The organism is Corynebacterium sp. NML130628 (assembly GCF_001875665.1).
In the GTDB taxonomy this organism is placed as follows: domain Bacteria; phylum Actinomycetota; class Actinomycetes; order Mycobacteriales; family Mycobacteriaceae; genus Corynebacterium.
In genome coordinates this window covers 1-55,862 of sequence record NZ_MLAL01000021.1, presented here as the reverse complement: position 1 = coordinate 55,862, position 55,862 = coordinate 1, and the positions used below count along the sequence as shown (strand labels likewise).

59 protein-coding genes and 1 pseudogene (1 of these 60 running past the window's edge) are annotated in these 55,862 nt (G+C 63.1%); 43 read left to right on the top strand and 17 right to left on the bottom strand.

Going from position 1 to position 55,862, the window contains the following annotated elements; translation table 11 throughout:
* The 4 genes from BJP07_RS06285 to BJP07_RS06270 all read left to right on the top strand — a co-directional run.
* Positions 1-319, top strand: partial view of a hypothetical protein gene (locus BJP07_RS06285; RefSeq protein ID WP_071566648.1) — the 3' portion only. 50 nt of this gene lie to the left of the window's left edge; the window shows 319 of its 369 coding nt (coding positions 51-369); its start codon lies off the left edge, out of view; its stop codon occupies positions 317-319.
* Between the two features lie 72 nt (positions 320-391).
* Positions 392-1,672, top strand: a complete 1,281-nt coding sequence (locus BJP07_RS06280; protein WP_071566647.1) for a DUF445 domain-containing protein — start codon at positions 392-394, stop codon at positions 1,670-1,672.
* A gap of 13 nt (positions 1,673-1,685) precedes the next feature.
* Entirely contained in the window at positions 1,686-2,075 is a 390-nt protein-coding gene (locus tag BJP07_RS06275) for a CGLAU_01105 family protein (RefSeq protein WP_071566646.1), read from the top strand.
* Positions 2,075-2,389, top strand: a complete 315-nt coding sequence (locus BJP07_RS06270; protein WP_369822326.1) for a DUF2516 family protein — start codon at positions 2,075-2,077, stop codon at positions 2,387-2,389. Before BJP07_RS06275 ends, BJP07_RS06270 begins: the two co-directional genes overlap by 1 nt.
* Here BJP07_RS06270 and BJP07_RS06265 read toward each other — a convergent pair.
* From BJP07_RS06265 to BJP07_RS06255, 3 genes are read right to left on the bottom strand one after another with little or no spacing between them, the layout of a single operon-like run.
* Positions 2,377-3,105 (bottom strand): DUF2993 domain-containing protein, encoded by a 729-nt coding sequence (locus BJP07_RS06265; RefSeq protein WP_071566645.1) that lies wholly within the window; start codon positions 3,103-3,105, stop codon positions 2,377-2,379. The genes BJP07_RS06270 and BJP07_RS06265 overlap by 13 nt on opposite strands.
* Before the next feature lie 5 nt (positions 3,106-3,110).
* Positions 3,111-3,929, bottom strand: a complete 819-nt coding sequence (locus BJP07_RS06260) for an SAM-dependent methyltransferase (RefSeq protein ID WP_071566669.1) — start codon at positions 3,927-3,929, stop codon at positions 3,111-3,113.
* Entirely contained in the window at positions 3,922-4,398 is a 477-nt protein-coding gene (locus BJP07_RS06255) for a DUF2505 domain-containing protein (protein ID WP_071566668.1), read from the bottom strand. Before BJP07_RS06255 ends, BJP07_RS06260 begins: the two co-directional genes overlap by 8 nt.
* On the opposite strand from BJP07_RS06255, the gene BJP07_RS06250 reads away from it, so the two are divergent.
* Positions 4,360-5,418 carry a UDP-N-acetylmuramate dehydrogenase gene (locus BJP07_RS06250; RefSeq protein ID WP_071566667.1) on the top strand — a complete coding sequence of 353 codons (1,059 nt, stop codon included), beginning with the start codon at positions 4,360-4,362 and terminating at the stop codon, positions 5,416-5,418. The two genes, BJP07_RS06255 and BJP07_RS06250, sit on opposite strands and share 39 nt — an antisense overlap.
* A gap of 4 nt (positions 5,419-5,422) precedes the next feature.
* On the opposite strand, the gene BJP07_RS06245 is transcribed toward BJP07_RS06250, so the two are convergent.
* Together BJP07_RS06245 and BJP07_RS06240 are read right to left on the bottom strand one after the other, a co-directional pair.
* The gene (locus BJP07_RS06245) at positions 5,423-7,138 is read right to left on the bottom strand and encodes a long-chain-fatty-acid--CoA ligase (protein ID WP_369822327.1); all 1,716 of its coding nucleotides are present in this window, start codon (positions 7,136-7,138) and stop codon (positions 5,423-5,425) included.
* A gap of 30 nt (positions 7,139-7,168) precedes the next feature.
* Positions 7,169-8,866, bottom strand: a complete 1,698-nt coding sequence (locus BJP07_RS06240) for a long-chain-fatty-acid--CoA ligase (RefSeq protein WP_071566643.1) — start codon at positions 8,864-8,866, stop codon at positions 7,169-7,171.
* A gap of 128 nt (positions 8,867-8,994) precedes the next feature.
* Here BJP07_RS06240 and BJP07_RS06235 point away from each other — a divergent pair, with 128 nt between their 5' ends.
* From BJP07_RS06235 to BJP07_RS06225, 3 genes are all read left to right on the top strand, one after another.
* Entirely contained in the window at positions 8,995-9,963 is a 969-nt protein-coding gene (locus BJP07_RS06235) for a MinD/ParA family protein (RefSeq protein WP_071566642.1), read from the top strand.
* Between the two features lie 13 nt (positions 9,964-9,976).
* On the top strand, positions 9,977-11,242 hold the full coding sequence (gene mshA, locus BJP07_RS06230) for a D-inositol-3-phosphate glycosyltransferase (protein WP_071566641.1): 1,266 nt from the start codon (positions 9,977-9,979) through the stop codon (positions 11,240-11,242).
* A gap of 513 nt (positions 11,243-11,755) precedes the next feature.
* A complete protein-coding gene (locus BJP07_RS06225; protein ID WP_143109689.1) occupies positions 11,756-12,253 on the top strand; it encodes a hypothetical protein in 498 nt (165 codons plus the stop codon).
* Positions 12,254-12,311: 58 nt separating this feature from the next.
* Here the strand turns inward: BJP07_RS06225 and BJP07_RS06220 are convergent, their stop codons facing one another.
* Positions 12,312-13,439 carry a hypothetical protein gene (locus tag BJP07_RS06220; RefSeq protein ID WP_071566639.1) on the bottom strand — a complete coding sequence of 376 codons (1,128 nt, stop codon included), beginning with the start codon at positions 13,437-13,439 and terminating at the stop codon, positions 12,312-12,314.
* Between the two features lie 50 nt (positions 13,440-13,489).
* Between BJP07_RS06220 and BJP07_RS06215 the strand changes: the two genes are divergently transcribed.
* From BJP07_RS06215 to BJP07_RS06205, 3 genes are read left to right on the top strand one after another with little or no spacing between them, the layout of a single operon-like run.
* Positions 13,490-14,236 carry a phosphoglyceromutase gene (locus BJP07_RS06215; RefSeq protein ID WP_071566638.1) on the top strand — a complete coding sequence of 249 codons (747 nt, stop codon included), beginning with the start codon at positions 13,490-13,492 and terminating at the stop codon, positions 14,234-14,236.
* Positions 14,237-14,245: 9 nt separating this feature from the next.
* The gene (locus tag BJP07_RS06210) at positions 14,246-15,385 is read left to right on the top strand and encodes a cell wall metabolism sensor histidine kinase WalK (RefSeq protein ID WP_083584123.1); all 1,140 of its coding nucleotides are present in this window, start codon (positions 14,246-14,248) and stop codon (positions 15,383-15,385) included.
* 24 nt (positions 15,386-15,409) lie between these two features.
* Positions 15,410-16,108: a response regulator transcription factor gene (locus BJP07_RS06205; protein ID WP_071566636.1), complete on the top strand. Its 699-nt coding sequence runs from the start codon at positions 15,410-15,412 to the stop codon at positions 16,106-16,108.
* On the opposite strand, the gene BJP07_RS06200 is transcribed toward BJP07_RS06205, so the two are convergent.
* Positions 16,090-16,965, bottom strand: a complete 876-nt coding sequence (locus tag BJP07_RS06200; protein WP_071566666.1) for a hypothetical protein — start codon at positions 16,963-16,965, stop codon at positions 16,090-16,092. The genes BJP07_RS06205 and BJP07_RS06200 overlap by 19 nt on opposite strands.
* A 33-nt stretch (positions 16,966-16,998) precedes the next feature.
* On the opposite strand from BJP07_RS06200, the gene BJP07_RS06195 reads away from it, so the two are divergent.
* The 5 genes from BJP07_RS06195 to BJP07_RS06175 all read left to right on the top strand — a co-directional run bounded on the left by BJP07_RS06195 (position 16,999) and on the right by BJP07_RS06175 (position 20,126).
* Positions 16,999-17,955 carry a Ppx/GppA phosphatase family protein gene (locus BJP07_RS06195; RefSeq protein WP_071566635.1) on the top strand — a complete coding sequence of 319 codons (957 nt, stop codon included), beginning with the start codon at positions 16,999-17,001 and terminating at the stop codon, positions 17,953-17,955.
* Positions 17,955-18,656 (top strand): hypothetical protein, encoded by a 702-nt coding sequence (locus tag BJP07_RS06190; protein ID WP_071566634.1) that lies wholly within the window; start codon positions 17,955-17,957, stop codon positions 18,654-18,656. The genes BJP07_RS06195 and BJP07_RS06190 overlap by 1 nt, the downstream gene beginning before the upstream one ends.
* Before the next feature lie 45 nt (positions 18,657-18,701).
* A complete protein-coding gene (proC, locus tag BJP07_RS06185; RefSeq protein ID WP_071566665.1) occupies positions 18,702-19,505 on the top strand; it encodes a pyrroline-5-carboxylate reductase in 804 nt (267 codons plus the stop codon).
* A 200-nt stretch (positions 19,506-19,705) separates the two neighbouring features.
* Positions 19,706-19,897: a helix-turn-helix domain-containing protein gene (locus BJP07_RS06180; protein ID WP_070363204.1), complete on the top strand. Its 192-nt coding sequence runs from the start codon at positions 19,706-19,708 to the stop codon at positions 19,895-19,897.
* Positions 19,898-20,024: 127 nt separating this feature from the next.
* Positions 20,025-20,126, top strand: a complete 102-nt coding sequence (locus tag BJP07_RS06175) for a 30S ribosomal protein bS22 (protein ID WP_003855542.1) — start codon at positions 20,025-20,027, stop codon at positions 20,124-20,126.
* Positions 20,127-20,683: 557 nt separating this feature from the next.
* Here BJP07_RS06175 and BJP07_RS06170 read toward each other — a convergent pair.
* A complete protein-coding gene (locus tag BJP07_RS06170; RefSeq protein ID WP_083584122.1) occupies positions 20,684-21,727 on the bottom strand; it encodes an HAD-IB family hydrolase in 1,044 nt (347 codons plus the stop codon).
* A gap of 45 nt (positions 21,728-21,772) precedes the next feature.
* On the opposite strand from BJP07_RS06170, the gene BJP07_RS06165 reads away from it, so the two are divergent.
* The 9 genes from BJP07_RS06165 (at position 21,773) to BJP07_RS06125 (ending at position 32,851) form a co-directional block, all read left to right on the top strand.
* On the top strand, positions 21,773-22,009 hold the full coding sequence (locus BJP07_RS06165) for a glutaredoxin family protein (protein WP_071566633.1): 237 nt from the start codon (positions 21,773-21,775) through the stop codon (positions 22,007-22,009).
* Positions 22,010-22,053: 44 nt separating this feature from the next.
* On the top strand, positions 22,054-23,379 hold the full coding sequence (locus BJP07_RS06160; protein ID WP_071566632.1) for a glutamyl-tRNA reductase: 1,326 nt from the start codon (positions 22,054-22,056) through the stop codon (positions 23,377-23,379).
* A 5-nt stretch (positions 23,380-23,384) separates the two neighbouring features.
* Positions 23,385-24,266, top strand: a complete 882-nt coding sequence (hemC, locus tag BJP07_RS06155) for a hydroxymethylbilane synthase (protein WP_071566631.1) — start codon at positions 23,385-23,387, stop codon at positions 24,264-24,266.
* A gap of 171 nt (positions 24,267-24,437) precedes the next feature.
* On the top strand, positions 24,438-26,159 hold the full coding sequence (locus BJP07_RS06150) for a uroporphyrinogen-III synthase (protein ID WP_071566630.1): 1,722 nt from the start codon (positions 24,438-24,440) through the stop codon (positions 26,157-26,159).
* Positions 26,160-26,167: 8 nt separating this feature from the next.
* Positions 26,168-27,178, top strand: coding sequence for a porphobilinogen synthase (gene hemB, locus BJP07_RS06145; RefSeq protein WP_071566629.1), 1,011 nt, complete (start codon positions 26,168-26,170; stop codon positions 27,176-27,178).
* Positions 27,171-27,764, top strand: a complete 594-nt coding sequence (locus BJP07_RS06140) for a hypothetical protein (RefSeq protein ID WP_143109688.1) — start codon at positions 27,171-27,173, stop codon at positions 27,762-27,764. The genes hemB and BJP07_RS06140 overlap by 8 nt, the downstream gene beginning before the upstream one ends.
* A gap of 22 nt (positions 27,765-27,786) precedes the next feature.
* Complete coding sequence (locus BJP07_RS06135) at positions 27,787-30,345, top strand: cation-translocating P-type ATPase (RefSeq protein ID WP_071566628.1); 2,559 nt, start codon at positions 27,787-27,789, stop codon at positions 30,343-30,345.
* A gap of 27 nt (positions 30,346-30,372) precedes the next feature.
* On the top strand, positions 30,373-31,419 hold the full coding sequence (hemE, locus tag BJP07_RS06130) for a uroporphyrinogen decarboxylase (protein ID WP_071566627.1): 1,047 nt from the start codon (positions 30,373-30,375) through the stop codon (positions 31,417-31,419).
* A gap of 16 nt (positions 31,420-31,435) precedes the next feature.
* Positions 31,436-32,851, top strand: coding sequence for a protoporphyrinogen oxidase (locus tag BJP07_RS06125; protein ID WP_071566626.1), 1,416 nt, complete (start codon positions 31,436-31,438; stop codon positions 32,849-32,851).
* A 190-nt stretch (positions 32,852-33,041) separates the two neighbouring features.
* Here BJP07_RS06125 and BJP07_RS06120 read toward each other — a convergent pair whose 3' ends face one another.
* On the bottom strand, positions 33,042-34,367 hold the full coding sequence (locus tag BJP07_RS06120) for an MFS transporter (protein WP_071566625.1): 1,326 nt from the start codon (positions 34,365-34,367) through the stop codon (positions 33,042-33,044).
* Positions 34,368-34,437: 70 nt separating this feature from the next.
* Between BJP07_RS06120 and BJP07_RS06115 the strand changes: the two genes are divergently transcribed.
* A complete protein-coding gene (locus tag BJP07_RS06115) occupies positions 34,438-34,638 on the top strand; it encodes a hypothetical protein (RefSeq protein ID WP_071566624.1) in 201 nt (66 codons plus the stop codon).
* Between the two features lie 19 nt (positions 34,639-34,657).
* Positions 34,658-35,362, top strand: coding sequence for a DedA family protein (locus BJP07_RS06110; RefSeq protein WP_071566623.1), 705 nt, complete (start codon positions 34,658-34,660; stop codon positions 35,360-35,362).
* A 217-nt stretch (positions 35,363-35,579) separates the two neighbouring features.
* Here the strand turns inward: BJP07_RS06110 and BJP07_RS06105 are convergent, their stop codons facing one another.
* Positions 35,580-35,993, bottom strand: coding sequence for an NAD(P)-binding domain-containing protein (locus tag BJP07_RS06105; protein ID WP_083584120.1), 414 nt, complete (start codon positions 35,991-35,993; stop codon positions 35,580-35,582).
* Positions 35,994-36,013: 20 nt separating this feature from the next.
* Here BJP07_RS06105 and hemL point away from each other — a divergent pair, with 20 nt between their 5' ends.
* Genes hemL through galE form a run of 7 tightly spaced genes read left to right on the top strand, consistent with a single transcriptional unit; the run spans position 36,014 to position 42,975 of the window.
* Complete coding sequence (gene hemL / locus BJP07_RS06100) at positions 36,014-37,339, top strand: glutamate-1-semialdehyde 2,1-aminomutase (RefSeq protein WP_071566621.1); 1,326 nt, start codon at positions 36,014-36,016, stop codon at positions 37,337-37,339.
* Entirely contained in the window at positions 37,340-37,942 is a 603-nt protein-coding gene (locus BJP07_RS06095) for a histidine phosphatase family protein (protein ID WP_071566620.1), read from the top strand. It begins immediately after the preceding gene.
* A gap of 14 nt (positions 37,943-37,956) precedes the next feature.
* Positions 37,957-38,535 (top strand): TlpA disulfide reductase family protein, encoded by a 579-nt coding sequence (locus BJP07_RS11040; protein WP_071566619.1) that lies wholly within the window; start codon positions 37,957-37,959, stop codon positions 38,533-38,535.
* Between the two features lie 51 nt (positions 38,536-38,586).
* A complete protein-coding gene (locus BJP07_RS11215) occupies positions 38,587-39,315 on the top strand; it encodes a cytochrome c biogenesis CcdA family protein (RefSeq protein WP_177222532.1) in 729 nt (242 codons plus the stop codon).
* On the top strand, positions 39,316-40,944 hold the full coding sequence (locus BJP07_RS06080; protein ID WP_071566617.1) for a cytochrome c biogenesis protein ResB: 1,629 nt from the start codon (positions 39,316-39,318) through the stop codon (positions 40,942-40,944).
* A gap of 28 nt (positions 40,945-40,972) precedes the next feature.
* Complete coding sequence (gene ccsB, locus BJP07_RS06075; protein ID WP_071566616.1) at positions 40,973-41,983, top strand: c-type cytochrome biogenesis protein CcsB; 1,011 nt, start codon at positions 40,973-40,975, stop codon at positions 41,981-41,983.
* Positions 41,983-42,975, top strand: coding sequence for a UDP-glucose 4-epimerase GalE (gene galE, locus BJP07_RS06070; RefSeq protein ID WP_071566615.1), 993 nt, complete (start codon positions 41,983-41,985; stop codon positions 42,973-42,975). Before ccsB ends, galE begins: the two co-directional genes overlap by 1 nt.
* Here the strand turns inward: galE and BJP07_RS06065 are convergent.
* Positions 42,972-43,226 carry a hypothetical protein gene (locus BJP07_RS06065; protein WP_071566662.1) on the bottom strand — a complete coding sequence of 85 codons (255 nt, stop codon included), beginning with the start codon at positions 43,224-43,226 and terminating at the stop codon, positions 42,972-42,974. The genes galE and BJP07_RS06065 overlap by 4 nt on opposite strands.
* A gap of 44 nt (positions 43,227-43,270) precedes the next feature.
* Between BJP07_RS06065 and BJP07_RS06060 the strand changes: the two genes are divergently transcribed.
* Positions 43,271-43,585, top strand: a complete 315-nt coding sequence (locus tag BJP07_RS06060; RefSeq protein ID WP_369822324.1) for a DUF4229 domain-containing protein — start codon at positions 43,271-43,273, stop codon at positions 43,583-43,585.
* 574 nt (positions 43,586-44,159) lie between these two features.
* Entirely contained in the window at positions 44,160-45,563 is a 1,404-nt protein-coding gene (locus BJP07_RS06055; RefSeq protein ID WP_071566614.1) for a succinic semialdehyde dehydrogenase, read from the top strand.
* Between the two features lie 6 nt (positions 45,564-45,569).
* Here the strand turns inward: BJP07_RS06055 and BJP07_RS06050 are convergent, their stop codons facing one another.
* From BJP07_RS06050 to BJP07_RS06040, 3 genes are read right to left on the bottom strand one after another with little or no spacing between them, the layout of a single operon-like run.
* The gene (locus BJP07_RS06050; RefSeq protein WP_071566661.1) at positions 45,570-46,358 is read right to left on the bottom strand and encodes a MerR family transcriptional regulator; all 789 of its coding nucleotides are present in this window, start codon (positions 46,356-46,358) and stop codon (positions 45,570-45,572) included.
* Between the two features lie 34 nt (positions 46,359-46,392).
* Entirely contained in the window at positions 46,393-47,064 is a 672-nt protein-coding gene (locus BJP07_RS06045; protein WP_143109687.1) for a hypothetical protein, read from the bottom strand.
* A gap of 14 nt (positions 47,065-47,078) precedes the next feature.
* On the bottom strand, positions 47,079-48,269 hold the full coding sequence (locus BJP07_RS06040; RefSeq protein ID WP_143109686.1) for an AAA family ATPase: 1,191 nt from the start codon (positions 48,267-48,269) through the stop codon (positions 47,079-47,081).
* 637 nt (positions 48,270-48,906) lie between these two features.
* On the opposite strand from BJP07_RS06040, the gene BJP07_RS11480 reads away from it, so the two are divergent.
* The 6 genes from BJP07_RS11480 (at position 48,907) to BJP07_RS06005 (ending at position 52,797) form a co-directional block, all read left to right on the top strand.
* Positions 48,907-50,052: an ImmA/IrrE family metallo-endopeptidase gene (locus BJP07_RS11480; protein WP_071566610.1), complete on the top strand. Its 1,146-nt coding sequence runs from the start codon at positions 48,907-48,909 to the stop codon at positions 50,050-50,052.
* The gene (locus tag BJP07_RS06025; RefSeq protein WP_071566609.1) at positions 50,053-50,538 is read left to right on the top strand and encodes a DUF4411 family protein; all 486 of its coding nucleotides are present in this window, start codon (positions 50,053-50,055) and stop codon (positions 50,536-50,538) included.
* 274 nt (positions 50,539-50,812) lie between these two features.
* The gene (locus BJP07_RS06020) at positions 50,813-51,073 is read left to right on the top strand and encodes a hypothetical protein (RefSeq protein ID WP_070465412.1); all 261 of its coding nucleotides are present in this window, start codon (positions 50,813-50,815) and stop codon (positions 51,071-51,073) included.
* Positions 51,074-51,158: 85 nt separating this feature from the next.
* Positions 51,159-51,899: a hypothetical protein gene (locus BJP07_RS06015; protein ID WP_071566607.1), complete on the top strand. Its 741-nt coding sequence runs from the start codon at positions 51,159-51,161 to the stop codon at positions 51,897-51,899.
* A gap of 12 nt (positions 51,900-51,911) precedes the next feature.
* Complete coding sequence (locus BJP07_RS06010) at positions 51,912-52,106, top strand: hypothetical protein (RefSeq protein ID WP_071566606.1); 195 nt, start codon at positions 51,912-51,914, stop codon at positions 52,104-52,106.
* The gene (locus BJP07_RS06005) at positions 52,072-52,797 is read left to right on the top strand and encodes a hypothetical protein (protein ID WP_143109685.1); all 726 of its coding nucleotides are present in this window, start codon (positions 52,072-52,074) and stop codon (positions 52,795-52,797) included. Before BJP07_RS06010 ends, BJP07_RS06005 begins: the two co-directional genes overlap by 35 nt.
* A gap of 246 nt (positions 52,798-53,043) precedes the next feature.
* Here the strand turns inward: BJP07_RS06005 and BJP07_RS11305 are convergent, their stop codons facing one another.
* Positions 53,044-53,721 (bottom strand): TetR/AcrR family transcriptional regulator, encoded by a 678-nt coding sequence (locus BJP07_RS11305; protein WP_070462451.1) that lies wholly within the window; start codon positions 53,719-53,721, stop codon positions 53,044-53,046.
* Between the two features lie 91 nt (positions 53,722-53,812).
* Here BJP07_RS11305 and BJP07_RS05995 point away from each other — a divergent pair, with 91 nt between their 5' ends.
* On the top strand, positions 53,813-55,042 hold the full coding sequence (locus BJP07_RS05995) for an MFS transporter (RefSeq protein ID WP_070495012.1): 1,230 nt from the start codon (positions 53,813-53,815) through the stop codon (positions 55,040-55,042).
* Here the strand turns inward: BJP07_RS05995 and BJP07_RS05990 are convergent.
* Positions 55,043-55,207 (bottom strand): annotated as a pseudogene (locus BJP07_RS05990) (terminase); the annotation flags it as partial.
* A gap of 91 nt (positions 55,208-55,298) precedes the next feature.
* Entirely contained in the window at positions 55,299-55,826 is a 528-nt protein-coding gene (locus BJP07_RS05985) for an ATP-binding protein (RefSeq protein ID WP_255365935.1), read from the bottom strand.
* Between the last annotated feature and the right edge of the window lie 36 nt (positions 55,827-55,862).

Genomic DNA, 55,862 nt, shown 5'->3' with positions numbered 1-55,862 from the left:
GTACGAGGGCAAGATTCAGGACCTGTACGTCGAAGGCTACGACCCGGTGTCGTACTCCGCGCCGCACTCTTCGCTTGTACGTCACTCCACGTGGGTGGCTATGGGCCTGATTTTGGCATCACTGTTCGGTATGGGGCTCGCCATCTGGGGTGCAACTGTTGGCACGTACGGGTACGGCGCGTCTGCTCAGCTCAGCAGCCAGCTCATCCTGTACGGCCTCGTAGAGGCGGTGGTGACGCTCGTCCTCGGCTCCGTCCTGATTGTGAAGGGCCGCGCGGGCTACCGTCAGTACCGTGAGCAGACCGGTCGCGTCAATTAGCGGCTACCTCCAGGTCTCCCCGTCACCATGCTCAGTGTGGTGGCGGGGAGATTTTTTGCTTTAATCAGATGCATGGCAACACATGCGTTGATGGAGCTCACTGAGGCGGACGAGCAGCGTCGTAGGACCCTGCGGAAGTACAAGATCGGGGTGACGGCCCTGCTGGGGCTGATGGCTGTGATCTTTTTGTCGTGCTCGTGGTGGCAGTCGCAGGGCACCGCCCCGTTGTGGGTGGGGTACGTCCGTGCGGCGGCGGAGGCCGGGATGGTCGGCGGACTGGCGGACTGGTTCGCGGTCGCGGCGATTTTCAAGCATCCGATGGGGCTGCCGATTCCGCATACGGCCCTGGTGCCGAACAAGAAGGACCAGGTGGCGGACGCGCTGAGCGACTTCGTCAGCGAGAACTTCCTGAATGCGGAAACTATCACGGAAAAGGTGATGGCGGCGGGTATCCCGGAGCGTGCCGGTACGTGGTTGGCGTTGGAGGAGAACGCGAAGCGGGTGTCGGAGGAAGCCGGCAAATTTACGGTCAAGGCCGTTGAGGCGGTTGACCCTGCGGAGGCGGAGGAGTTCCTCAACTCGCAGGTGATTGACCGGTTCGCGGAGCCGGTCTGGGGTCCGCCGATTGGGCGCGCGCTGGAGGGCTTCATCGCGGACGGCAAGATCGAGCCGCTGGTTGACGACATCGTTGCCTGGGGCAACGAGCGCCTCGCAGGCATGGAGGACGTGATCGTCCGCACGATCGACGAGCGGATGCCCACCTGGGCGCCGAAATTCGCGCGGGACTTGGTCGGCGCGAAGGTGTATAACGAGCTGGTGGCGTTCATGGCGGACGTCGATAAGGACAAGGACCATGAAGCTCGCCGCGCTATTCGACGCCAAATCAACCAGTTCGCGCAGGACCTACAATTCGACGGCGCCATGATCACTCGCGTGGAGGAGCTGAAGGCGGACGTGATGGCGTCGAACGCGGTGCAGAACGCGGCTGCTGGGCTGTGGGGGCAGGTGTCGGCGGCGATTATTGAGTCGGCCTCCGACCCGGAGAGCATGGTGCGTCGAAAGATAGCGTTGACGGTGCACGAGTGGGGTGAGAAGCTTGTCAACGAGCCTGAGACACGTCAGGCAGCGGAGCGCCACCTTCGGAAGTGGACGCACTTCGCGGCGGAGAACGGCGCGGGCCAGATAGTCGGGATCATTTCGGAGACGATTCAGAAGTGGGACGGGCAGGAAGCCGCCGAGAAGATTGAGCTGATGGTGGGCAAGGACCTGCAGTACATCCGCGTGAACGGCACGATTGTGGGTGCATTGGCTGGACTTGTTATATACGCTGTGTCACAGTTGTTGTTTTTCTAAAAGGAGAAGGATTATGTCTGAGAAGAATTCTGGTCTGCGCGATATTGCGGATGCGTTGCTGGTTGCTGGGCAGTCGGTCGGGGAGGCCGTCGGCAAGCTGGGTGACGATGTGACTGAGCAGCTGAAGCAGGCTGTTGACAATGCTCGCAGCACGTTCGATGGTGCTGGCGACGACAAGGAGCTGAAGGACGCAGTGTCCTCCTTTGCAAGCGACGCCGAGTCCATCGTCCGCAACATTGGCGACTCCGCCGAGGCCGACGAGGCAAAGGACGCCCTCAAGCTGGTTGCTGAGGAGATCCGCGACGCGTTTGGCAGCATTGATGCCGACGACGCGAAGCAGCGCATCGACTCCGTGGTTGCGCGTGTGCAGGAGCGCGTCGCTGAGTTCGGCGGCAAGAACTAATGTCGGTTGCGTCCCTGACCAGTGAGCAGCTGATTATGTCGCTGCCCGTGATGGCGAACGCGCTGCTGTTTTGGGTGCTGGCCGTCGCGGGCATCGTGGGGGCAGTGATGGCGGCATCGACACGCCCGGATGCGTTTGAGGCGGCGGGGCGTCAGTCGAAGGGCACGTGGGTGGCGATTTTGGCCGGTTCCGCGTTCGCCTGCATCCTGTCGCTGCCGTTCGTGGCGTGGATCGGCGCGGTCGCCATCGGTGTGTATTTCTTTGATGTGCGGCCGCAGATCAACAATATTTTGCGGGGGAACTACGGCTGGTAGGCCTGGAGTTCGGCGAAGTCCACGTTGTGGCCCTGCATCGTGACGCGGAGGCCACCGGGGACGACGTCGAAGCCGGTGATGCGCATCGCCTGGTCGGTGTACTCGGCCAACCCGTTGGTGAGCGCGTCAGTAATCGCTGAGGAGATTTCATCCGGCAGCGTGTTGCCGAACAGCGACGTGTCGACTGCCTGGACGGAGAACGTGCCGGCGTCGTCGATGACGGGGCGCAGGGAGACCGCCGCGGCGCCACCGCTGAACTCGACGGTGAAGGTGCCGTCCTCGGGGGCGGTGGTCACCTCGGATACGTTGATCAGCGCGGAGAAGAAGTCGTTGTTGATGTTCTGCTGCAGCTGCTTGTTCAGCGTTGCGCGCACGAACTCGCTCGGGACTTCAGTGGTGGCGGTCAGGGTGTCCGCGATGGATTGGCCACTGGCATCAACCTTGATGGAGTCCATCTCTACGGTGGAGGCGGGCTGGCCGGAGGTTTCGTCGCCGTTGACCACCAGAGTGGAAGGTGTGGTCACCGTGATGTGGGGGATCGTGCCGCTCAGCATGCCGAGCGTCAGTGGCGAGGTACCGAAGGAAACCTCGGTGCCCTCCGGGGCTTGGTCACGCATCTGGCTTCCGATGTAGGCGCGAGTGCCGGCTTCAGCGGCGATGAACAGGACCAGGATGGCAGCGAGGATGCCGATGAGGACTTTCCAGACGGTTTTCATGCGCACTAGTGTAGCGACTCACCGCGGGGCGCTACAGCTGCCCAGTCGACGGTGACGGTGTTGTCGCTGAGGCGGCGGCGCACCGGTGTGATTGGCCAGTCGCGGGCGAGTGCCTCGCGGGCGTGGCGCCACCGCACCCGGGGCCCGTGCGGTTCCCAACCTGCGGCGTGTTCCCAGGCGGAGTCGGCGTCGCGAAGAAAGTCGTGGATGCGTTCGCCCGGAACGTTGCGGTGGATGAGCGCTTTCGGCAGGCGTTCGGCCAGGTCGCTGGGCATCGAAATGTCGAATGGGTCCCAGGACAGGGTGAGCGTTTGGGGGCCGGTGGCGTCGAGAAGCACCCAGGTGCTGCGGCGGCCGAGCTCGTCGCAGGTGCCCTCGATGAAGAGACCCCCGGGGGCAAGCTTCGATGTGACGGTGCGCCACACGTCGGGCACTTCCGCGACGTCGTACTGGCGCAGCACGTTGAACACGCGCACCAGATGTGGCCGGTAGCCGGCAAGCTCGAAGCCGCCGAGCTCAAAGCGGACGCCGTCGCGCGGCGGCAGTACCCGCTCGGGGTTGATCTCAAGCCCCACGACCTCAACGTCGGGGTTGATGCGCCGCAGCCAGCCCGCCCACTCGCAGGTGGTGGTGTGGGATGCGCCGTAGCCGACGTCGAGTGCCAGCGGGCACCCCTCGCGCAAAAGCGAAATGACCCGCGCGTTGTGGCGGGTCCATCGATCGCAGCGCCGCAGCCGGTTGATGCCGGTCGTGCCACGGGTAATCACCCCGTAGGGCTGGCCGCGGCCCGCTTGCGAGCGCAGGTTGTGGTGGTGCTTAGAGATTGTTGGTGATCCATTCCTCGGTGAGCTTCGCCTCATTCTCGACGATCTCCTCGAGCGCCTCAGCAACCTTTGGCTCCAGCGCAGCGCCCATGAACGGGATGTCTACCTTGGCCTCGTTGTCGTAGGCCAGGGAGGTGGTGTCACCGTTGTCGGTCAGTGTGATCTCGCCACCGAAGTCGACCGGGGTGCCCTTGACGTCACCGGTGAAGGTGATTGGGTCTTCGCCGGTGTTGACGGTGCGCTTCAGCTTCAGGTCCTGCGAAATCATGGCCTGCGCAGCCTCGGGCAGGATGGACTTCGGCAGAATCTCGAAGAGGATGGCGGTGGAGCCGTCGAACTCGTGAAGCTGGCCTGGCTCCGGCGACAGCTTCTCCGCGATGAACTCCCAGTATTCCTTGCTTGCGAAGGCGTCGCGCACCTTCTGCGCAGGGTGGTTGATGGTTACGGTGATTTCACTACGTGCAGTCATAGTGAACAGACTACCGTTGATGGGGTGTCTGATACATCTTTTGCCTCATTGACAACTCTGCGCGTCGGTGGCACCCCCGCCGATGTGATCCGCTGCGGCACCGCCGAGGACCTCGCGGCGACGGCCGCGCGCCTCGACGCCGCGGGCACGCCACTGCTCATCGTCGGCGGCGGCTCCAACCTTGTCGTCGCCGACGGCCCGCAAGGGGTCACGGCGGTGCTTGTGCGCAACGCGGGCATCGAGCTTATCGACGACACCCTGCTCCGCGTCGGCGCCGGCACCGTCTGGGACGACGTGGTTGCCTTCGCGGTGGAACACGGCCTGTCCGGCATTGAAGCCCTGTCCGGCATCCCCGGCTCCGCGGGGGCCACCCCGGTGCAGAACGTGGGGGCCTACGGCGCCGAGATCGCCGACGTGCTGCACCGCGTCCGCCTGTGGAACCGGGAGACCGGCGTGGACGAATGGGTCGGGGCGGACACCCTCGACTTGGCGTACCGCTACTCCAACCTGAAGTTCACCCACCGCGCCGTGGTCCTCGAAATCGAGCTGCAGCTGACCAGGTCAGACCTTTCGATTCCGCTGCGCCACCTCGGCGGTGAACGCGTACCACTGGCGCAGGCACGCGAGTCCGTCCTGGAGACGCGCCGGGCGAAGGGCATGGTGCTCGACCCAGCCGACCACGACACCTGGTCCGCAGGGTCCTTCTTCACCAACCCGATCGTGGACGCCTCGGTCGCTGACGCAATCGGCATCGAGGGGATGCCGCGCTACCCCCAGGAAGACGGCCGTGTGAAGCTATCCGCCGCCTGGCTCATCGAACGCGCCGGGTTCCCTCGCGGCTACCCAGGCGAGCATGCCCCGGCCCGCCTGTCCACCAAGCACACCCTGGCGCTGACCAACCGGGGCAACGCCAAGACCGACGACATCGTGGCACTCGCCCGCGACGTGCAGGCCGGCGTGGAGCGCGCCTTCGGCGTCCGGCTGGTGCCGGAGCCAGTGTGGGTCGGGATGTCGATCTAGCCACCTACAGCCGGGACAGGAGCTCCTCCTGCACCTTGCGGCGCGATAGCTTGCCCAGCTGGTCCTTTGGTAGTTCCTCGAAGTGGTAGAAGGTGCGCGGAACCTTGTAGCGGGTGAGGTTCTTGCGCGCGAAGTCCTTCAGGCCGTCCGGGTCGAGTGGGGCGCCGTCGCGAAGTGTGACGCAGGCGACGACGTCTTCGGAGCCGTCCTCACGGGGGCGACCGACGACGGCGACGTCGACAACATCGGGGTGGGTGCGCATGACGGTTTCCACCTCGGCGGGGTAGACGTTGAACCCGCCGGTGATGATGAGCTCCTTGAGGCGGGAGACCAGCTTGATGAAGCCGTCCTCCTCCATGACGCCGAGGTCGCCCGTGCAGAACCAGCCGTTGTGGAAGGCCTGCTCGGTGGCTTCGGGGTTGTTGAGGTAGCCGTTGAAGACTTGTGGGCCGCGGGCGAGGATCTCGCCGGGTTCGCCGTAGGGCATGTCCTCATCCAGGTTGTCCGGGTTGGCGATGCGGATCTCGGTGTCCGGGAAGGGGATGCCGATGTAGCCGGCGCGACGGTCCGGGGTGCCCGGGTTGCCGATAAGGATTGGGGAGGTCTCTGTCAGGCCGTAGCCTTCGACGAGGTGGCCGTGGGTGACGCGTTCCCACGCCTCGATGGTTTCGACGGGGAGGGAGGCCGCGCCGGAAAAGCCGGTTTTGACGCCGTCGATGTTGAGGCCTTCGTTGTTGGCGGCGTCGATAATTCGCTCGAACACGGTGGGCACGCCGGGGATGAAGGTGGGCCTGAACTTCTTGATGGAGCTCATGACGAGGTCCATTTTTGGTGCCGGGAGCAGGTCCACTTCGGAGCCGATGAGCACCGTGAGTGTGAGTGAGAATGTCAGCCCGTAGGCGTGGAAGAACGGCAGGGTGGCCAGCATGCGCTGCTGTGTCTCGGACTGCAGGTCCTTGACCCAGGCGACGCCTTGCCACGCGTTGGCGTGCAGGTTCTTGTGCGTGAGCACCGCGCCCTTGGGCTCCCCGGTGGTGCCGGAGGTGTAGAGGATGAGCGCTGGGTCTTCGGGGGAGATATCGGCTTCGGTGTTGAGGTCGTCGCCTTCGCCACCGATAGCGGAGCCGAGCAGTGTCTCCCACGGCACCGTCTTGAGCACCGTGTTGGAGCTTTGCACGGTGAGCTGCTCGCGGGCGTTACGGATTTTCGCAATTGGGATGCGCAGCGCGAGCTGCTGCAGCTTCGGCATGGCTTTGGTCATGTCGACGGAGATGACCGTTTCCAGGTCGGTGGTGGCGCGCAGCGTTTCGAGGGTGTCGGCTGCCTTGTCCCAGGCGATGGCAACGCGCGCCCCGTGGTTCTGGAACTGGGGGCGCAGCTCATTGGCGGTGTAGAGCGGGTTGTGCTCGACGACGACGCCCCCAAGCTTCTGCACCGCGAAGAAGGCGATGACGTGCTGCGGGCAGTTGGGGAGCAGGATGGCCACGCGGTCACCCTTGCGCACGCCGAAAGCTTTCAGCCCGGCGGCGGCCCGACGGACTTCTTTATCTAGCTCGGCGTACGTCATGGAGCGGCCGAAGAACCTGGTTGCCGGTTTGTCGGCGTTGCGTGCCAGGTTGTCGTCGTAGATGCCTGGCAGCGTGGTGAACCCGTACTCGAGCGAGTGCTCGGTCCACTCGGGGTAGTACTGCAGCCATGGCTTTTTGGTGTTTGCGTCCAAGGTCATGGCACTACCCTACGCTACCGTAACCTATTGGGTGGGCTGCAGCATGGCCACCAATTCCTGCTGTACCGCGCGTCGCCGGACCTTGCCGGTCTGGTCCCGGTTGAGGTCCTCGAAGTGGTAGAAGGTGCGTGGCACTTTGTAGCGGGTCAGGCGTTGTCGGGCGTGCTCTTTCAGACCGTCCGGGTCGAGTGGGGCGCCGTCGCGAAGGGTGACGCAGGCGACGACGTCCTCGGAGCCGTCCTCGCGGGGGCGGCCCACGACCGCGACGTCCTCGACGTCCGGGTGCGTGCGCACTGCTTCCTCGACCTCGTCTGGGTAGACGTTGAAGCCGCCGGTGATGATGATTTCCTTAATGCGTGCCACCAGACGAATGAAGCCGTCGGGCTCCATGACGGCCATGTCGCCGGTGCGGAACCAGCCGTCGTGAAATGCCTGCTTGGTGGCCTCGGGGTTGTTGAGGTAGCCGGAGAATACCTGCGGGCCGCGCGCGAGCAGTTCGCCCGGCTCGCCGTCGGGCATGGTCTCGCTGGGGTTGTCCGGGTTGGCGATGCGGATGTCGGTGTTCGGGAACGGCACGCCGATGTAGCCGGGGCGCCGGTTGCCGTCGAGGGGGTTGCCGCACAGGCACGGGGAGGTCTCGGTGAGGCCGTAGCCTTCGATGAGCTGCCCACCGGTGACCCGTTCCCACAGTTCAATGGTGGATTGCGGCAGGGTTGCGGCGCCGGAGATTGAGCTGTGGAACGAGGAGAGGTCCACATTCTTCTCGACGGCCCACTGCGCAATCCGCTCGTACAGCAGCGGCACACCGGGCAGCAGCGTGGGGCGAGTCTTCAGGATGGCCTGCTGGTAGAGCTTCGGCTTCGGTGCTGGCACGAGCACGATCTGGCCGGCGACGGTCAGCGGGAACCCGTAGTTCAGGGCCAGGCCGTAGATGTGGAACATCGGCAAGATGGCGAGCACCTTCTCGTTAACGGCACCCCAGTCCTTCACCCACTGTGCGCCGGCGGCGAGGACGGAGAGCACGTTCGTGTGCGTCAGCGGCACGCCCTTCGGGGTGCCGGTGGTGCCGGAGGTGTACAGGATGAACGCGGTGTCGGACTGTGTGATGGCAGGCAGGTCCGTGGGGGCTGTCGACTTTGCCACGAGTGACTCCCACGCAATCGCGTTCGGCGCGGGTTTGTGCAGTTCCTCGCGCTGCGCGCGCACCGACCCGAGCGGCACCTGCAGGGCGAGCTGCAGGTGGCGGGGCATGGCGTCGATAAGGTTGACGGCGATGACCGTCTCCAGTGCTGTTGTTTGCTGCAGTGCGTGGAAGGTGTCGGCCTCCCGGTCGAACACGATGGCCACGCGCGCGCCGTGGTCCAAGAATTGTTTCTCTAGCTCGTAGGCGGTGTAGAGCGGGTTGTGCTCGATGGCGACGGCGCCGATGCGCAGGATCGCGGTGATGGCGATGACGTGCTGTGGGCAGTTCGGCAGTGCGATGACAACGCGGTCGCCGGGGGCCACGCCGAGGCGTTGCAGCCCGGCGGCGAGGCGGTTGACCTGCTCGTTGAGGGCCTGGTAGGTGAGTGTTTTGCCCATGAACCAGGTGGCTATGCGGTCCGGGTGGGTCGTGGCGGCGGTATTGAACAGGCTGACGAGGGTGTCGCTGCCGACGATCGGGTTCGGGTCGGTCCATTCGGGGTAGTGCGCGAGCCAGGCTTTGGTTTCGTAGGCACCCATGAACACTCCTTTGTTAGATAGTGGAAAGTAGGTGAGGGAAAGTATAACCTACGGATTGGTAGGTTTTGCTACTTTCCCACATCAGGTACGCTCGTGGGCCACTGGGGAAACACAAGGGGGGAATTCCATTGACCACATTTTTCGACGCCACCACTGACCTCACACCGCCAACCGGCCTCGACCAAAGCAACCTGGTCGATCCCGTGAAAGCGCCACCGAAACAGGGCTGGCGCAAACTCGTCCATACCGCCAGCCGCGGCCGCATCAACCCGGGGCGCTCTCGTGCCCAAGCCGAACGCGACGAACTCATCGACGCCATCCGCGCACCCCTACGCGGCGACTACCGGATCGCCGTCATGTCACTGAAAGGGGGCGTCGGCAAGACAACAACCACCATCGCCCTCGGCGGTGTGTTTGCCGAAACCCGCGGCGACCGCGTCATCGCCATCGACGCCAACCCGGACCTCGGAACGCTTGCGCAACGCGCCACCGCCAACTCGCCCGCTACCATCCGCGACCTCCTACTCGCGCAGGACACCTCGCGATACCCGCAGGTCCGCGCATTCACCAACCAGGCCAGCTCACGCCTCGAAGTCATCGGCTCCGAACGTGACCCGGCCGTCAGCGAAGCCTTCTCCGAACTCGACTACCGCAAAGCCATCGACATCCTGCAACACCACTACAACGTCATCCTCACCGACTGCGGCACCGGCCTCATGCACTCCGCAATGGCCGGCGTCCTCGACCTCGCCAACGCGCTGGTCCTGGTCACCTCTCCAGCCCTCGACGGCGCCCAGTCCGCCGCCGCCACCCTCGACTGGCTCAGCCTCCACGGTTACGACCAGCTCGCCTCCAACGCGGTCGTCGTCATCAGCGCGGGCGCGCCGGGCAAACCCACCATCGACATGGAGCGGCTCACCGAGCACTTCGCCACCCGCACCCGCGCCGTCCACGCCATCCCATACGACCGCCACCTGGCCGAAGGCGCCGTCGTCGATATGGACCGCCTCGCACCCGACACCCTGCGCGCCTACCAGCAACTCGCCGCGACCGTCGCAGCCGACTTCGGGTCGTGGCACCGCCACGCGGTGATGTAATACGCTGGCGGACATGCGCGTCGCCATGATTTCAATGCACACCTCGCCCCTCGAACAGCCCGGCATCGGGGACGCCGGGGGGATGAACGTGTATATCCTCAACATCGCCCAACAGCTCGCGCGCCAAGGCATCGAAGTCGACGTGTTCACCCGCGCCACCCGCCCCAGCCAGTCACAAATCGTTGAGGTCGAGCCCGGCTTCCGGGTCATCCACATCGTCGCCGGCCCCTACGAAGGCCTGCCCAAAGAAGAGCTGCCCACCCAGCTGGCCACGTTCGCCGGCGGCATCGTACAGTTCTGCCGAATTTACGACGCCCACTACGACATCATCCACGCCCACTACTGGCTCTCCGGCCAGGTTGGCTGGCTCCTCGCCGAACTTGCCGACGTCCCCCTCATCTACACCGGCCACACCTGGGCCGCCGTCAAAAACGCCTACGCATCCGGCGCCGAAAGCTCCGAAAGCGAAGCCCGCCGCATCTGCGAACAGCAACTCGTGGACAACGCCGACCGCCTCGTGGTCAACACCGACGACGAAATCACCGAACTGTCCCGCCACTACGACGTCGACGCCGGCAAAATCGCCGTGGTCACCCCCGGCGCCGACACCGAGCTCTACACCCCCGGCACCAACCGCAACACCGAAATGTCACGTCGCCACCTCGGCATCCCCGTCCACGCCAAAGTGGTCGCCTTCGTTGGCCGCCTTCAAGAATTCAAGGGCCCGCAGGTGCTCATCCGGGCCATCGGCCAACTGGTTCGCGACGGGGTCGACTTCCCCCTGCGCGTCCTCATTTGCGGTGGCGCTTCGGGGGGCGGGGTGAGCGTCGATACGTACCAGCGCCTCGCCGAAGAAGAAGGCGTGGGTCACATCGTGCGTTTCCTCGGGCCGCGGCCGCCGCAGGAACTCGTGAACGTGTACCAAGCCGCCGACATCGTTGCCGTGCCCAGCTACAACGAGTCCTTCGGCCTCGTCGCCGTCGAAGCCCAAGCCACCGGCACCCCCGTGGTTGCCGCGGCCGTCGGCGGCCTGCCGATCGTCGTTGCCGACGGCGAAACCGGCACCCTCGTCCCCAGCCACGACCCCGCCGACTGGGCCAGCGCCATCGGTGCGCTCCTCCACGACGACGACACCCGCATCGCCATGGGCCAAACCGCCGTCGCCCAAGCGGGAAGGTTCAGCTGGCGCGAAAGCGCCCACGACCTCACCGGCATCTATCAGGACACCCTCGACCACTTCGACCGCGGCCTCTGCGACCGGAAGGCCATCGGGAGCTAATCGCGTGTTTGTGGGGGCTGCACCAGATTCCTTGATTTGGGGAGGGCACCGTCGCGTTTCTCCAGGTCACTGGGGTTGCATGGGAGAATTTGGTGTCACGCCAGCCGAGCCGAGTGACAAAAGACGCAACCCCCTTTTCACGACCTGGGGTTTTGCCGTAGTCGGCGTGCAGGGAGGATTGCGTCCTTTATCACTGGCTCCCTAATCTATGCACCAGATTCCTTCTTTTGGGGGCGACGACGCATCGTTTCCCCTGGTCGTTTTTCTGTGCGAAGGTTGGGCGCACAGTCCGGTTCGCGCCGTTGGCCAAGCGACGTTAGAACCGTTCCGGGGTCTGGATCGGCTGTAAGAATCGCCTCTGGCTTGGGGGACAAAAACGGTATAGATTAAGACCTTGCTCAAGCTCAGAAGCACCGAGCTTGAGCAAGGCGGCGTTACGGCGAAATTTAACCGTCAGTCCCTTGGCATCCATGAGCGCTCGAAGCTCCCAGGCGGCTCCTGCGGAGGTTCGTTGTGCGGAAAGTGAAGATGATGAAATTTAGATTTCTTGTACCCGGAATGGTCACAGTGGCTGTGGCGGCATCTGGGGCTACCCATAGCGCTTGTGCCGAAGTCACGGAGCCCCAAGCAGCAAGCAGCGTAGCGGAGTCAAGCAAAACAGACAACGTGTTCGATTTCGCCGATACGATGGGGTATGTATTCAAGCATCGTGAGGAGTCTGAAGAGATGAGCGAGGCGATCCGCTGGGGGGTGACATCAGAAGAAAAAGCAGCGAAGTGTCGTGAGCTGAAGAAGTCTCCAATCCAGCCTGCAATTGGTGGACCTCTTTGCCCGTCCCAACCGTACACTCAAGCTGATGTGGCCCTGGCGAAGTATGCTTCAACCTTTGCCAAAGGGTCGCCGATTTTGGCCTTGCGGATAGCTCTAGCGGTCTTGGCTGCGCTTGGTGGGGCTGTGTACGCGGCTGGCCCTCAGTTAGCGGCTTGGGGTGTGCCGGTCCCCTGGCTGTGAGGTTGTAAAACCAAAAGGTTGTCGGACGGACTTTGCCAAGGGATGGCGCATTTATCCATCAATTGAGTGAAGCCGTCCCAAGCGCCTCCACCGCTGCGACGGCGCCCCACTTGCCGAGCTGCTGCGCGTGGTGATCGACCGCACCAGAGACGTCGGCGGCGAGGCGTTGCGCCTGCTCAACGGTGCGGACCTGGCCGGCGCGCTGGGCGGCAACGTCGGCGTCGCGTTGGGCGGCGGCGACCGCCTCGTCGAAGCCCTGCTTGCCGGTCTTGCGCGGTTTCAGTTCGGGGTTGTCCTGCATGATCTGGTGCATGAGGGCGCCCTGTTCTTGGTTGAGTGGGGTGAAGTCGCCGTGGGGTGCGGTGGAATCGGGGAGTGTGAAGGCTTCGTTGACTTTGCCGTCGGGGACGTTGAAGGCGTCTTCGATGATGCGGTCGGCACGCTGGGCTTTGCCGAGGGGTCCTACGCCCATGGAGCTGACGCCGAGGACGGCGCCGTCGCGTGGGTCGTAGTTGATGCCGCCGGAGTCGCCGTGCTCGTAGTGCAGGCCCCAGGAGTAGATGCTGTTGCGGGAACGCGCGATTTGGTGGCCGCAGGTGCGGCCGGTGGTGGCGCCGTCTTTGCAGATGGGCTGGCCGAAGTTGGAGGTGTCAAAGTAGTTGTAGGGCAGGTTGCGGGTGTCCTGGATGTAGCGCAGTTCGCGGGGTGCGCCGTGGGCGTGGCCGTTGGCGTCGCGCGAGAAAGACATGCGTGTGGCCGGGGTGTCGGGAGCGGCGGTGACGACGCCCCAGTCCGGGGTGTTGACGGTGTCCCAGAAGAACTGTGAGGGGAGGTAGACGTCGGCGTAGTCGGTGGAGGGTTTGAGGTTGGTTGGGGTGCCGATGGGGCGGTAGCTGGCGTCGATAGGTACTTCGACGCGGTGGGTGCGCATGACGTCGGTGGTCTCGTTGTCGAGGTCTTGGGAGAGGTCGAAGCAGTGGCCGGCGGTGAGCATGACGAGCTGGCCGTTGATGGTGCCGCTGAAGCCTTGGGAGCAGGACGCGGCGCTGGCGTGCTTGGGGATGGAAATTGTGTGATTGCCCACTCGCATCGTGGTCGGCGGCTGCTCCGGGAGGACACGAAATGGGGCCCCAGGTGCGAGAAGTGCGACGGAGAGCGCGGCGGCGACGGCGTTGGCGTGGATCATATGACCCAACCTTAAAGAAAAATCATACGATTCGTGGCATGATTGGACCCATGACGAACGGAAAGTTGATTCTTGTCCGCCACGGACAAAGTGAATGGAACAAGTCTAACCAGTTCACCGGTTGGGTCGATGTCAATCTGACCGAGCAGGGTGAGCAGGAAGCTGTCAACGCCGGCAAGTTGATGGCAGAAAAGGGTGTGCTGCCGGATATCGTGTTCACGTCGCTGCTGCGTCGCGCGATCCGCACCGCGAATATCGCGCTGAACGCTGCGGACCGCCACTGGATCCCAGTTGTGCGTAACTGGCGCCTCAACGAGCGCCACTACGGCAAGCTGCAGGGCCTGAACAAGGCCGAGATCCGCGAGGAGTACGGCGAAGAGCAGTTCATGAGCTGGCGTCGTTCCTACGACACCCCGCCACCAGAAATCGACGCCGACAACGAGTACTCCCAGACCGACGACGTGCGCTACGCGTTCCTCCCAGAGGTGCCTCGCACGGAGTGCCTGAAGGACGTTGTGGAGCGCTTCCTGCCGTTCTACATCGACGTCATCCTGCCTGAGGTCCTCGACGGCAAGACGGTCATGCTGGCTGCGCACGGTAACTCGCTGCGCGCGCTGGTGAAGTACCTGGACAACATCTCCGACGATGACATTGCTGGTCTGAACATCCCGACCGGCATGCCGCTGGTCTACGAGATTGACAGCAAGGGCAAGGTGCTCAACCCAGGTGGCACGTACCTCGACCCGGAGGCGGCTGCGGCAGGTGCTGCTGCGGTTGCGAACCAGGGCCAGAAGTAAGTAGCCACATTGTCCCCGCTACTGGCGTTTATTGGGGGCGTAGTTCTCGCAGCGCTTGCTGCACCGTTGGTGCGGCGGGCGCTGCGTTGGCGTTTACGCAACCGGGTGGATGGCGGTTCGGATTCCCGCCGGGCCGCCACGATCAGTGAGGTACTGCAGCTGGCGGTGCAGGGCTCGCCGATGGGGATCGCGGTGATGAACCAGGATGGCAGGGTGTTGCTTTCGAACGCGAGGGCCCACGATATGTCGCTGGTGTACGACCGCACGGTGCAGTCTGAGGTGTGGGAGACCGCCCAGGAGGTGTTTGAGGATCAGGAGACGCACGTCCTTGACCTCGATCTGCCGATTCGCGCGACGGGTTCCCGGATTCGGAACGTGCGCGTGGTGGTGAAGCCGTTGACGCTGACGGAAAACACCTACGTGATCGCCTATGGCACGGACGAGTCCGAGAATGTGCGGATGGAGCACGCGCGGCGCGACTTCGTGGCGAATGTGTCGCACGAGCTGAAGACGCCCGTCGGCGGGATGGCGCTGCTGGCGGAGGCGCTGCTGGAGGACCCGGGCGACCCGGAGATGGTCGACTACTTTGGCACGAAGGTGTTGAAGGAGGCGCACCGGATGGGCGACATGATCACGGACCTGATTTCGCTGTCGAAGCTGCAGGGCGCGGAGGCTTTGCCGGAGATGGCGCCGGTGCGCCTCGACGATGTAATTGACGACGCCATCACCCGCAACCACGTCACCGCCGAGGGCCGCAACATCGACCTGATCCGCGGGGAGCCCACCGGGATCACCGTGATGGGGGACCAGTCACTGCTGACGTCCGCGGTGAGCAACCTGATCGCGAACGCCATCAACTATTCGCCGGATGGACAGCCGGTCAGTATTACGCAGCAGGTGCGCGCGTCCGGGACGCAGAAGGTGGCGCTTGTGCGTGTCACTGACCGGGGGATCGGGATTGCGTTGGAGGATCAGAAGCGCGTGTTTGAGCGTTTTTACCGCGTCGATAAGGCGAGGTCCCGCTCGACTGGGGGCACTGGGTTGGGTTTGGCCATCGTAAAGCATGTGGCGCAAAATCACGGGGGTACTATCAGGGTATGGTCGCGCCCGGGGACAGGGTCGACGTTCACGCTTGAGTTGCCGATGTAGCTTTGCAGGAGGGTTCCCCTAACCGTGTCTACGAAAATCCTGATTGTTGAAGATGAAGAGTCCCTGGCGGACCCGCTGTCGTACCTGCTGGAAAAGGAGGGCTTTTCCACAGTGTGGGCGGCTGACGGGCCGGCGGCGCTTGAGGCCTTCGAGTCCAACGAGGTGGACCTTGTCCTGCTTGACCTGATGCTGCCGGGCATGAGCGGCACGGACGTGTGCCGGAAGCTGCGTGCGAATTCGTCGGTGCCGATCATTATGGTCACGGCGCGCGATTCGGAGATCGATAAGGTGGTGGGCCTCGAGCTCGGCGCGGACGATTACGTGACCAAGCCATATTCCACCCGCGAGCTCATCGCGCGCATCCGCGCGGTGCTGCGCCGCGGCGCGGAGTCGGCGGCGGAAGAAGAGGACGAGCCGAGCGGCGATGTGCTCATCGGCGGCCGCGTCACCATGGACGTCGAGCGTCACAGCGTACTTGTCGACGGCCAACCAGTCCGCATGCCGCTCAAGGAATTCGACCTCCTGGAGTACCTGATGCGCAACGCCGGCCGGGTGCTCACCCGTGCCCAGCTCATCGACATGATCTGGGGCGCGGACTACGTCGGCGACACCAAGACCCTGGACGTGCACGTAAAAAGGCTGCGCTCGAAGATCGAGGAGGAGCCGTCGAAACCGAAGCAGCTGGTGACGGTGCGCGGCCTCGGCTACAAGTTCGAGGCCTGATCGCTGGCTGGGTGCGTGGTTTTTGCCTCGCGGGGCAGTTTTGCGCGGGCGGCGCAGTGCGCGGCGAGGACCTTGTAGGGCTTCTCGCCGATGAGCTGCTGTAGCTCCTGCTTCATCGACTGCCACACGGGTGTGCCGCCGGTGTGGCAGGCGGGCGCGTCGGTGCACCACCAGTCGAAGTCTTCGCCGCCGCCACCCCACTGGCGCCGGTCGTACTCGCCGATGGTGGTGCGCAGGATCTCCTGGCCGTCGGCGCGTTCCTCCCAGGAGTCCTCCCTTGAAAACGGGACCTGCCAGCACACTTCGGGCTTGGAGCCGATGATGTTGCGGCCCTCCGCCATGGCCCACTGGTGCAGGGAGCACCCCGGGCCGGTCTCGGCGCCGTTGCGGTTCGCGAAGATGCAGGCGCCGTCCACCACGCGCGTTTTGATGTGCGGGCCGTCGTCCTCCTCCTCGGTGTCGTCCCACTCCAGCCAGGGCTCCAGGATGGTGGGGTCGGCGGCGGCGATGTAGGAGTCGACGTCGCGGGGGCGCAGCTGCCAGTACTTCGCCGGCATCTCGGCGACTGCATTATAAAGGTCATCGCGGTCGGTTTCGTCGGAGAGGTACGCGCCGTGGATGCAGCAGCCGACGACGGCGAAGTCCTCGTCGATACCGTGGCACTGCGGGGTGCCGAACCGGCAGGACCAGGTGGATTCCACCCAGGTGAGGTCAATGCTGAAGTAGTGCAGCGGGTCCTCCGGGTGCATGAATACGAACCATTCGCGGGGAAAGTCGGTGGGCACTTCGCGGCCCGCGAGGATGGAGCGGCCGGCGGGGGATTCAGCGGGGAATCCGAGAAAAACTGGTTGATTCACACCCACACACCGTAGACGCACTACGCTGAGGGTGTGCGATTAGGTGTATTAGACGTAGGCAGTAACACGGTGCATCTCGTGGGGGTCGATGCCCGCAGCGGTGGCCGCCCCACCCCGATGAGTGACTGGAAGCAGCCACTCCGGCTCGTCGAACTCCTCGACGATGAAGGCAACATTGCGCCGAAGGGCGTCGACAAGCTTATCGACGCCGTGGGGGAAGCCGCCGGCTTAAGCAGCAAGCTGAAGTGCGAAGAATTCCTCGCCTTTGCGACGTCCGCCGTACGCTCAGCCACGAACTCCGAGGAAGTGCTGAAGAAGGTCGAGAAGAAAACCGGGGTGCGGCTCGAAGTGCTCTCCGGCGAGGAGGAAGCACGGCTGACGTTCCTGGCGGTGCGACGCTGGTACGGCTGGTCCGCCGGACGCATCACCAACCTGGACATCGGCGGCGGTTCCCTGGAAATGTCCACCGGCACCGAGGAAAGCCCCGACTTGGCGGTCTCCCTCGACCTGGGTGCCGGCCGACTCACCCACGAATGGTTCGAATCCGACCCACCGGAACGCAAAAAGATCAACCTGCTGCGCGACTACATCGACGCCGAACTCGCCGGGCCCGCCCGCGAATTCCACGCGCTGGGGGAGGCGGGGCTGGCCGTCGGCACCTCGAAGACGTTCCGGTCGCTCGCGCGCCTGACCGGCGCCGCACCCTCCTCAGCTGGGCCTTTCGTGAAACGAACCCTGACCGCGCCGGGCCTGCGCCAGCTCATCGCGTTCATTTCCCGCATGACCGCAGCCGACCGCGCGGAGCTCGAAGGCATCAGCGCCGACCGCTCCCACCAGATCGTTGCGGGTGCCCTGGTTGCAGAGGCTGCCATGCGAGCGCTTAAGCTTGATAAGTTAGAGATCTGTCCATGGGCGCTACGAGAAGGCGTGATCCTCCGTTGGATCGACCAAGGGCATGACGTAGGAGATGACGAAGGAGACAACGACTGATGTCTGAGGACAAGCAGCTGACGGTTGCGGAGCTCCTCGCCCGGGCCCAGAAAACCAACCCGGACGTGGGCAAGCGTCCCCGCCGACGCCGCAGCTTGGAGGAAGGCGGCGTCTCGGTCGCGGAGCTGACTGGCTCCTTCAAGGCTGTCGACGCCCGCCCGGCCGAAGCGAAGCACTCCAGCGTGCCACTCGACGCACCAGCCGAACCCAAACCAGCCGAACCAGCGCCAGCGAAGCCGGTAGCTGCTGAGAAGCCGCTTGACCCACCCGCGCCTGCCGCGAACGCTAGCCCCTCCGAGGACGAAACGACGCAGATCCGCGTCGTGGAGGACACCAAGGAGCCAGTGCAGCGCACGAAGGTTCAGCCAGCCGAGGAAGACAGCCTTGACCTCTTCGACGACGACCATGTAGAGGATGTGGACGTCGAAAAGGTGGAGTCTGAAGCCGACGACGGCGCCGTCAACCCCATCATGTTGGTGCTCCTTGTGTTCATCGGCGTGGTCCTGGGCGTGCTCGGATTCATGTTATTCAGCTGGATCTGGGCGAACTTGGCAACTGCACTGGCAGCCATCCTGGGCGCCGCCGCCGTTGTGGGCATCGTCGCTGGTGTGCGTGCGATGCACACCGGCCGAGACGGCCTGACCATGACGCTTGCGGGCGTCGCTGCCCTGGTCATGGCGTTCGGCCCGGCCCTGCTCTAAGGGCGTTTTCCACCACAGCGCTCCCGTGGCGCTAGTGTGTGGTGCATGGAAAAAATCGCAATCATCGGCGCTGGCAACATCGGCGAGGCCCTGCTGCAAGGCCTGATCGCCTCAAAGGTCGAACCGCACCACCTCATCGCCACCTGTCGCTCGGAGGAGCGCGTGGCGGCGCTTGCTGAGCGCTACGCCGTCCAGGCCACGACGGATAACATCGAGGCTGTTGCCGACGCGGAAGTCGTCTTCCTGTGCGTCAAACCCAACCAGGTCATCGACGTGATCGGGGAGATCGCGGAGACCGTCGCAAGTAACTCGGTGCCCACCGTACTCGTCTCGATGGCCGCCGGAGTCGACATCGCCGACATGGAAGAAGCCATCTCGTCCGCAGGCACCCCGATCATGCGCGTGATGCCCAACACCCCAATGCTCGTGGGCAAGGGAGTACTCGCCGTGTCCGCCGGCCGCTACGTGGAAGATGAGCAGCGGGAGGCCGTCGAAAAGCTCTTGACGTCCGCGGGCCGCGTTGTCGCCGTGCCGGAAAAGGCAATGCACGCCGTCACGGCACTCTCGGGCTCGGGGCCCGCCTACTACTTCCTGCTCACCGAAGCACTTATCGACGCCGGCGTCGCCCTCGGACTGCCCCGGGACCTTGCCACGGAACTGGCCACCCAAACCTGTGCCGGCGCCGGAGCGCTCTTGGACCAGCACCCCGACCCCGTCGGCCTGCGCGCCGCCGTTTCCTCGCCGGGTGGCACCACCGTCGCCGCGATCCGGGAGCTCGAGGAGTCCGGCCTGCGCGCCGCGATCTACCGAGCCACCGACGCCTGCGCAACCCGCTCCGAAGCTTACTGAGCCGACTGGGCCGATTGAGCCACAGCAGTCACCACTTTCACACCAGATACGGGGTGTTTCTTCTGGCACTTTGAAAAATTATCGGCACATGAGTCGCATTAGGCCCAGGGTTCACGATAAGGTTGTTTGGAGCACGTGCGTGTTTCGTCCTGCAGGAGGGGAAGCCTGCAGCGCGACCGTGCTGAAGGGTTTATGAATTAATGGCAAATGAAGATAAAGGCAAGTTCTTAACCGTTGCTGAAGTCGCCGAGATCATGCGCGTCTCGAAGATGACGGTCTACCGCCTGTTGCACTCGGGCGAACTGCCTGCAGTGCGCGTCGGCCGCTCGTTCCGCGTCAACGAAACGGCGGTCAGTGAGTACCTCGAGTCCTCCGTGTACGACGTCGGATAAACAGCACTCACCTTGCCCGAACCTTTTTGAGTGCCAAACACCTTGGTTGTATGCTTACACCCATTGCGTGTACCCCGGGTGGATGCCGGCACGTCAAGAACGTACTACGAAGAAACGAGGAAACCTTATGGGTTCAGTGATTAAGAAGCGCCGCAAGCGTATGTCCAAGAAGAAGCACCGCAAGATGCTTCGCCGCACGCGTGTTCAGCGTCGTAAACTTGGCAAGTAGGCCTTTGCAGCGCCCGCACCACATGGTTGGAGCGGGCGTTTTTTCATGTGCTCCTCGCACCTCTTGCTCTTCCGGAAAAGTTCCCCGGTTTTCGGTGGGCTCTGGAACTTTTTTCGTGGACATGCGTCGCCACCAGAGGAAACGGGAGCGTTGGTCGACGGGAGCCGACCTCAGACCCAAAATGGTTCCCCGGCTCGGGAACTTTTTGCGAGGGCCCCTCGACCTCACCCGCCCCTACGACGCGCCGCGCATCTGCCCGCTGTGTCAGCGCAGGATGGTGGTGAAGATCTCGCCAATGGCGTGGTCGGCGGCATGTGCCCGCCATGGTGTGCTGCGTTCGGAATGGCTTGAGCGGTTATGCCCGCACCAAATTCCTTCCCGCAGATTCGGTGACCTGGGGAAACGCCTTGGCGCCCTCCCCAAAAACGGGAATTTGGTGTCCATAGAGGATGGGGTGACACCAAATTCCATCGTCGGCAATCTGCGACCTGGGAAAACGCAAAACCAGATCCAGAAAAACGGGAATTTGGTGCACAGCGCGGGGCAGCAGCCCAAAACTACCGGCGACGCAGCGCCATCACGCCAGCCACCGCACCAGCAACGGCCGCGCCGCCAGCCACGACGCCGAGGGCTGGCAGCATGTAGCGGCGCAGGGAGCGGTAGTCCTCGATGGTCCAGCCTTGGCCGGTTGCATAGCGGCGCAGCGAGCGGTCCGGGTTGATGGCGACGGGGTTGCCGACCATGGAGAGCATCGGCAGGTCGTTGATGCTGTCGGAGTAGGCGGTGCACTTCTCCAGGTCGAGCTTTTGGATGGCGGCGAGGGCTGCGACGGCGTGCTGCTTGCCGGGGCCGTGCAGGATGTCGCCAACGAGGCGGCCGGTGAACTTGCCGCCTTCCTCTTCGGCGACGGTGCCGAGGGCCCCGGTGAATCCGAGCCGTCCGGCAAGCTCTTGGCCGATTTGGACTGGGGTGGCGGAGACCAGCCAGACTTGCTGGCCTTGGGCGATGTGGCGGGACGCGGCGTCGATAGTTGATTGGTAGGTTTTGTCGAGCATTTGGCGGTCGACGATTTCGGAGCACAGGTCTTTCAGCTCGGCGACGCTTTTCCCTTTGACTACCTGGAGGGCTTGTTCGCGGCCTTTGGCGATGTCTTTGGCGCTTTCGGAGCCGGAGACGCGGTAGCGGATTTGCTTGGTCAGTGCGGGTAGGAGCTCGCGGAGGGTGATGAAGCGTTGCTTGGCCAGGCCTTTGGCGAGCAGGATGAGGGAGGAGCCCTGGATCAGGGTGTTGTCGATGTCGAAGAACGCGGCGGCTTCGGTGTCTTGGGGGACGTCGGGGTCGGGCTGGGTGATTTTTTCTCGCCCGGCGGTTTTGAACGCGCCGCCGACGGAGTCGACGCCGGTGGCGAACTCTTCGATGCTGATGCCGAAGGTTTCCTCGATGGCGGCGGCTGCGGCGGCGTTACCGGCGGTGCGTTGGGATTCGGCGTCGAGAGGCGGGAGGGCGACTTCTTCGAGGAAGCGGCGAAGGTTGCCGTGGGAGAGTGACCATTGGGCCAGGAATTCTTTGTGGTCGGACATTGCCAGCGAGCCTTTCACCATGTGGCAGACGTGATAGTTTGTATCGTAAACAAGATTGGCGGACAGATGAAACAGGTTGAACTGATGGTGCGCGCGACCTGCGGGTCGTGTGAGCGGGTGGCTGCGCAGATCGCCCCGGTTGTCGAGCAGCGCGGCGCGCAATTGACGCTTGTAGATGTCGACGCCTCTCCGTCGCTGAACGCAGAGTTCGGGGATCGCGTCCCGGTTGTGGTGATTGACGGGGAAGAGTTTGCGTGCTGGGAAGTGGATAACGCCGACCTGGCCGAGGCACTGTCAGAGTGACGCGCTATCCTTTGGTTTGATTCACGGCTGACTGGAGGGATTGAGTGAGTGTTCTCGTTGTAGGGATGTCGCACCGCTCGGCGCCCGTTGCGTTGTTGGAACGTTTGAGCATGGATGATGCGGTGCAGCATTCGGCGGCGTCGACGCTGGTGGAGCGCCCGTCGTTGTCTGAGGCGATGATCATTTCGACGTGTAACCGGCTTGAGGTGTACACGGTTGCTAACGCGTTCCATGCGGGTGTGCAGGATGTGTTGGCGGTGTTGTCTGAGGTTTCCGGTGTGAGCGAGGCGGAGCTGCGCGGTTACTTGTATGTGCGCTACTCCGATGCGGCTGCGGAGCACTTATTGACGGTCGCCTCCGGCCTTGATTCCATGGTGGTGGGGGAGCAGCAGATCATTGGCCAAGTGCGTGCTGCCTATACGCAGGCGGCGGAGCAGGGCACGGTTGGCCCGGCGTTGCACTCGTTGGCGCAGACGGCGTTGCATACGGGCAAGCGTGTGCATACGGAAACCGCGATTGATGATGCTGGTGGCTCGATGGTGACCTTCGCGTTGGATACGGCGATGGAGACGATGGGGGTTGAGACGCTGGAGGGCCAGACTGCGTTGGTGTTGGGGGCTGGTGCGATGAGCTCGTTGGCGGCGACGCATTTGGGTAAGAGGGGCGTCGATAAGTTGATTATTGCGAACCGCACTCGCTCGCGTGCGGAGCGGTTGGCGGAGCACGCCCGGGAGGCCGGGGTGACTGCGGAGGTCGTGGACTTCAACGCGCGCGCGGGCGCGTTGGGGCGTGTGGATATTACGGTGTCGGCGACGGCCTCGGACGGGTTTACCATTTCGGGCGAGGACATTTCGGGGCCGACGATGCTGATTGATTTGTCGTTGCCGCGCGATATTGACAATTCGGTGCTGGAGCACGAGGGCGTGCACCTGATCAACATTGAGTACTTGCACGAGCAGCTGCACCACGCGGATTCGGAGGATTCGAAGGCGCTGCAGGCTGCGGAGGCGATTGTGGCCGAGGAGGTGCAGGCGTTTAGTTCCGAGCAGCGGATGCGTGATGTGGGGCCGGCGGTGGCGCAGCTGCGTCGGGTTGGGGCGGAGATTTCGCAGGATGAGCTGGCGCGGTTGCGCAAGCGCCTGCCTGACATGGACGAGCAGGATTTTGAGCAGGTTGCCCGTTCGGTGAAGCGTGTGGTGGATAAGCTGCTGCATACGCCGACGGTGAAGATGAAGGAGCTGGCGGCGCGTTCGGATTTGGTTAATCTGGAGACCGCTGTTGAGGAGCTGTTTGGGGTGCGTCCGGTGTCCGCCGCTGCCACGATGGACCGGTTGCCGAGCCCTGACGAGTTGAAGTTGAAGGAGTCATAGATCAAATGCTGAAAATTGGTACGCGGGGTTCGCACTTGGCCACGACGCAGGCGGGGCATATGCGGGACGCGCTGATTGCGCACGGTTACCCGTCTGAGCTGCATATTGTGACGACGGCTGGGGATGTTTCCCACGCGCCGGTGGAGCGCATCGGCGTGGGTGTGTTCACGTCGGCGCTTCGCGACGCCCTCTTCGACGGCGAGGTGGACGTCGCCGTGCACTCCTTCAAGGACTTGCCGACGGCCCCAGAGCCCCGCACGTACCTGATCGTTCCTGAGCGCGAGGACCACCGTGAGGCGCTCATCGCCCGCGACGGTCTGACGCTGGACACGTTGCCGGAGGGTGCGAAGGTGGGCACATCGGCGCCGCGTCGTATTTCGCAGTTGCGCGCGCTGCGCCCTGACCTGGAGATCCTTCCGCTGCGCGGCAACATTGAGACGCGCATGGGCCGGGTGGAAAGCGGCGAGATGGACGCGATCGTCCTGGCGTACGCGGGCTTGATCCGTGGCGGGTTCGCGGACCGCGCCACCCAGGTCTTCGACGCTGAGGTGTTCATGCCGGCCCCGGCGCAGGGCGCGCTGGCGGTGGAGTGTCGCGTCGACGACACTCAGCTGCGCGAGGGCCTAGATAAGCTGCTAGACGCGGATTCTTTTGCGTGCGCGGCGGCGGAGCGTCAGGTGTTGGCAACCCTGGAAGCGGGTTGCACGGCCCCGGTTGCGGCGCACGCGACGATTGCGGACGGCACGATGACGTTGCGGGCGGGGGTATTCGCGGTGGATGGTTCGAAACAGCTGGTAGAGGAGGCGTCCGGCACGGATGCTCGTGAGCTGGGTACGCAGCTTGCGCAGGCGCTCATTGGCCGCGGAGCGGCAGAAATTATGCAGTAACGTGTCAGGCTTTGTCCGGCTGGTTTGCGACAGGTTTTGAAACACGGCGTATGCAAATTAAGGTGTAACTACCATACGCCCATTCGTCTCGGTGTATAGGGGTCCTTTTGTGCCCGTTATACGCCGGGACACTTCTTTACGCCTTCAATAAGACCAGAAAAGACCAGTTTGATGACACTGCCCTCAGTCACTCCCCAGCCGGGGAAGGTGATCTTCGTCGGTGCCGGACCGGGGAACCCCGATCTGCTGACGATCCGTGCCCGCCAGGTGATGGCAAACAATTCTATCGCCTTGGTGGAACCGGATGTTCGTGAGGGTGTCCGAAACGTTCTTGCCGCAGCGTGTGCGGTGCCGCAAGAGAAGATTGACGCTGCTGAGGCGCAATATGAGGCGATGTGTGCGGAGGCGAAGGCGTCGGGGGCGCGGCGTCGCCCGCCGCGGCCTGCGGATCCGACCGCGGCCGAGATTGAAGAGGTGCCGCTTGGCACGGACGATATTGTTACGCGGTTGCGTTCGGCGCTGCAAGCTGCGGCCGAGGTGATCCGCAAGGGGGATGACGGTGATGGGGATGTGATCCGTCTGGTCAGCGGGAACCCGCTGACGCGCGATGCGGTGCGGGAGGAGATCGCCGCCGTGGCGGCCGCCGGCCTGGAGTTCCAGATTGTGCCGGGGATGTCGCTGCCGTCGACGGTGCCCTCCTTTGCCGGGATTGCGCTTGGTTCAACATATACGGAAGCAGATCTGGCGAACGGGCCGGTGGACTGGGATCAGTTGTCGCAGGCGCCGCAGCCGTTGGTGTTGCAGGCGGTGCGCGAGCAGCTGCCGGAGGTGGCGTCGCAGTTGATGCAGCGCGGGTTCCCGGGCGAGTTGGCGTGCAGCGTCACGGCGAACGGGACGACGCGCCTGCAGCGCACGGTGGATGTGACCCTAGAGACCCTGGAGTCCCTGGCAAACACTGACTCGGTTTCGGCAGATCTGCCTGGTTCTTTGGTGGTGACGCTCGGTACCGTGAATGATGATCGTTCGAAGTTTTCGTGGTGGGAAAACCGCCCCCTGTACGGGTGGCGTGTGTTGGTGCCTCGCGCGAAGGCGCAGGCGGAGGCGATGAGCAGTCGCCTGGCGTCGTACGGGGCGATTCCGCAGTCGGTGCCGACGATTTCCCTGGAGCCGCCGCGCAACCCGGCGCAGATGGACCGCGCGATCAAGGGCATCGTGGAGGGGCGCTACCAGTGGGTGGTGTTTACCTCGACGAACGCGGTGCACGCGGTGTGGCAAAAGTTCGAGCAGCTCGGCCTGGACGCCCGCGCGTTCGCGGGTGTGCACTTGGCAGCCGTTGGCCGCAAGACGGCGGAGGCGCTGCGGGCGCTGGGGATGAGTCCGGAGCTATTGCCGCACCGCACGAAGCAGAACGCCGCTGGCTTGGTGGAGGTGTTCCCCGAGTACGTGGAGGACATCGACCCGGTCTCTCGGGTGTTGTTGCCGCGGGCGGACATCGGTACGCATGTGTTGGTCGACGGCCTGATTGGGAAGGGCTGGGACGTCGAGGACGTCGTGGCGTACCGCACGGTGCGCGCGGCCCCGCCTGCCCCCGAGGTGCGCGACATGATCAAGACCGGCGGTTTTGACGCGGTCTGCTTCACGTCGGGCTCGACGGTGCGCAACCTCGTTGGTATCGCCGGTAAGCCACACCAACGCACGATCATTGCGTGCATCGGCCCGATGGCGGCTGAGGAGGCACGGAAGCAGGGGCTGCGTGTCGACGTCGTACCAGAGGTCGCGGACGTGCCGTCGTTGGTGGACGCGCTCGCCGAGCACGTCGCTGCCCTGCGGGCAGCAGGGGAGCTGCCGCCACCGCGGAGGAAGCGGAGGGCGCGTCGGAAACCGGCGTTATGATGTAGCACATGACTACATATCATCTTCCACGCCGCCCACGTCGCCTCCGCCAGAATCCTGCGATTCGGCAGCTCACCGCGGAGACGCGACTGGCTCCGGCCGATTTTATTTTGCCGTTGTTCGTGGCTGATGGCATCACCGAACGCCGCGAGATTGCCTCCATGCCGGGGGTGTACCAGCACACCACGGACTCGCTGAAGGCGATCTGCCACGAGGCGCTCGAGGAAGGTATCCGCTGCGTGGACCTCTTCGGCGTGCCGCTCGACGAGGATAAGGACGCCACGGGTTCCGTCGCGTGGGACCCGGAGGGCATCCTGAACCGGAAGGTGCGCGCGCTGCGCGAGGAGTTCGGCGACGACCTGCTGATTATGGCCGACACCTGCCTGGATGAGTTCACGGACCACGGGCACTGTGGCGTAGTGGGCGTCGATAAGTATGGCAACCAAGTGGTGGACAACGATGCGACCTTGGACCTCTACCGTGACATGGCGCTGGCGCAGGCCGCTGCGGGCGCGCACATCGTGAGCCCGTCGGGGATGATGGACGGGCAGATCGGCGTGATCCGTGAGGCGCTCGACGCCGAGGGCTACCAGGACGTGGCGATCATGGCGTACTCGGCGAAGTACGCATCGAAGTTCTTCGGGCCGTTCCGCGATGCGGTCGGTTCCTCTCTGAAGGGCGACCGCCGCACCTACCAGCAGGACCCGGCGAACGTGCGCGAGTCCCTGCTCGAGACCGAGCTCGACATTGAGGAAGGCGCCGACTTTGTCATGGTCAAGCCTGCCCTGCCGTACCTGGACGTGCTGGCCCGCGTGGCGGACATGTCCCCGGTACCGGTGGCGGCATACCAGGTTTCGGGCGAGTACGCGATGATGGTCGCCGCTGGCCAAAACGGCTGGATCGACTTCGAGGCGACCATGATGGAGTCGCTGATCTCCATCAAGCGTGCCGGTGCGGACCAGATTTTGACGTACTACGCAATCGAAGGCGCGCGTGCGCTGAAGGAGCTTCATGGCTAACACACCTCCCGTGTCGCAGGCCCCGGCCCCGACGAAGCACCGGAAGGATGAGCCGCCCACCAGGCCCACTGGGCCCACCAGGCACCCCGAGACGGTGCGCTACCTCCTCGGTGCGTGGGCAGTGATGATCCTTGGGGAGCTGCTGCACCAGATCCTCTCCGTGGTGGTGACAGCGCTGGACCCGGCTGCGCTGCGTGAGGCGGCGAAGCAGGCCGCGAAGAACCAGCCGGAGGTGATCCCTGACAACATGATGCAGGCGAGTATGTACGCCACGATAGTGATGATGGCGTTGCTGCAGTTGGGCATCATCGTGGTGTTTTTCCTGGCGCTGCGCTCGGTGCAGCGCCGCGGGAAGTGGATTTTGAACGCAACCCGGGTACTGCAGGTGTTCTCGGTGTTCTTCGCGCTGCGTATGCTCACCCTGTTCTTGATGACGCCCGCTGCGACAAAAGTGCCGGTCGCGCTGTTTGCCGTTGATGGCGCGGCCCAGATCGTGGTCGGTGTGGCGGGTCTGCTTGGCCTGTTCTATGCTTCCCGGAAGGAATCGCAGGACTATCTGCGTCCGGCTGAGCAGCAGCAACAGTAAGGAAGAAGTGGAGTAACGGCGCATGGCTGATAATGTGACGCGCTCAATTGACGACGCCCGCCTCGCGGCCAAGGACGCCGGCTTCGACCCGGACTCGCGCAACCCCGAGGACGGTAACGGCAACCCGCTGCGTCCCCACGCTTCCTACGCGTTCGAGCTCGAGGGTCTGGAGGATGGCGCGCAGCTGCGTGACATCGAGGCAGCCCTGGAGGAACTGCCGGGCGTGCAGGCGCACCTGGTGTACCCGACGAAGATGGCGTGGGTGACCGCGCCGGACACCACGGCCCCGCACACGATTGCCGAGGTGATGCAGCGCTTCGGTGTGGAGGTGCAGCTTTCCGATTCGACGCTGCGCCGCCGCGCCCAGGGGCACTCGGTGGTGGATCACACTCTGCCGCGGCGTGGCACGCGTGGCATGTCCGGCCGGATGCGTCGGATGAAGGAACACGAGCAGCGCTCTTTGCGTTCGGCGCGCGCGAGCGGCTTCGTGCGCACGGCCCGCAGGCGCCGCGGCATGATGCGTGGCCAGGACGTGCTGTTTACTGCCCGCGACTTAGTCACGCCGCTTCGCATGTGGACCGCCCTCGTGCTGAGTATCCCTGTGATCCTGATGGCGTACGTGCCGCAGTTCCAGTTCCCGGGTTGGCAGTGGTGCTCGTTGGCGCTGTCCACGCCGGTGGTGCTGTGGTGCGCGTTCCCGTTCCACCGTGCGATGCTCGGTGGTGTGCGCCGCGGGATCTCAGCGCTGGACGGTGCGAGCTCGATTGCGATTTTGGCCGCTTGGCTGTGGTCGCTGGTCGCGGTGGTGCTGACGTCTGCGGGGCAGATCGGCTGGACTACCAGTAGTGGCTGGGTACCGCACAAGATGAGCCACGACGTTGAGATCTTCTTCGAGGTCTCCTGCGCGGTGACCACGTTGCTGTTGGTGGGGCGCTACTTCACCATGCGCGCGCGGCCTCGCCTCATACAGGACCTGAAGGCCCGCAACCCTGATCCGGACGCGGTGTACAAGGTGGTGCGCCGCTCGCGGGCGGGCAACGTGACGGAGGAAGACTTCCCGGCAGTCGAGCTGAACAAGGGGGACGACGTCTACGTCAACGCCGGCGACATCATCCCGGCCGACGGCGAGGTCGTCGGTGGCTCCGGCGTGCTCAACCCACAGATTATCGACGCCCGCGAGCCCTCCGAAGTCAAAGTCGGATCAACGGTGCGCGCTGGGTCGGTGCTGCGGAGCGGTAAGGTCAAGATGCGCGTGGAGCGCGTCGGCCACACCACCCGCCTGGGCGCGGTGGAGCGCTGGTTGGACGCGGTGCTGCGGCACCAGAACGAGGCCACCTTGATGTCCACGCGCGCGGCGGGCATGCTCATCCCGGCAGCGTACGCGCTGGCCATTCTGGATTTCGGGCTGTGGGTGCTGCTAACCGGTAACTACAACGCGGGCTTCTCTACGGCGTTGGCCATCCTGGTGGTGGTGGCGCCGGTGGCGCTGGCGATTTCGCCGTCGTTGGCGATCCGCCTTGGCATCGAGTCGGCGGTGCGCAACGGCATCCTGATCCGCGACGGCGAAACGTTCCGCACGTTGGACTCGACGGACACGGCGGTGTTCAACCGGGTGGGCACCCTGGTCAAGCCGCAGATGACGGTGGAGACCGTCACCGCCGAGCGCGGCGAAAGCCCGGAGATGGTGCTGCGGGTGGCAGGTGCGTTGTCGGTGGAGTCGAACCATCCGTCGGCACGCGCGATGGTGAAGGCGGCGCGTGAGGCGCGCGACGGGCGCACGAAGAGCGCCGATGTGCCGTCGTGGATTGAGATGACAAACGAGGAAATCACGCCCGGCGGCGAGTTCCGCGGACGCCTCACCCTGACGTACGGCGACGACGACGAGGACCGTACCGAGTCTTTCGACGCCTGCCTGTGGCGCCCCACGAACCTGTCCCAGCTGCACGGCCGCCTCGCGATGGCCGCCACCGCCGGCGGTACCCCCGTGGTGGTGCGGTGGCGCGGCAAGGACCGCGGCGTGATCACCCTCTACGACCCCGCGAAGGACGACGCCCACGAGGCCATCGACCGTCTGGAGCAGATGGGCGTCGAGACGGTGATGCTCACCCGCGACACCTACCCGGTGGCACGCCGCTTCGCGGACTTCTTGGGCATGTCCAACGTGCTCGCTGGCATCACTGCGCCGGACAAGCCGGGGGCGGTGCGCGCCATCCACACGAAGGGGGCCACGGTCGCCATGGTCGGCGACGCCACCGCGTTGCCCACGATCAAGGTTGCGGACGTCGGCCTGCTCTACGCCACTGACGAGATTATCGACGCCCAGTCCTCCACCATCGCGCGCGCCTGCAACGCCGTGCTGATCCGCGACGATGTCTCCGCCGTCCCGCAGCTCATCGCGCACGCGCGCCGCGTGTGCCACATCATCGACTACAACATGATCTTTGCCTGGGCGTACAACTCCACCGCGGTCGTGCTCGCCGCAATCGGCGTGCTGCCGCCGGTGGGGGCCACGCTGCTCATGTTGGGGAGCTCGCTTGTGATTGAGGTGCACTCGTCTCGGGCGAATCATTTTCCCACCTAAACCGCAACGGCGGTAGGGTGGGAGACTATGACCAGACGCGACCTTTCTTCTGCCCCGCTCATTGAGGCTGCCAACGGCCGTACGCCCTCCCGCACCCCGGTGTGGTTCATGCGCCAGGCTGGGCGGTCGTTGCCGGAATACCGCAAGGCCCGCGAGGGTATCTCCATGTTGGATTCCTGCTTCATGCCGGAGCTCCTCGCCGAGATCACGATGCAGCCTGTGCGCCGCCACGACATGGACGCGGCGATCCTCTTTTCCGACATCGTTGTGCCGCTGAAGGCGGCAGGCATCGGCGTCGAAATCGTGCCGGGCCGCGGTCCTGTGATGGAGAAGGCGATTACGACGAAAGAGGACGTCGATAATTTGCCGTTGCTGGACCACAACGTCGAGGAAGTGACCAAGGGCATCGAGATTATTCTCGACGAGCTCACCGACACCCAAGCCCTGATCGGCTTTGTTGGTGCGCCGTTTACGCTGGCCAGCTACCTCATCGAGGGCGGGCCGAGCAAGAACCATGAGAAGACGAAGGCCATGATGCACGGCGACCCGGACACGTGGCACGCCCTGATGCGCCGCCTCGTGCCCACTGTCAGTGCGTTCCTGCGCACGCAGGTCGACGCCGGCATCGACGCGATGCAGCTGTTCGACTCCTGGGCGGGCTTCCTCACAGAGGCCGACTACCGTGAGCACGTCCTGCCGTACTCCGTCGAGATTCTGAAGGAAGTCGAGGGCGTGATCCCGCGCATCCACTTCGGTGTGGCCACGGGTGAGCTGCTCGGCGCGATGTCCGAGGCTGGCTCCGAGGTGATGGGCGTCGATTGGCGCGTGCCGCTCGACGTCGCCGCGAAGCGCTTTGTCGCGCCGAAAGTGCTGCAGGGCAATCTCGACCCGGCGATGCTCTTCGCCGGCCCCGCCGTGGTGGAGGACGAAGTTCGCCGCATCAAGGCTGAGGCCGCCCGAGCTATCGACGCCGGCACTGCCACAGGCCACATCTTCAACCTCGGGCACGGCGTCTTGCCTACCACCGACGTCGGCGCCATCACCGACGCCGTCGCAATGATCCACGAAGCATAAATTAAGGAGATCCCCATTGAATATCGCCATTGTCGGTGCCGGGCTCGCCGGGCTGACAGCAGCGTTTGAGCTGCGCAACTCCGGCCACACCGTCGACGTTTACGAAGGCAACGACCGCATCGGCGGCAAGCTGTACACCGTTGCGTTCGACGGCGGCCCCACCGATATGGGGGCGGAGGCCTTCATTGCGCGCCGCCCGGAAGCGAAGCAGCTCGTCGAGGAACTGGGCCTGCAGGACTCGCTGGTGTCCCCATCGGGGATGCGTTCCCTGCTCTACGTCGATGGCGAGACCCGCGCCATGCCGGCAGGCGGCATGATGGGGATCCCTTCCACCTCTGAGCCGGTTGCGCACCTGGTCAGCGAAGAGACCGCGCGGCGCATCGACACCGAGGCGGAGCGCGAGGGCTTTGAGTGGACCATCGGCGGCGACATGAGCGTCGGCGCCCTGGTCCGCGAGCGCTACGGCGATGACGTCGTGGACAACATCGTTTCCTCCCTGCTTGGCGGGGTGTACTCCTGCACCGCCGACGACCTGGGTGTGCGCGCCACCGTGCCGCAGCTCGCCGCGGAGTTCGACCGCCTAGCCGCCGACGGACCGGTGCACCTGTCCACCGCGGTAGCCAACCTGGAGGCGGCCCGGAAGAAGGCCATGGCTGCTGCTGGCGCCTCTGGTGCTGCTGGTGCCTCGAAGCCATCGAAGCCGGCGCCGATTTTTGCGTCGTTCCGGGAGGGCTACCAGCAACTCTACGAGGCGCTCGCGGAGCAGTCCGGCGCCAACATCTACGTCGACGCCTTCATCCCGTCCATCGCCCGCGAGGGCGAGGGGTTCCGCATCAAGGGGGGCGAGGACACCGTCTACGACCGCGTACTGCTCGCAACCCCGGCTCCGACGACCGCGCTCCTACTTCGCGACATCGCCCCCGAGGCCTCCGAGGCGCTTCGCTCCGTCGAACTGGCCAACTCCGCCGTGGTGGGGCTGCGCTTCGCCACCGACGAAGGCCTGCCGGAGAACTCCGGCGTGCTCGTCAGCACGGATGCGAAAGACGTGCACGCCAAGGCGTTCACGCTTTCGTCGCGCAAGTGGCCGCACCTCGCTGAGCGCGGCGGTGCGCTTGTGCGCGCCAGCTTCGGCCGCTACGGCGACAACATCGCCCTGACCGCCAGCGAGGACGACCTGGTGGATTGGGCCCTCGACGATCTGCAGACCATCACCGGTTTCGACGGCCGCGCCGCCGGCGTCGAGGAGATCTTCGTGCAGCGCTGGCTCGGCGGCCTACCACGTTACGACGCCACCCACCTCGCCACCGTGGCCAAGGTCCAGGAGGCGCTCGCCGGCGTCGACGGTGTTGGCGTGACCGGCGCCTGGGTCGCCGGGGTCGGGGTCCCGGCCGTGATCGGCAACGCGCGCGCCGCGGCGCAGGGCCTCCTCTAGTCGGAATCGCGCACCAAATTCCCGCTTTTTGGGACGGTGACGTGGCGTTTCCCCAGGTCGTTGGTGCTGCGTGAAGGAATTTGGTGCCTGTCCAAGGGCGATGCGCACCAAATTCCCGCTTTTCGGTCAGGCTGATCTGGAAAGGCCCAGGTCGCCGACTCTCGCCGACGGAATTTGGTGTCACCATCGCTTAGCCTAGGGTTTTCCCTTTCTGCTCAGGCAGGACGAACGCAGCCGCGGCTGCCACGGTGAACGCCACCGCAAACACCGCGAACACGCCGGTCTGGCCGCCGAAGGCCAAGACCGGCGGCACGATGAGCGGCGCCAGGATGGAGCCGACGCGCCCGAAGGCGGCCGCGGCGCCGGTGCCGGTGGCGCGGATCTGGGTGGGGTAGAGCTCGGGGCCGATGGCGTAGAGCGCGCCCCAGGCGCCCAGGTTGAACAATGAAAGCAAGCAGCCGGCGGCGATGATCTGCCAGGGCGCGGTGGCGAACCCGTACAGCCCCGCCGACATGGCCGACCCGGCCAGGAAGACGGCAAGGGTCGTGCGGCGCCCCCAGACCTCGATGAGCCAGCCCGCCAGGGAGTAGCCGGGCAGCTGGGCCAGCGTGATGATCAGCGTGAAGCTGAAGGAGCGCACGAGGCTGAAGCCTTGGTCGACAAGGAGGGAGGGGATCCAGGTGAAGGCGCCGTAGTAGGCCAGGGAGACGCAGAACCAGACGGTCCAGAACGCAGCGGTGCGTGACCGCAGTTCGGTGCCCCAAATGTGGGAGCCTCCCTCGGCGCTGGCATTGGGGTCAGCGTTGGTGGTGATGGGGGCGTCGAGAAGTAGTTCTGGCGGGACTTGCTCCTCGAAGCTGCGGACCACTGCCTCTGCCTCTTCGTCGCGCCCGCGCGACTCCAGGAAGCGGACCGATTCAGGCAGCCCCATGCGCACATACAGCGCGTAGAGGGCGGGCACGGCGCCGAGCGCCAGCCCCCACCGCCAGCCGTTTTCGCCCTCGGCGACAACGAACGTGCCGATGACCGCCGCCAGAATCCAACCAGCCGCCCAGAACGCCTCCAGCCAGACCACCATCCTCCCGCGCACCTTCAACGGCGCGAACTCGCTGACCAGCGTCGACGCGACAGGTAGCTCCGCGCCGAGGCCCAGGCCGGTCAGGAAGCGGAAGATGAGCAGGACGGCGACCGACCCGACCAGCGCCGAGGCGCCCGTGGCCACCCCGTACAGCAGGAGGGTGAGGGCGAAGACCTGGCGGCGCCCGATCTTGTCCGCGAGCAAGCCGCCAAGGGAGGCGCCGACCGCCATCCCGATGAAGCCCACCGACGCGATCCAGCTCGTGGTGGTTTTCTCCAGATCCCAGTGCACTGCCAGCGCCGCGATGACGAAGGAGACCAGGCCGACATCCATAGCGTCAAGCGCCCACCCCACGCCTGACCCGACGAGGAGCTTCTTGTGCTTCGGGGTCACCGGGAGCCTGTCGAGGCGCTGCGTGCGCGTCAATGGTGTTTTCATGGGCAAAACACTAGACGAACCCTGTGGTTTTTGTGGGAGGTTCGCTCAAAATGGCTGGTAGTTTGCCGGTATGAAGAAGCAGTTCGGACTCATGCTCGTTGCTACCTGCTCAGCAGCCATGTTGGTCGCCCCGCAGGTCATGGCGCAGGACACTGCCCCGGAGAAAGACGGCTTGTCCACCGGCGGCATCATCGCCGGCGTGGTGCTCGGGCTGCTGGCCATCGTCGGAATCGTGGTAGCCATCAACCCGGGAATTCTCAATATGTTTTAGCTAGGTACACTCTCTGCTTATGCAAAGCGAGGAGCACACTCAGCCCGAACCAGAATGGTGGGAACAACCAGGCATGCCCTGGAACAGTAAACCAACCAAGGCCGACTACTGGTGCCTTGGCTGGTTCGGCTTTGTAGGCCTCTTCGGCCTCGCAATGATCCCGCTTCGTGCGTGGCTCCTCGGCCTGTACCCGCCTATCATGCTGGCCATTACGGGTTCTCGGATTGGTGCGGCGTCGACAGGCGCGCTCGCCGCCGTTGGTGAGGTGCAGCACTGGCTGGGCTACCTGCTCATCGGCACGCTGATGGCCATCAAGTTCGACTGGATCTACTGGTGGGCCGGCAAACTCTGGGGGCGCGGTATCCTCGACGTGCAGGCCCAGAACTCCAAACGCAGCGCCCGCAACATCGCGCGCGTGGAAGCATGGGCCCTCAAACTCGGCTGGCTCGGTATCTTCCTCGCCTACGTGCCCATCCCACTGCCGATCGCCTTCGTGGTGTTCGTCCTGATGGGCATGGCGGAGATGCCCCTGTGGAAGTTCATGGTGCTGGACTTCATCTCGAAAACCCTGTGGTCACTGGGATATTTCGCCCTCGGTTGGTGGATCGGGGAGCCCGTGGTGTACGTGCTGGAGCAGTACGCGAAGGTGGCCAACTGGATCGCCATCGGGCTGATCGTGGTGATCATGTTCGGCGCGTTCCGGAAGCAGGCGAAGAAAGCCTAAGCGGATGCCCGCACCAAATCCCTTGATTTTGGGAGAGCGCCGGGGCGTTTCCCCAGGTCGTAGATTGTGCGCGGGGGAATTTGGTGTCATCGTGTGCAGCTCAGACACCAAATTCCATCATGACACCCGCGCGACCTGGGTTTTTCCAACCCGGCCTTCCTAAATTCAGGAATTTGGTGTCAAGCAACCCGAGCAACCCGAGGGAGGCACCCAAAACCTAGCGGTACACCACCACGGAGGAGAAGTCCTCGTCCCCGTGGCCCTTCTTCTGCTGTTCCTGCAGGGAAGCAACCGCGGCTGCCACGGCCGGCAGCTCCTTGTCGGCGGCCTCGGCGGTGGCGAGCATGAGGCGGGCGTCCTTTTCGGTGGCGTCGGCCCAGGTGACGCCGTCGGGGATGAGGCCTGGTTCGATGACGATTTCGCGGACCGTATCGGGGCCAAAGAGGGAGGTGATGACCATTTCTGCGCCTTCGACGGCTTCCGAGGGGGTGTCGGCGGCGGTGGCGCCACGTTCGAAGAGCGGGGCGGTTTTCGCTGCGGTGCGGTTCCAGACCACAAGGTCGTGGTCACTGACAAGCTTGAGTGCTAATTCGGTACCCATACGGCCGAGGCCTAAAAACGCGGTCTTCATATCGCCTAGGATAGGCAACTATGACGAAGACGAATGTGACTTCAGAAAATACTTCCCGTTCCGCTGCGTTGTTTACGCGCGCTCAGCAGCTCACGCCGGGCGGTGTGAACTCGCCGGTGCGCGCGTTCGGCTCTGTTGGTGGTCAGACGCGCTTCATTGAGAAGGCGTTCGGCAGCACGCTTGTAGATGTCGACGGCAACTCCTACGTCGACCTGGTGGATTCCTGGGGTCCGATGATCCACGGTAACGCCCACCCAGAAATCCTCGAGGCTGTGGAAAAGGCGCTGGTCAACGGGTTGAGTTTCGGTGCTCCGACTGAGGCTGAGGTGGAGATCGCGGAGATGATCACGAAGCGGACCGCTGTGGAGGAGGTGCGCATGGTCAACTCGGGTACTGAGGCGACGATGTCGGCGGTGCGCCTGGCGCGTGGGTACACGCAGCGGCCGAAGATCATCAAGTTTGATGGCTGCTACCACGGCCACGTTGATGCGTTGCTGGCGTCGGCGGGTTCGGGGATTGCGACGTTCTCGTTGCCGGACTCGCCGGGCGTGACGGGCGCGCAGGCGGCGGACACGATTGTGGTGCCTTACAACGATATTGAGGCGGTCAAGCGCGCGTTCGCGGAGAACGAAGGCCAGATCGCTGCCGTGATCGCTGAGGCTGCCGCCGGCAACATGGGCACGGTGGCGCCGCAGGATAACTTCAACGCGAAGCTGAAGGAGGTCTGCCACGCTAACGGTGCTCTGCTCATCTTGGATGAGGTGATGACGGGCTTCCGTACCTCGTACTCCGGCTGGTACGGGGTGGACGGCGTCGCGGGTGACCTGACGACGTTCGGCAAGGTGATCTCTGGTGGGTTGCCGGCGGCGGCCTTTGGTGGGCGTCGAGAAGTAATGGAGAAACTGGCGCCGAATGGGCCGGTGTACCAGGCGGGAACCCTGTCCGGGAACCCGGTGGCGATGGCGGCCGGCATGGCGTCACTGCGTCTGGCCAGCGAGGATATTTACCCCGTACTGCACAAGAACGCGGACAGGTTGGCGGACCTTGTCAGCTCGGCGTTGACGCGCGAGGGCGTGGCGCACCACATCCAGCGCGCGTCGACGATGCTGTCGGTGCGGTTCGCGGAAGGCGAAGGCACCAACTTTGACGAGATGAAAGCGGCGGACACGTTCCGCTACGCCCCGTTCTTCCACGCGCTGCTCGACCACGGGGTGTACGCCTCCCCGAGCGCTTTCGAAACCTGGTTCGTGTCCACCGCGCTGACGGACGACGACTTCGCCACGATTGAGGCCGCGCTTGTCCCGGCGGCGAAGGCTGCAGCGGCCGCGACGCCGGAGGGCCAGTAAATGACGCGAACTGTTGTCCACCTGGTGCGCCACGGTGAAGTATTCAACCCGAAGAAGATCCTCTACGGGCGCCTGCCGGGCTACCATCTGAGCTCCCGCGGCTACTCGATGGCCGCTGCGACCTCAAAGTTTTTCGACGGCCGCGACGTCACCTACCTGGCCGCCAGCCCGCTGCTGCGCGCCCAGGAAACGGCGCAGCCCATCGCGGAGGTCACCGGGCTGGAGATCGATACCCGGGAGGAGATTCTGGAGGCCGGGAACACGTTTGAGGGGCTGCGCACCAAGGGGTGGCGTTCCCAGCTGTGGAACCCGGTGCGGTGGCGCCACATGCTCAAGCCGTGGGAGCCAAGCTGGGGCGAGTCCTACGAGGACATTTTCGCCCGCATGGATGTCGCGATTGAGGACGCCCGCCAGCGCGCCGAGGGGCACGAGGCGGTCATGGTGAGCCACCAGCTGCCGATTGTGACGGTGCAGCGCTACGTGCAAGGCAAGCCGTTTGCGCACGCGAGCCGTCGCTGCGAGCTGGCCAGCGTGACGTCACTTGTGTTCGACGACGACGTTGTTGTTGACTGGTCCTACTCAACTCCCGCATCTGCGATCTAACCTGGAAGGACCCTATGACCGTGCGCCGCAGCCTTGTCCCATTCGTTGCCGCAGCCGTGCTGCTGAGCGGGTGCTCGAGCGCCGGCGACGAAGGCGGGTCCTTCGCGTTCCACTCGCCGGGCGGGCAGGTGGAACTGTTCTACCCGCAGGAGGAGCGCAAGCCGCTGCAGGACTTTTCCGGCGAGTCCCTCATGGAGCCGGGCACCGAGATTTCGCTCAGCGACTTCGATGGTGAGGTCGTGGTGCTCAACGCGTGGGGCCAGTGGTGCGCGCCGTGCCGCGCGGAGGTTGACGACCTCCAGGAGGTCCAGGAGTCCATCGAAGGTTTCGGCACCGTGCTCGGTATTAACGTGCGGGACCACAACGCGGACATTGCGCGCGACTTCATGAAGGACAACGGGGTGACCTACCCCTCCCTGTACGACCCGCCGTTTAAGACCGCCGCGTTCTTGGGCGGGGTGCCCAGCTCCGTGATCCCGACAACTATCGTGCTGGACACCCAGCACCGCCCTGCGGCGGTGTTCCTGCGGGAGGTCACCGCGCAGGAGATCATTGACCTGGCGAATACGCTGCACCAGGAGGCGGGGGCCTAAGTGGGGGAGGCGTTATCGGAGCTGGTTTCCCAGGGGCCGCTGCTGCTGGGGATGCTGGCGGCGGCACTGGCCGGGTTGGCGTCCTTTGCCTCGCCGTGCGTGGTGCCGCTGGTGCCCGGCTATATGTCGTACCTGACGGGCATCGTGGGCGGGGAGCTCAACGTGGACGAACGCGGCGTGTCGGTGACGCGGCGCCGCTGGGCCGTCGCGGGCGCGGCGGGCTTGTTTATTCTTGGGTTTACCGTGGTGTTCCTGCTGGCCACCGTGACCGTCTTCGGCGCGGTGAGCGCGGTGGCGCTCAACGCTGAAACCCTTATGCGTGCGGGCGGCGTGGTCACGATTGTGATGGGCCTGGTGTTCGCCGGTTGGGTGCCGGCGCTGCAAAACGATACGCGGCTCCACCCGAAGAAGTGGACCACGCTGCTGGGAGCGCCGTTGCTCGGCGGGGTGTTCGCGCTCGGGTGGACGCCGTGCCTGGGGCCGACGCTCGCCGCGATCGTCTCCGTCTCCGTGGGCACGGCGGGCATGACCGCGGCGCGCGGCGTGCTGCTGGTCATCGCGTACTGCCTCGGGCTGGGGCTGCCGTTCCTGCTGGTGGCGCTCGGCTCGGCGAAGGCGGTGCGTAGTATCGAGGTGCTGCGCAAGCACTCTCGCACCATCCAGGTGATCGGCGGAGTAGCGATGGTCGTCGTCGGCCTGCTGCTGCTCACGGGGGCCTGGAACGTGTTTATCGGCTGGACGCGCCAGCTCGTATTTGGATATGGAGCAACGGTGATTTAAATGAGCACTGCATGGACGTGGCTACGCAGGTCGTGGCACTGGCTGACCAGTATGCGCACCGCGCTGCTGCTCCTGTTTTTGCTTTCGCTCGCCTCCATCCCGGGCGCGCTGCTGCCACAGCGGACGGTCTCCGCGACGTTGGTGGACGACTACCTGCGCGCCAACCCAACCATGGGGCCGATCTACGACAAGCTCCAGCTTTTCGACGTCTTCGATTCCACCTGGTTCGTCGCCATCGTCACGTTGCTGATGGTCTCGCTGGTCGGGTGCATCATCCCGCGCTCGATTGACCACTGGCGTGCATACCGGACCACGCCGACCAGGGCACCGAAGTACTTGTCCAGGATGCCGCTGCATGCGGAGGGGGACGTCGATACGCCGAAGGACGAGCTGGAGGCGAAAGCGCGCGCGGTGCTGCGCAGGTGGCACGTGGCCACCTACCAGCCGGAGGAGGACCGCGCCGGGGCGTTCTCCATCTCTGCGGAGCGCGGTTACTCCCGCGAGCTGATGAACCTGCTGTTCCACATCGGGCTGGTCGGCATGATTGTGGCGTTCGCGGCGGGCCGCATGGTGTTCTACGAGGGCCAGGTCATCATGGTGACCGAGTCCGAGTCGCAGTACGCGGTGCCGGTGGAACAGCCGCGCCAGTTCTGTAATACGTCGCCCGCGAACTTCGACGTTTTCCGCGCCGGCCCGCTCTTCGACGGCACCGGCCTGCACCCGTTCTGCATCGAGTCGAAGAACTTCCGTGCCGAATACCTCAGCACCGGGCAGGCGAACGGGTTCTGGTCGGACGTGGCCTACACCGCGGACGTGAGCGCCCCGCGTGAGCAGTGGGAGGACTTCACGCTGCAGGTCAACCACCCGCTGCGCGTGGACGGCAACCGCGTCTACCTGCAGGGCCACGGGTTTGCCCCGCAGGTGACCATCACCTGGCCGAACGGGGAATCACGCACCCAGATGTTGCAGTTTCGGCCCACGGACGTGCAGAACTTCCTGTCCGCCGGAGTGATGCGTTTCGACCCGCCGGCAGGCATGTACCCGGACCTCACCGAGCGCCGCGAACACCAGATCGCCATCGAGGGCAACTTCGCGCCGACCGCCCAGTGGACCGGCGTCAACGGCGACATGCTGCAGTCCGCGTTCCCCGCGATGCAGGACCCGGCGATGGCGGTGGATATTTACGTCGGCGATGCCGGCCTGGACACCGGCCGCCCGCAGAACATTTTCGTGCTGGACCAGAACCTGATCGCGGAGGGCCGCCTGCAGAAGGTGGAGCGGGTCAACCTGGTGCCGGGAGAGGAAACCACCCTTGAGGGTGGCATCCGCGTGCGCTTCGATGGCGCCGCCGAGTACGCGAACTACCAGATCTCCCACGACCCGACCCAGGGCTGGATGCTGGCCACCTCCGTGATCATGCTGGCTGCGCTGGCGGGCTCGCTGACCATTAAGCGCCGCCGCCTGTGGATCCGCCTGACCCCGACGGCCACCGGCACCCACGTGGAGCTCGCCGGCCTGGCGCGCACGGACCGTGCGGGATGGGGTACCGAGTTTGAAGATATTGTGGAGGAAATCTTGGGCACTCCGTCCGAAGTTCACCCCTCCTTTGAGGTTGATGACCTTGGCTAACCTGCGGTGACGCTGTAGATTGGTCCCCATGCTTGTCGACTCCACGATGGCGGACCTTTCAGACCTCACGTTCCGCACCGCGTTCGTCTTGTACCTGGCTGCGTTGATCATGTCCTGTATCTACTACGGGCGCATGTTCGGTGTGCTCGACATGCGCCGCGAGCGCACCCGCACGGCCCAGAAGGTCGCCGTCGGCGCCGGTGGCGGCTCCGAACTTATCGACGCCCCCTCCGACACCTCCAGCACCTTCGACCAAGCCGAATACGACCGCCGTGTCGCCGGTGCCCGCAAGTGGGCGAACATGACGCAGGCCCTGATCTGGTTCGGCATCGTGCTGCACGTGGCGTCCTTCATCACCCGCGGGTTGGCGGCGAAGCGCTTCCCGCTGGGCAACCTGTACGAGTACATCCTGGCGATGACGGCCGTGGTGATGGTGGCCGCCGCGATCGTGGTGCAGCGCAAGAACTGGCACACCATCTGGCCGTGGCTGCTCGCCCCGATGGCGATCGCGATGTTCTTGAACTCCACCGTGTTCCACATGCACGTGGCGCCGGTGGTGCCGGCGCTGCAGTCCTACTGGTTGCCGGTGCACGTTTCGTCTGTGTCGGTGGGGGCGTCGATAGGCATTGTGTCGGGCATTTTTGCGTTGCTGTACTTGCTGCGCATGTGGCAGCCGCGCGGCGAGGAGCATGGGTTCTTCGGCGCGATTGCGAAGCCACTGCCGAGCGCGAAGACACTCGACCAGATTACTTACAAGACGGCAATCATTACGCTGCCGCTGTTCGGAATCGGCATCGTATTCGGCGCGATCTGGGCTGAGGTCGCCTGGGGTCGCCCGTGGGGTTGGGACGCGAAGGAAACCGTGTCCATGATCACGTGGATCCTGTACGCCGCGTACCTGCACGCGCGCGCCACCGCCGGCTGGAAGAATTCGAAGGCCGCGTGGATCAACGTTTTTGCCTTGGCCATGACCATCTTTAACATGACCTATGTAAATACTGTCATTGCTGGACTTCACTCGTACGCAGGATTGAACTAATGAAAACACTGATTACAGGAGGGGCCGGCTACATCGGCTCCACAATCGCATCGTGCTGCTCGGACGCAGGCATCACCCCGGTCATCCTGGATGACTACTCGACTGGCCTGCGCGTCTTCGCCGAGCGTTTCGACCACTACGAGGGCGACATCGCCGACACCGAGCTGCTGAACAAAATTTTCGACGACCACCCCGACATCGAAGCCGTCATCCACTGCGCGGCCAAGATCCTCGTGCCGGAGTCCGTCGCGCAGCCGCTCGAGTACTACGACGTCAACGTCGGCCGCGCAACCAAGATGCTGCAAGTCCTCCGCGACCGCGGCGTGAAACGCGTCATGCTCAGCTCCACCGCAGCGATGTACCAGGCGGACGAGGACTTCACCGTCAACGAGTCCTCCGTCGTCGCGCCGACCAGTCCATATGCTGCGTCGAAGTGGATGCTGGAGCGCGTCATGGCCGACGCCGCTGCCGCCGGTCAGATCCAGGCCGTGGCCCTGCGCTACTTCAACCCGATCGGCGCCGACCCGCAGCTGCGCACCGGCCTGCAGAACCCGCTGCCATCCCACGCGCTGGGCAAGATGATCACCGCCCACCAGAAGGGTGAAGCATTCACGGTCACCGGTGTCGACTGGCCAACCCGCGATGGCTCCGGCCTACGCGACTACGTCCACGTGTGGGACCTCGCCCGCGCACACGTCGCTGCGTTGAAGGCGGACCTCGCCCCATACGAGGTCATCAACCTGGGCACCGGCACCGGCACCACCGTCTTTGAGCTCGCCGAAGCGTTCAAGGCCGCCAGCGGCTCCGACATGGAGGTCACCACCGCACCGCCACGCGAGGGCGACGTCGCCGGTTGCGCGCCGCGCATCGACAAGGCGCGCGAGGTGCTTGGCTGGGAGCCAGAGCTCACCATCGAGCAGGGCGTCCGCGACTCCCTGGCCTGGGCCGAGAAGCTCCCCGAGGTCCTCGCAGAAGAAGCAACGCGCAGCTAGTCCTCGCCGCGCTTCCTCCGACGCTCCTCCTCTTCACGACGCCGACGCTCCGCCTCCTCGCGGGCCCGGCGTTCTTTAAACCTCTTCTTCTCGATCTCCCACAGGAACTCCTCATCATCATCCGGCCCCTTAATAACAGGCGGCTGTTCCCGCTGCGGCACCCCGTACCGCTCATTCGACCCCGGGCCGAACGCGCGCCACATCAAGTACGCGGCAAGAATGATCAGTGCGAGCAGAAGAAGGCGTCCCATGCCCTCTAACATACTTGTTCCGGTTTGGGTTAGGCTAAGTCCCCATGGTCCCCATGAGCGAAGCCCCCGAAGTTGACCCAAGCGCGAAACGCCGCGCCAACAAAGCCGCCGCCATCTACGGGCTGTACCGGCTGCTGCTATTCATCGTCTTGACAGTGGTGATCCAGCTGCTCGCCGTAGCGGTTGGGGCGCCCGTGCCGCTGATCATGTCGGCCCTTTTAGCCCTCATCGTGGCGTTCCCGTTGTCCATGTTGGTGTTTAAGAAGCAACGCATCGAGGCCGTCCAGGCTCTTGCTCATTGGAAGGAGCAGCGCCAGGCCCGCAAGGCGTGGATCGAGGCCGAGCTGGCGGAGCGGTAGCGCTGTAGGACCTGTGGGGCTCCTCGAGTGGACACCACATTCCCTCTGTAAAAATCGGCGACCTGGGGAAACGCGAAACTCACCAGTCCAAAACAAGGAATTTGGTGTCGCGCTGGTTGGGTGGAGTGCCCAAAAGACAAAGGCGCCGACTCAGCGATAAGAAAACCCCTCCGCAGCCAATCCGCTGAACGGGTGACTTCACGCGAGAGGGGAATACGCGCTCTAAGGTATCTGAAAAGCTACTTTGTCTCAATCGGGGCGGATGGATTCGAAACCGGATTGCGCATCACGAGTCCCTAGCTCCAAACGGGGTCGCGATTACTGGCTCGGCTACAAGGCTGACACCCAATCAATGTTATGAACAGTGCGTTGACCTGGCGTACATGATTGATAGGGATCTCGCTGAATTTCTCAAACAATTACCGACTCCGGGTCTCCTCCACGATTTAACTTCTTTTTTCGATTCTCCCTAACTTTTGTGGACTCGCCCCCGTGACCGCGATTCTTTGGTGTGGTTTCTGGTGTTGCTTTCCACGCAAAAGCGCCCGCCAGTGGTGGCGCTACCCTGGGCTGTATGTCAGTACAGCACGCCTTCGACACCGCCCGCGCGGCACAGCGCACCTGGGCGACGACGCCGCTGCGCCAGCGCAGCCGCATCTTCCTCCGCTACCACGACCTGATCCTTGCCCACCGCGACGAGCTGGTGGACCTGATCCAGCAGGAGACGGGCAAAGCGAAACACAACGCGTTCGACGAAGTGATGGACGTAGCGATCACGGCACGTCACTACGCGTACCGCGCAAAAACCTTGTTGGCGCCAGCCCGGGTGCGCGGCGCCATGCCTGTAGTGACCCGGACTGAGGTGCACCGGGCGCCGAAGGGCGTGGTGGGGGTGATTGCGCCGTGGAACTATCCGCTGTCGCTGGCGGTGTCGGATGCGGTGGCGGCGCTGATTGCGGGCAACGCGGTGGTGCTCAAGCCGGATTCGCAAACCCCGCGCACTGCGCAGCGCGCCCACCAGCTGCTGGTGCAGGCCGGGCTGCCCGCTGATCTGTTCCAGGTTGTGGAGGGGAGTGGGAAAACGGTCGGGCAGGAGATCGTGAAGCGGTGTGACTTCTTGATGTTTACCGGGTCCACTGCGACGGGCCGGGCGCTTGCCGCGCAGGCCGGGGAGCGCCTGATCGGGTTCTCCGCGGAGCTCGGTGGCAAGAATCCGCTGTTGGTGTTGGCCAGCGCGGACCCGGAGACGGCGGCGCGCGGTGCCGTGGACGCCTGTTTCAGCAACACTGGCCAACTGTGCATTTCCGTGGAGCGGGTGTACGTGGACCGCGCCGTGGCGGACGAGTTCCTTGCGCGCTTTGTGGCGTTGACGAAAGGCCTGCGCATCGGCCACGGGTGGGGTGATGACGTCGGCTCGTTGATTTCCGCGGAGCACCGCGCGCGTGTCGAAGCCTTTGTCCACGACGCCGTGGACAAAGGAGCCACCGTCCTGGCCGGTGGGGAGGCGTTGCCGCGGCTCGGGGATACGTTTTACGCGCCGACCATCCTGGTGGATGTCCCGGAGGACGCGGACCTGTATCGCGAGGAGGTGTTCGGGCCGGTCGTCTACGTGGAGGTGGTGGATGGGCCGGAGGTGGGCGTCGAGAAGATGAATGACACTGACTATGGGCTCAACGCTTCGATTTGGGGTGCGGAGGATGAGGCGTGCGTGGTCGCGGCGCATGTGCATGCGGGGACGGTGAACATCAACGAGGGGTACGCCGCCGCGTGGGCGTCGATGGACGCGCCGATGGGTGGGTGGAAGCAGTCGGGTGTGGGGCGGCGCCACGGCGATGAGGGCCTGCTGAAGTACACCGAGGCGCGCACCGTGGCGGCGCAGCGGCACGTGTCGCTCGGCGGGGTTGGCGCTGGTGGCGGGAAGCGGGTTGCGGACGCGATGGCGCTCGCGTTGCGGTTGGGCAAGCGCCTGTTGCGCTAGGCCCGGCTAGGCTTTGCTTTCGTCGATTTCGGTGCTGTGGCCGGTCGCGTGCGCGATGGCGTCGGCGAGCCACTGTGCTAGGCCAGTCTGACGTTCTTCGTAGTAGCGTTTGAAACGTTCATCGGCGATGTAGCCGCGCGAGATCTGAAACTGGATCTCTGGGGTGACGTCGAAGAACTGCCCGATCACCTTCCGGTGCTCCTCGACGAGTTCGGCGGCCTCCGCGCTGTCGGTGGGCACGCCGCGGCGAACAGCGTCTGCGAGTTTGGCATCGATGGCGTCGAAACGCTGCTTGCTGTCCTCCCAGTCGTTCGTACCCCAGGTGCCGGTGCGGCCCTGATACTGTGCCCAGCCAGCTGTGTCGCCGTAGGCTTCGTGCGCTTCGGCCTGGTGCTCGGCGTAGTTCGGGTCGCCGAGGATCTCGCCGATTTCTTCGAGGGTTGGTTTGTGGTTATTCATTGCTTGCTCCAATAACGTTTCGACGGCTACCACCATCCCATCGATCCGCGAGCGCTCCTCAAGCAGGCGTTTGTGTTGCTTGCGCAGGTGCTCCTGGTTCGAGGTGGGGTGGGAGAGTACTTTTTTAATTTCAGACAGTTTCATGCCGGTGGTCCGGTAGACCAGAATGTGCTGGATGCGCTCCAGATCGTCTGGTGTGTACAGCCTGTAGTTTGACCAGCTGCGGTACACAGGTTCGATGAGGCCAGCCTGCTCCCAGTGGTGCAGGGTTCGCACCGTGATCCCGAATGCGTTGGCCACTTCGCCGACTGTGTAAAGCTCTTCGTTGTTGGTCATGGCAGTCATTGTGCAGTCTGACGTGACGTCAGGGTCAAGCCTTGCTCTCGTCGATCTTGGCCAGCAGCTCGTCCGGGCCATACAGCGCGGTGATGTCGGCGGGGATGAAGAAGTCTTCGGTGAAGAACTGTCCCTTGGACGCAAACTCCCTGTTCATCCACGCGCCGAATGCCTCCACTGGGATGTGCGGGGTGTCGTGCGGCCCGAAGTTCACGTCGTCGGTGATGAGGGCGTCGCACAACGCGATGGGCATTTCGGGACTGTAAACGAGTCCGATCTCGTCGCACAGGTACGCCATGCGCGCACCATCGGTGACGTGGATTCCGTTGATGACGATCGAGCCGCGGAACGCCACCTGATTGCCTTTCTCGAGGATGTCGGCGAGGAAGGTCTGGAAGGGATCACCCGTGTAGTACCCATACCAGTGTTCAAAATCGGCGAACGTGATGATCGGTATGCCCAGCTCCCTGGCGGTTCTCGCTTTGCGTGACATTGATGCCGGGTCCCACGCCACAAGGGCGTCGCACGTGGTCTCAGAGACACTGTTTTCGAAAATGAGGCCGCAAGATTCGCAGGCGGAGATGAGCTGGGCTTCGCCATCGTAGATGCTGATGGCTTCTCGACAGCCCGTAAACACCACCCGCGTGCCTGGGGAGAGCAGCGCTGGAATGTCGATGTTGTCATCTTCGCCTTCTGGGAGGGACACGTGTGTCAACCCTGTCATGGCGGCGCGGCTGCGCACTTCCTTTTCGGCCTGCTTCGTCCAAACACCGCGCGATATCGCCCAGGAAGATAGCCGCAGGGCAGTCTGTTGGAGCATGCGTTGGTCGTTGACTTCCACGCCAGAGCCGGAGAAGGCTGCCCAGGCATTATCGGAGTCTGTCGCGCGGGTCTGATCCAATTTGAGTGGGGCGGCGGGCGCCCAAAACGGCTGGAAGAGCGCGCTTCTTGCGTATCGGATGCGTCGGGTACCGGCCGCACGTAGGGGATCTCGACGTCTCCTGAGAGGAAGTCGAGCGCCATTGAGTGCGCGCGCCCGATGACGTTGCTGCCCTCAACAACGATGTCGAGGGCTTCGGCGTCGATACCATGCTCGTGTCCCATATCGAGGCCTCGTGCCTGGTATCGGACGGCGTCCTGCGCCATCTCGAGCCGATCACCGACGACAATGCCACCCGCGGCCTGCCGCAGCAGCAGCGGCCAAAAGTCCTCGAGACGCGGCGCGAGAGCAAGCCCGCCCTCAGGAACTTCGTTCTCGAGGCCGAACTGCCCCAAGTCCGACATCGGGTTGATCCGCGTGCCGAAGTCCGCAACGATCTCGCCGCGCTCCACAACCACGGCGTGGACACGACTGACGTGGTAGCTGACGTTGAAATTGACACCATCGAACGAGAGGAATACGTAACGCTCGGGATCTTGCCCGTGTTCTTCTCGCGGTACCACCTGCGGTGAGTGGGAGCCACCAAAGTCACCGGCAGCGATGAGCTGCACGCCCCCAAACGCCTCGCTATTTTTGTGCACGCGCTGCAGGGCCACGCTCATCATCAGCAGGAGCTCTGTGTTGACGTTGTCGGCGTCGTCAATAATTAATGTCTCAACCAAGCTGAGCAGTAGCTTTGCACTGTCGATGTCCCAGGAACCGCCGGGTAGGACGTCGTCGAGCGTCATGAAGGGGTCGAAGTTGAATGCAGAGTCGATCGTCATCCCGCCGATGCCGTCCGCCGCGAGCCCCAACAGCGCGACGGACAGCACTCGTTTGCGCAGGCTATCGGGCAGCGCGTCATTCGCTTCCATGAACGTGCGCAGCAGCGTGGACTTGCCGGTGCCGTGCCCGCCGTCGATCACAACACTCTCGCCCTTGAGCATCAGCGCGAGCGCATGCTGGGCGTCCTGTGGCATTGAAATGTCCATGACCTGCACCTCTCAATCAACTATCATTTGTTGACTTCATTGAAGCATGCAGCCCCGACAGTGCTCGGGCGATGTTCGAACGGGGGTTCGCGGTGCCGAAAGACGGCCGAAACACGGGAGCCCCGGGTGCATGCTTTCGCAGAGGCGCCTCGGGGCGTTCGGATGCATCCTATCAGGTGACCATGGATAAGGGGATACGCACATCCAATTGACGGGGTGTTGCGGGGTGTCTTTTGGCTCTTGGCCTGGTTAGAGTACGGTCAAACATCGCACAGGAAGGAGAGTGAAAAGCCCTATGCCCGCATTCTTGATTGAATACCATCGCAAAAAGGGAACTGTCCGGTGTAAGAAGTTTGACTCGCTTTCTGAGGCTACGCGTGCGCGACTGCGCTTGGACCGAGACAATACTGACCCCGATGTTGAGATTGTGGCGGTGGCTAGTGCCAACGAAGAAAACCTCCGTCGGTCCCACTCCCGATACTTCTCTGGTGTCTAGTAGATACGTGTCGCAGCTTGGCTTTTCGGACTTAGCGCTGGACTATCTCGCCTGTCGCAATTTGCTAGCTGTAGCTACCCAGAGATGTTTGTCGGGCTCCTCCGCTAAGGTAAAAACTACGTAACTAGCGGGAGGTGAGTGATGGCTGTTCGAGTCGACATTGCAGAGCCGACGCTGCGCTGGGCGCTGCAGCGTACCGGCAGCACGGTGGAAGAACTTGCCCAAAGAAGTGATTTTCGGTTGGTCCGGCAATGGCTGGAAGGCAAGGTGTCGCCGACGCTGCGTCAGGCTGAGCACTTGGCATCGCTTGCATGTATCCCGTTCGGTTACTTGCTTCTCGACGGCCCCACGGACGATCAGCCGGATTTCCCAGATTTTCGCACCGTGGATAGTAAGAAAGTAACTGAGTTCAGCCCAGCGTTGAAGGAGACGATTTATACCTGTGAGCGCCGCTTGAGCTGGTATGCAGAATTTGCGCGCGCGGAAGGAATTGATCCTCCAAATTTCGGTGGTGCCTGGACACTGCGTGATAGCCCGGACGATGCGGTGTGTGCATTGCTACCCCAGCTTGCCGATGCCGGATGGAGGCCGGGTAAAGCGACCACTGGTCGGGAGAATGTGCTGGAATTAGCGGATGCAATTGAGCACTGCGGTGTCTTAGTGATGCGAAACTCCGTACTTGGAAATAACAACCACCGCAAACTCGACATCGACGAGTTTCGAGCTTTCACACTGTTCGATGGTCCCTATCCCTTGATCTTCGTTAACGGCAGTGATTACAAAGTTGGGCAGTACTTCAGCCTTGCTCACGAGTTAGGCCACGTACTGCTCGCTGCAGAAGGTCTCACAGGTGCCATGAATGATCATCACGATGTGGAGCGATGGTGTAACAGGTTTGCAGCTGCCCTGCTTCTGCCGCAGCATGCGTTGTTGCAGGAGTGGGACAGAAATCCCGATCTGAAACGCATCACTGAATGGGCATACGATGCGTACCGGGTAAGCGCGGATACGGCACTGTGGTCCCTTGTGGGGCAGCGCCGCCTTGGCAAACCACAAGTGCAGGAATTCCTTCGGCAACGTCCCTCGAACCCTACGCCTCCGATTGTTAGTGGAGGCGGTGACTTCTTCGTCACGTTGAAGTCTCGGCTGGGTGGCCGGTTCTTGGACACTGTAACCGGCGCATATGCAGATGGCGCAATTTCTCACGAGGAAGCTTCGCGCCAACTGGGCATTGCAAAGACTGCGACGCTGAAAAATGCGGTTACTCGTATGCAGGAGGTCGCATAGGTGTACCTCATCGATACGAATATCGTGATCGGTGCGTTCAATCACCGTCCGCGGGACATTTTTGAATCGTACTGGCGGCAGTTCGATGCATTCTTTTCCGAAGGGCAATTTTATTTTCACCAGTCTGTAGAAAATGAATTGCTGAAACGCGATGATGAAAAGTCACAGTGGCTGAGAGACTTTGTCCCTAAGACGCAGATTCTCACTCAGACGCAGGAAGAAGTTAACTCCTATCGTGAGGTGACGCAGTGGGTGCGTGCTCGTAAGGATGATCCTTATAAAGAAAGTGCGATACGAGAGTTTCTGAGCGTCGCAGATTCTTGGGTGGTGGCTAGTGGGCATGCCCGAAGTTTTACCGTGATCACAAACGAGACCCCGAGCCCGAAGAAGCAAACACGGGTCAAGCTGCCTGACGCTGCTGATGGCTTGGGAGTGCAGTGCATGACAGAGTTTGATTTCTTAAGGCAACAAAGCATTATTTTTTAAAACGGCCAATCCGACCCCACGCCACGCTCTATAACCCTTCGACCGTCCCGAGGAACCCCGCGATGATGTCCCGGTACGTGCCGTGCACACACTAGGAGCGGCCATATCTGGAACTGGGTTAAAGAGGACGGCGAGATCAAGTGGTTTGAGGGCCAGTCATCAGATGGACTAATCAATGTTGACGAACGGTTGAAGAAGTTGAAGGCGGGTTCGCTGACGATGATGCGCACGGACGATTTGACACCTACGGATGAAGTTTTGGCGGTGATTAGCGTTGATTGACGTTGCAGCACGGGCGGTGGAGCGCGCTAGGGAGGCGCTGCCCGAACGCCTGTGGTCTAACCGGGTGGTTGTTTACGGTGACGAGGCGATGGTAATGCCGGAGGAAACAGTGCCCATGGTGGTTGGTGACGCTCCCGCGTGGGTAACCCCTACAGGGGTTGTGGCTTTGCCTTCCAACGCTGATACGTGGCCGGAGTGGTACTGGCAGGTGTGTGAGGACGATTCCGCCTGGGTGACCGTCACGCAACACTGACCGCCACCCTGACTCCGCGATACTCCTCCCCGTTACCACCAAGGCGTGGAACACCACCCAAGCCCCCAATGAGGAGACAAACCACATGTCGGATGAAAACACCACCCCCGCAGACCTCGCACAGCAGGCCGCTGACAAGGCGCAGCAAGCCCAGCACGACACCGAGCAGGGCAACTACACCCAAGCCGGTGAACACCTAGGCGAGGCGCAGGCCAACGAGGCGGACGAAGCCGTAGACCTTGACGCGCTACGTAAGCAGCTCGCCCGATACGAAGCGGAAAACCGCAAGTTGAAGAACGAGAACGGCGACCGCCGAGTGAAGGCGAAGCAGGCGGAAGAACAGGCAGCGACGTTGAAGAAACTCGCGCAGGTACTCGGTTTTGAACCGTCCGACGAAGACTCGGAGGAACAAATCAAGCAGGCCAAGGCCGCCGCGCAGGAACGAGAAGCCGAGCGTGACAAGCTCCAGGCCGAACTCGACCGAATGCGCGAGGACAACACCCTACGCAAGCTGGCGAAGGAAAACGGGGCAGCCCCCGACATGCTTGTGCCGTATCTCCGTGGTGTAGGTGATCTCCCGAAGTGGGGCAGCGACGAGTGGGACAGTAAGGCTGGCGAACTCGTCACCAACACGCTCAACTCATTCCCACAGTTCAAGGCGGGTGGGGTAGCACCCCGCACCAGCGGAACCCCAGCCCCACGAACAACAACGATGGCCGAATCCTCACCGCCGATGACCTCAACCGCCTGTACGCACAGGGCAAGTTTGAGGAAATCAACAAGGCAGTGGAGGAAGGCCGTATCAGCCGCTAACAGTTTCCACTAGGAGGAACACACTATGGCAACTCCACAGTCCCACAAGAACTGGGATCCGGTAATTGGCCCCGTTGTCGCGTCCGCGCTCATGCAGCCGCTCAAGGAGACCTGGGCATTCGCGCAGGAAGGCGTGACGAACCGCGAATTCGAAGGTGAAATCAAGGGCAAGGGTGACGAGGTTGTTGTCTCCAACCTTGGCCGTCCCCACCATCCGTAAGTACGACGAGTCCGAAGACATGATTGTTGAAGATGTCGAGTTCGGAGAGCGTAAGTTCAAGACCGACCAGGGCGACTACTTCAACTTCAAGATTCCGCTGGTATCTTCCGTCCAGTCTGCTCTGGACGTGAAGCCGGAGGCAGTCAGCGAGGCAGAGGAAGGCATGTCCGAGCAGGTCGATACCTACATCGGTAAGCTCATGAAGGACGGAGTGAAGAACTCCAACAAGGTGGGCACCCTCCCGCTCGACATTGAGAAGAAGGACGCGTACAAGACGCTGGTGGCGCTGCGTAAGAAACTCAACGCCACTTCGGTTCCGAAGACTGACCGTTTCGTGATGGTTGGCCCGGAGATGGAATCGGCGTTGCTGTACGACGAGCGCCTGGACAAGGCAGTGAACAACAGCAATCTCTTGAACGGTGAGATTGGTCGCCTGCTCGGGTTCCGCATCATTTCCGCGCCGACGGTGCCGACGGTGGCGGGCCGTGAGGTGGTCATTGCGGGCCACCCGATGGCTACCTCGTTCGGCTACCAGATCACGGAGGTGGAGGAATCGTCCATGCTGCCGTTCCGTTTCACCCGTGCGATTACGGGCCTCCAGGTGTACGGCGGTTCCGTGATCCGCCCGGAGGCGCTGGCGACGGCTGAACAGGATGTGGCGGAGCCGACCACGGCGGGTGCTACCGAGTAGACGCTAGCCCGTAGCAGACAGCGAAGGGGTCAGGGTGTGTGCCTTGGCCCCCTTTACCCATACCTGGATGAAGGGCACACCATGAATAATCCGTATCAGGAAGAACTACTTAACCGTCTCCGTGACCATGAGAACGCGGGGGTGAACGTGAACTGACCCGGCTTATCAACTGGGCTACATCCGCTGTGTTGAAGTACACAGCTGTGCGGGCGCTCACTAAGACGATGATTGAGAAGTGGGTCAGAGTTAAGGCAGCAGGGTGTGTTCGATGCCGTCTAGAATCACATCGATGACGAGGTCGTAGTATTCCTCGGACATCGCTTCTTCTTCATCAGGGTGTGAGAGAGGCTCCAGGTAAGAGTTGACAATACTGGTCAGTCCAACAGATTGAGCCATCATAGGCTCAAGCCTGACAAGCATTTCGTGCAGGTTGTGGCGAGGCTGGATTTGATTGGATGCGCGCAGGTTTCTCGCTCCGATCGTGTGGATGATCGAGTTCGCGATAATTGTGTAGGCCACAGGCGAATTGTCACCAAACCCAGCTTCTTGTAGTTTGGCCCAGGCTCCATCGATCATCGGCAAAAACTGTTCGGTGAACTTGCCCCGCGCGAACCTGTCGGTAATCCCCGGATATGCTAACAATGCGGGGCGTAGATTGTGAGCCATAGCTCGAAACCAGGCTTTCCATTCAAGGTCCGGGTCGGGAACTTCAATCCCGACACATACCCGGTCTACAACAGCATCACAAATGGCTTCCTTGTTTGGAAAATAATGATAAATCACTGAGGGAACCACGCCCAGTTCACGGGCAATGTCCCGTACTGACCATCCCTCAACGCCACTGATCGCGCTTAACTGTACAGCTTGTTTGACAATCAGCTCGCGTGATAGCCCAGCCCTTCGCCCCGTTAGCACAGTGTTCATAAGGTGACCCTAACTTATTCCTTGACCCTTACTAGAACACCATTCTACAATATCCCTAAGTGAAACAGTGTTCTAGTAATGGAGTGTAGTGATGCCCGACCCTCGTAGTAATAAGCCGACACAGAGCTCTATTGATCCAGGAGCGCAAGCAAACCTGGTAGTGGGAATCGTTTTTCTCGCCTTTATGGGGCAAATGATTCTCAATCCGATCATCGCGCCACTGTCACGACAGATGGGATTGCGGGAATGGCATATTGGCGCCACTATCTCTTTGGCAGCGATTGTACTAGCGAGCTTGAGTGCTTATTGGGGGCGAGCTTCCCAACGTGTCGGCGCTAAACGTGTACTCGCTGCCGGGCTTGTGATCGCGATCATCGCTTTGAGCGCCTTCGGTATTGTCTCCTACCTGGGGATGAACCAGGTAGTTGGCGGTGTCGGACTAGTTTTTGGTGTTGTGATCACTCGTGGTTTGCTCTATGGTGGAGGGATTTCAGCGATCGCCCCGACCGCGCAAGCCCACCTGGTCACGCATGCTGCCAGCGAGAACGGGCGGGTAAAAGCACTGGGCATGATTGGAGCGGCTCAAGGGATGGCCTCCATTGTTGGAGGTGTTACTGGAGGTGTGTTAGCCGCTGCTGGTGGCCTGCTCTTGCCCTTGGTGGTCATGCCCGTTGTGATGGTGATTGGTCTGGTTGTTCTCTTGGTGAGTTTCGCACCTCAAAGCCGAGGGCAACTTTTTGCAAAGCCTCAACGGATTCGCTTCACTGATCCGCGTGTAGCTCCCTGGCTAGCAACTGGTCTGGTGATGTTTCTTGTGTTTTCTTCTGTTGCTACGATTTTTGGATTCACTGTCCAAGACCGCTTCGCTCTGTCGGCAACTGCGACCGCAGGTATTTCCGCGATTTACCTGACCATCATGGGCGTGACCATGATCATTGCCCAAGCGGTGATTGCTCCAAAGACAGGGTGGGGAGCAGCGAAGCTTTTACGTACTGGTCTGGCCATTACACTAGTTGCAACTGTGCTCATTTGGCCTACCTCCTCGCACGCTTTACTGGTTGTCGGGTGTATCGTGCTGGGGGTAGGTATGGGACTGGCGATGCCCGGGTACAACACTGGCCCAACCTTGAAGATGAGTGCAGATGAGCAAGGCGCAGTGGCTGGCATCATCAACGCTAATAATGGGTTGGCGTACGCGATTGCCCCGCTGGCTTCGACCGCCCTTTACGGGTGGAACCCGCTGGCACCCTTCGCCGTCTGTATCGCCTTGATTGCAGTGGTCGTCATCTACGCCCACACCGCACCCGCACTACGCCAATAACTATGAGCGTGCCTGAAGTAGCCGTTCCATCACGTTATCCGCAGGAGTCGGCCCCGAGTAGTCCACCAGCGAGTTGGCTTTGACGACATCGAAAATCTCGTACCAGAGCGTATTCGCCTGCTTGCTAAACGACTGAGACATGGCCACGAATGGGGACGCGATAGCTGTTAGGACCACGGATTTAGTAACACCGTGGTGAGTATCCAGTAACGCCCGGGTGAGTATCGGGTAACACCCGGGCGTTGACTATGAGCCGCTACTGCGTATTGGCTTCGAGGCGCATGTTTGGTCCTTCGAGTGTGATGATCTCAGCACCAACGACAAGCCGATTGAGTATCGACTCGGCGATGACAGCATCCGGGATGGACTTGTACCACTCATCGGGTGTGAACTGGGAGGTGACAATGGTTGAGCCCCGGTGTTCACGCTCAGCAAGAATGTTGAGCAGCTGGTGTGCTGTGGCAGCATCAATCGGCGTTGTTAAGAAGTCATCAAGCACGAGTACGTCTGCAAGGTGTAAGTCTTGAAGAAACTCCATGCGTGCTGTGTCATCATGGCGTAGCACCATCAGCTGGTTGGCCAGGGTGTCTGTGCGGAAGAAACGGGCAGAGTAGTCGTTTCTGCACGCAGCGGTAAGCAGTGCTTGGGCCAGGTATGTTTTGCCGACGGATGATTTGCCGAGGATGACAATGCCCCTAGGTGGCAGGCTGGTTGTGAGCGCCGAACCGAAGGAGGTCCCCGCCCATGTCCCCGCACGATATTCCCCCGCTGATACCAAACCCACCCGAGAGGGATTGGGCACACTACAACACCAACCCCG

Excerpts from the sequence above, each read along its gene's own strand:
- BJP07_RS06095 (WP_071566620.1), top strand. The coding sequence starts at position 37,340 with ATGACGCGAACTGTTGTCCACCTGGTGCGCCACGGTGAAGTATTCAAC.
- BJP07_RS06055 (WP_071566614.1), top strand. The coding sequence starts at position 44,160 with ATGTCAGTACAGCACGCCTTCGACACCGCCCGCGCGGCACAGCGCACC.
- BJP07_RS06080 (WP_071566617.1), top strand. The coding sequence starts at position 39,316 with ATGAGCACTGCATGGACGTGGCTACGCAGGTCGTGGCACTGGCTGACC.
- BJP07_RS06190 (WP_071566634.1), top strand. The coding sequence starts at position 17,955 with ATGTCTGAGGACAAGCAGCTGACGGTTGCGGAGCTCCTCGCCCGGGCC.
- BJP07_RS11215 (WP_177222532.1), top strand. The coding sequence starts at position 38,587 with ATGCTGGCGGCGGCACTGGCCGGGTTGGCGTCCTTTGCCTCGCCGTGC.
- mshA (WP_071566641.1), top strand. The coding sequence starts at position 9,977 with ATGCGCGTCGCCATGATTTCAATGCACACCTCGCCCCTCGAACAGCCC.
- BJP07_RS06120 (WP_071566625.1), bottom strand. The coding sequence starts at position 34,367 with ATGAAAACACCATTGACGCGCACGCAGCGCCTCGACAGGCTCCCGGTG.
- BJP07_RS11040 (WP_071566619.1), top strand. The coding sequence starts at position 37,957 with ATGACCGTGCGCCGCAGCCTTGTCCCATTCGTTGCCGCAGCCGTGCTG.
- BJP07_RS06150 (WP_071566630.1), top strand. The coding sequence starts at position 24,438 with ATGACACTGCCCTCAGTCACTCCCCAGCCGGGGAAGGTGATCTTCGTC.
- BJP07_RS06240 (WP_071566643.1), bottom strand. The coding sequence starts at position 8,866 with ATGGGTGCCTACGAAACCAAAGCCTGGCTCGCGCACTACCCCGAATGG.
- BJP07_RS06220 (WP_071566639.1), bottom strand. The coding sequence starts at position 13,439 with ATGATCCACGCCAACGCCGTCGCCGCCGCGCTCTCCGTCGCACTTCTC.
- BJP07_RS06040 (WP_143109686.1), bottom strand. The coding sequence starts at position 48,269 with ATGGACATTTCAATGCCACAGGACGCCCAGCATGCGCTCGCGCTGATG.
- BJP07_RS06270 (WP_369822326.1), top strand. The coding sequence starts at position 2,075 with ATGTCGGTTGCGTCCCTGACCAGTGAGCAGCTGATTATGTCGCTGCCC.
- BJP07_RS06215 (WP_071566638.1), top strand. The coding sequence starts at position 13,490 with ATGACGAACGGAAAGTTGATTCTTGTCCGCCACGGACAAAGTGAATGG.
- BJP07_RS05995 (WP_070495012.1), top strand. The coding sequence starts at position 53,813 with ATGCCCGACCCTCGTAGTAATAAGCCGACACAGAGCTCTATTGATCCA.
- BJP07_RS06105 (WP_083584120.1), bottom strand. The coding sequence starts at position 35,993 with ATGAAGACCGCGTTTTTAGGCCTCGGCCGTATGGGTACCGAATTAGCA.
- BJP07_RS06060 (WP_369822324.1), top strand. The coding sequence starts at position 43,271 with ATGGTCCCCATGAGCGAAGCCCCCGAAGTTGACCCAAGCGCGAAACGC.
- hemE (WP_071566627.1), top strand. The coding sequence starts at position 30,373 with ATGACCAGACGCGACCTTTCTTCTGCCCCGCTCATTGAGGCTGCCAAC.
- hemL (WP_071566621.1), top strand. The coding sequence starts at position 36,014 with ATGACGAAGACGAATGTGACTTCAGAAAATACTTCCCGTTCCGCTGCG.
- BJP07_RS06280 (WP_071566647.1), top strand. The coding sequence starts at position 392 with ATGGCAACACATGCGTTGATGGAGCTCACTGAGGCGGACGAGCAGCGT.
- BJP07_RS06065 (WP_071566662.1), bottom strand. The coding sequence starts at position 43,226 with ATGGGACGCCTTCTTCTGCTCGCACTGATCATTCTTGCCGCGTACTTG.
- BJP07_RS06140 (WP_143109688.1), top strand. The coding sequence starts at position 27,171 with ATGGCTAACACACCTCCCGTGTCGCAGGCCCCGGCCCCGACGAAGCAC.
- BJP07_RS06255 (WP_071566668.1), bottom strand. The coding sequence starts at position 4,398 with ATGACTGCACGTAGTGAAATCACCGTAACCATCAACCACCCTGCGCAG.
- hemC (WP_071566631.1), top strand. The coding sequence starts at position 23,385 with ATGCTGAAAATTGGTACGCGGGGTTCGCACTTGGCCACGACGCAGGCG.
- BJP07_RS06050 (WP_071566661.1), bottom strand. The coding sequence starts at position 46,358 with ATGACCAACAACGAAGAGCTTTACACAGTCGGCGAAGTGGCCAACGCA.
- BJP07_RS06175 (WP_003855542.1), top strand. The coding sequence starts at position 20,025 with ATGGGTTCAGTGATTAAGAAGCGCCGCAAGCGTATGTCCAAGAAGAAG.
- BJP07_RS06110 (WP_071566623.1), top strand. The coding sequence starts at position 34,658 with ATGCAAAGCGAGGAGCACACTCAGCCCGAACCAGAATGGTGGGAACAA.
- BJP07_RS06180 (WP_070363204.1), top strand. The coding sequence starts at position 19,706 with ATGGCAAATGAAGATAAAGGCAAGTTCTTAACCGTTGCTGAAGTCGCC.
- BJP07_RS06170 (WP_083584122.1), bottom strand. The coding sequence starts at position 21,727 with ATGGTGAAAGGCTCGCTGGCAATGTCCGACCACAAAGAATTCCTGGCC.
- BJP07_RS06265 (WP_071566645.1), bottom strand. The coding sequence starts at position 3,105 with ATGAAAACCGTCTGGAAAGTCCTCATCGGCATCCTCGCTGCCATCCTG.
- BJP07_RS06015 (WP_071566607.1), top strand. The coding sequence starts at position 51,159 with ATGTCGGATGAAAACACCACCCCCGCAGACCTCGCACAGCAGGCCGCT.
- ccsB (WP_071566616.1), top strand. The coding sequence starts at position 40,973 with ATGCTTGTCGACTCCACGATGGCGGACCTTTCAGACCTCACGTTCCGC.
- BJP07_RS06275 (WP_071566646.1), top strand. The coding sequence starts at position 1,686 with ATGTCTGAGAAGAATTCTGGTCTGCGCGATATTGCGGATGCGTTGCTG.
- hemB (WP_071566629.1), top strand. The coding sequence starts at position 26,168 with ATGACTACATATCATCTTCCACGCCGCCCACGTCGCCTCCGCCAGAAT.
- BJP07_RS06135 (WP_071566628.1), top strand. The coding sequence starts at position 27,787 with ATGGCTGATAATGTGACGCGCTCAATTGACGACGCCCGCCTCGCGGCC.
- BJP07_RS06115 (WP_071566624.1), top strand. The coding sequence starts at position 34,438 with ATGAAGAAGCAGTTCGGACTCATGCTCGTTGCTACCTGCTCAGCAGCC.
- BJP07_RS11480 (WP_071566610.1), top strand. The coding sequence starts at position 48,907 with ATGGCTGTTCGAGTCGACATTGCAGAGCCGACGCTGCGCTGGGCGCTG.
- BJP07_RS06165 (WP_071566633.1), top strand. The coding sequence starts at position 21,773 with ATGAAACAGGTTGAACTGATGGTGCGCGCGACCTGCGGGTCGTGTGAG.
- BJP07_RS11305 (WP_070462451.1), bottom strand. The coding sequence starts at position 53,721 with ATGAACACTGTGCTAACGGGGCGAAGGGCTGGGCTATCACGCGAGCTG.
- proC (WP_071566665.1), top strand. The coding sequence starts at position 18,702 with ATGGAAAAAATCGCAATCATCGGCGCTGGCAACATCGGCGAGGCCCTG.
- galE (WP_071566615.1), top strand. The coding sequence starts at position 41,983 with ATGAAAACACTGATTACAGGAGGGGCCGGCTACATCGGCTCCACAATC.
- BJP07_RS06010 (WP_071566606.1), top strand. The coding sequence starts at position 51,912 with ATGGCAACTCCACAGTCCCACAAGAACTGGGATCCGGTAATTGGCCCC.